Annotated in this window: 46 protein-coding genes (2 of these 46 only partly in view); 32 read left to right on the top strand and 14 right to left on the bottom strand. The window is 68.0% G+C overall.

Annotation, left to right across the window (positions count from 1 at the left end):
• The 17 genes from BAY15_RS18615 to BAY15_RS18535 form a co-directional block, all read left to right on the top strand.
• Positions 1 to 504, top strand: partial view of a hypothetical protein gene (locus tag BAY15_RS18615; protein ID WP_068854457.1) — the 3' portion only. It extends 48 nt beyond the left edge of the window; only the last 504 of its 552 coding nucleotides appear in the window; its start codon lies off the left edge, out of view; its stop codon occupies positions 502 to 504.
• The gene (locus BAY15_RS18610; protein WP_068854456.1) at positions 497 to 2,185 is read left to right on the top strand and encodes an AMP-binding protein; all 1,689 of its coding nucleotides are present in this window, start codon (positions 497 to 499) and stop codon (positions 2,183 to 2,185) included. The genes BAY15_RS18615 and BAY15_RS18610 overlap by 8 nt, the downstream gene beginning before the upstream one ends.
• Positions 2,178 to 2,930: a glycosyltransferase family 2 protein gene (locus BAY15_RS18605; protein WP_237334292.1), complete on the top strand. Its 753-nt coding sequence runs from the start codon at positions 2,178 to 2,180 to the stop codon at positions 2,928 to 2,930. The genes BAY15_RS18610 and BAY15_RS18605 overlap by 8 nt, the downstream gene beginning before the upstream one ends.
• Entirely contained in the window at positions 2,927 to 3,874 is a 948-nt protein-coding gene (locus BAY15_RS18600) for an acyltransferase (RefSeq protein WP_068854454.1), read from the top strand. The genes BAY15_RS18605 and BAY15_RS18600 overlap by 4 nt, the downstream gene beginning before the upstream one ends.
• Complete coding sequence (locus tag BAY15_RS18595) at positions 3,864 to 5,426, top strand: HAL/PAL/TAL family ammonia-lyase (protein ID WP_068854453.1); 1,563 nt, start codon at positions 3,864 to 3,866, stop codon at positions 5,424 to 5,426. Before BAY15_RS18600 ends, BAY15_RS18595 begins: the two co-directional genes overlap by 11 nt.
• The gene (locus tag BAY15_RS18590; RefSeq protein ID WP_068854452.1) at positions 5,413 to 5,835 is read left to right on the top strand and encodes an acyl-CoA thioesterase; all 423 of its coding nucleotides are present in this window, start codon (positions 5,413 to 5,415) and stop codon (positions 5,833 to 5,835) included. The genes BAY15_RS18595 and BAY15_RS18590 overlap by 14 nt, the downstream gene beginning before the upstream one ends.
• Positions 5,832 to 6,458, top strand: coding sequence for a LolA family protein (locus tag BAY15_RS18585; protein ID WP_068854451.1), 627 nt, complete (start codon positions 5,832 to 5,834; stop codon positions 6,456 to 6,458). Before BAY15_RS18590 ends, BAY15_RS18585 begins: the two co-directional genes overlap by 4 nt.
• On the top strand, positions 6,379 to 8,811 hold the full coding sequence (locus BAY15_RS18580; protein ID WP_157771785.1) for an MMPL family transporter: 2,433 nt from the start codon (positions 6,379 to 6,381) through the stop codon (positions 8,809 to 8,811). Before BAY15_RS18585 ends, BAY15_RS18580 begins: the two co-directional genes overlap by 80 nt.
• A gap of 45 nt (positions 8,812 to 8,856) precedes the next feature.
• Positions 8,857 to 10,098: an NAD(P)/FAD-dependent oxidoreductase gene (locus tag BAY15_RS18575; RefSeq protein ID WP_068854449.1), complete on the top strand. Its 1,242-nt coding sequence runs from the start codon at positions 8,857 to 8,859 to the stop codon at positions 10,096 to 10,098.
• Entirely contained in the window at positions 10,086 to 10,637 is a 552-nt protein-coding gene (locus BAY15_RS18570; protein ID WP_068854448.1) for a DUF3261 domain-containing protein, read from the top strand. Before BAY15_RS18575 ends, BAY15_RS18570 begins: the two co-directional genes overlap by 13 nt.
• Entirely contained in the window at positions 10,634 to 11,821 is a 1,188-nt protein-coding gene (locus BAY15_RS18565) for a beta-ketoacyl-[acyl-carrier-protein] synthase family protein (protein ID WP_068854447.1), read from the top strand. Before BAY15_RS18570 ends, BAY15_RS18565 begins: the two co-directional genes overlap by 4 nt.
• Complete coding sequence (locus BAY15_RS18560; protein ID WP_237334291.1) at positions 11,818 to 12,279, top strand: hotdog family protein; 462 nt, start codon at positions 11,818 to 11,820, stop codon at positions 12,277 to 12,279. Before BAY15_RS18565 ends, BAY15_RS18560 begins: the two co-directional genes overlap by 4 nt.
• A complete protein-coding gene (gene fabG, locus BAY15_RS18555) occupies positions 12,276 to 13,007 on the top strand; it encodes a 3-oxoacyl-ACP reductase FabG (RefSeq protein ID WP_068854445.1) in 732 nt (243 codons plus the stop codon). Before BAY15_RS18560 ends, fabG begins: the two co-directional genes overlap by 4 nt.
• Entirely contained in the window at positions 13,007 to 14,248 is a 1,242-nt protein-coding gene (locus BAY15_RS18550; protein WP_068854444.1) for a beta-ketoacyl-ACP synthase, read from the top strand. Before fabG ends, BAY15_RS18550 begins: the two co-directional genes overlap by 1 nt.
• Before the next feature lie 46 nt (positions 14,249 to 14,294).
• Positions 14,295 to 14,732, top strand: coding sequence for an excinuclease ATPase subunit (locus tag BAY15_RS18545; RefSeq protein WP_068854443.1), 438 nt, complete (start codon positions 14,295 to 14,297; stop codon positions 14,730 to 14,732).
• A gap of 229 nt (positions 14,733 to 14,961) precedes the next feature.
• Entirely contained in the window at positions 14,962 to 15,228 is a 267-nt protein-coding gene (locus tag BAY15_RS18540; protein ID WP_068854442.1) for a YcgL domain-containing protein, read from the top strand.
• Entirely contained in the window at positions 15,221 to 18,562 is a 3,342-nt protein-coding gene (locus BAY15_RS18535) for an ankyrin repeat domain-containing protein (RefSeq protein ID WP_068854441.1), read from the top strand. Before BAY15_RS18540 ends, BAY15_RS18535 begins: the two co-directional genes overlap by 8 nt.
• Before the next feature lie 185 nt (positions 18,563 to 18,747).
• Here BAY15_RS18535 and BAY15_RS18530 read toward each other — a convergent pair whose 3' ends face one another.
• Positions 18,748 to 20,550 carry a monovalent cation:proton antiporter-2 (CPA2) family protein gene (locus tag BAY15_RS18530; RefSeq protein ID WP_068854440.1) on the bottom strand — a complete coding sequence of 601 codons (1,803 nt, stop codon included), beginning with the start codon at positions 20,548 to 20,550 and terminating at the stop codon, positions 18,748 to 18,750.
• Positions 20,551 to 20,857: 307 nt separating this feature from the next.
• Here BAY15_RS18530 and mgtE point away from each other — a divergent pair, with 307 nt between their 5' ends.
• The gene (gene mgtE / locus BAY15_RS18525; protein ID WP_068854439.1) at positions 20,858 to 22,228 is read left to right on the top strand and encodes a magnesium transporter; all 1,371 of its coding nucleotides are present in this window, start codon (positions 20,858 to 20,860) and stop codon (positions 22,226 to 22,228) included.
• Between the two features lie 128 nt (positions 22,229 to 22,356).
• Positions 22,357 to 25,086, top strand: a complete 2,730-nt coding sequence (locus BAY15_RS18520; RefSeq protein WP_068854438.1) for a bifunctional acetate--CoA ligase family protein/GNAT family N-acetyltransferase — start codon at positions 22,357 to 22,359, stop codon at positions 25,084 to 25,086.
• A gap of 17 nt (positions 25,087 to 25,103) precedes the next feature.
• Here BAY15_RS18520 and BAY15_RS18515 read toward each other — a convergent pair whose 3' ends face one another.
• Positions 25,104 to 25,586, bottom strand: a complete 483-nt coding sequence (locus BAY15_RS18515) for a hypothetical protein (protein WP_157771784.1) — start codon at positions 25,584 to 25,586, stop codon at positions 25,104 to 25,106.
• A 176-nt stretch (positions 25,587 to 25,762) separates the two neighbouring features.
• Here BAY15_RS18515 and BAY15_RS18510 point away from each other — a divergent pair, with 176 nt between their 5' ends.
• Positions 25,763 to 26,467 carry an alpha/beta fold hydrolase gene (locus BAY15_RS18510; RefSeq protein WP_068854436.1) on the top strand — a complete coding sequence of 235 codons (705 nt, stop codon included), beginning with the start codon at positions 25,763 to 25,765 and terminating at the stop codon, positions 26,465 to 26,467.
• 175 nt (positions 26,468 to 26,642) lie between these two features.
• Here BAY15_RS18510 and dkgB read toward each other — a convergent pair whose 3' ends face one another.
• Both dkgB and BAY15_RS18500 read right to left on the bottom strand, forming a co-directional pair.
• Entirely contained in the window at positions 26,643 to 27,446 is an 804-nt protein-coding gene (dkgB, locus tag BAY15_RS18505) for a 2,5-didehydrogluconate reductase DkgB (RefSeq protein WP_068854435.1), read from the bottom strand.
• A gap of 67 nt (positions 27,447 to 27,513) precedes the next feature.
• A complete protein-coding gene (locus BAY15_RS18500; protein ID WP_068854434.1) occupies positions 27,514 to 28,728 on the bottom strand; it encodes an MFS transporter in 1,215 nt (404 codons plus the stop codon).
• A gap of 107 nt (positions 28,729 to 28,835) precedes the next feature.
• Between BAY15_RS18500 and BAY15_RS18495 the strand changes: the two genes are divergently transcribed.
• From BAY15_RS18495 to BAY15_RS18485, 3 genes are all read left to right on the top strand, one after another.
• Positions 28,836 to 29,738, top strand: coding sequence for a LysR family transcriptional regulator (locus BAY15_RS18495; protein WP_068854433.1), 903 nt, complete (start codon positions 28,836 to 28,838; stop codon positions 29,736 to 29,738).
• A 70-nt stretch (positions 29,739 to 29,808) separates the two neighbouring features.
• Positions 29,809 to 30,261: an Rrf2 family transcriptional regulator gene (locus tag BAY15_RS18490; protein ID WP_068854432.1), complete on the top strand. Its 453-nt coding sequence runs from the start codon at positions 29,809 to 29,811 to the stop codon at positions 30,259 to 30,261.
• Positions 30,251 to 31,159, top strand: coding sequence for an NAD(P)/FAD-dependent oxidoreductase (locus BAY15_RS18485; protein WP_068854431.1), 909 nt, complete (start codon positions 30,251 to 30,253; stop codon positions 31,157 to 31,159). The genes BAY15_RS18490 and BAY15_RS18485 overlap by 11 nt, the downstream gene beginning before the upstream one ends.
• 58 nt (positions 31,160 to 31,217) lie before the next feature.
• Here the strand turns inward: BAY15_RS18485 and BAY15_RS18480 are convergent, their stop codons facing one another.
• Positions 31,218 to 32,171, bottom strand: coding sequence for an aldo/keto reductase (locus tag BAY15_RS18480; RefSeq protein WP_068854430.1), 954 nt, complete (start codon positions 32,169 to 32,171; stop codon positions 31,218 to 31,220).
• A gap of 172 nt (positions 32,172 to 32,343) precedes the next feature.
• Here BAY15_RS18480 and BAY15_RS18475 point away from each other — a divergent pair, with 172 nt between their 5' ends.
• The gene (locus BAY15_RS18475) at positions 32,344 to 33,195 is read left to right on the top strand and encodes a class I SAM-dependent methyltransferase (protein WP_068854429.1); all 852 of its coding nucleotides are present in this window, start codon (positions 32,344 to 32,346) and stop codon (positions 33,193 to 33,195) included.
• Positions 33,196 to 33,321: 126 nt separating this feature from the next.
• Complete coding sequence (locus BAY15_RS18470; protein ID WP_068854428.1) at positions 33,322 to 33,858, top strand: pseudouridine synthase; 537 nt, start codon at positions 33,322 to 33,324, stop codon at positions 33,856 to 33,858.
• A 60-nt stretch (positions 33,859 to 33,918) separates the two neighbouring features.
• On the opposite strand, the gene BAY15_RS18465 is transcribed toward BAY15_RS18470, so the two are convergent.
• On the bottom strand, positions 33,919 to 34,308 hold the full coding sequence (locus tag BAY15_RS18465) for a hypothetical protein (protein ID WP_068854427.1): 390 nt from the start codon (positions 34,306 to 34,308) through the stop codon (positions 33,919 to 33,921).
• 144 nt (positions 34,309 to 34,452) lie between these two features.
• Positions 34,453 to 36,957, bottom strand: a complete 2,505-nt coding sequence (gene hrpB / locus BAY15_RS18460; protein ID WP_068854426.1) for an ATP-dependent helicase HrpB — start codon at positions 36,955 to 36,957, stop codon at positions 34,453 to 34,455.
• An 81-nt stretch (positions 36,958 to 37,038) separates the two neighbouring features.
• On the opposite strand from hrpB, the gene BAY15_RS18455 reads away from it, so the two are divergent.
• Positions 37,039 to 37,854, top strand: coding sequence for a TatD family hydrolase (locus BAY15_RS18455; RefSeq protein WP_068854425.1), 816 nt, complete (start codon positions 37,039 to 37,041; stop codon positions 37,852 to 37,854).
• A 165-nt stretch (positions 37,855 to 38,019) separates the two neighbouring features.
• On the opposite strand, the gene BAY15_RS18450 is transcribed toward BAY15_RS18455, so the two are convergent.
• From BAY15_RS18450 to BAY15_RS18435, 4 genes are read right to left on the bottom strand one after another with little or no spacing between them, the layout of a single operon-like run.
• A complete protein-coding gene (locus BAY15_RS18450; RefSeq protein WP_068854424.1) occupies positions 38,020 to 38,889 on the bottom strand; it encodes an NAD(P)H-binding protein in 870 nt (289 codons plus the stop codon).
• A gap of 2 nt (positions 38,890 to 38,891) precedes the next feature.
• The gene (gene panE, locus BAY15_RS18445) at positions 38,892 to 39,830 is read right to left on the bottom strand and encodes a 2-dehydropantoate 2-reductase (RefSeq protein WP_068854423.1); all 939 of its coding nucleotides are present in this window, start codon (positions 39,828 to 39,830) and stop codon (positions 38,892 to 38,894) included.
• A gap of 53 nt (positions 39,831 to 39,883) precedes the next feature.
• Positions 39,884 to 40,684, bottom strand: a complete 801-nt coding sequence (locus tag BAY15_RS18440) for an ABC transporter permease (protein ID WP_068854422.1) — start codon at positions 40,682 to 40,684, stop codon at positions 39,884 to 39,886.
• Positions 40,681 to 41,640, bottom strand: a complete 960-nt coding sequence (locus tag BAY15_RS18435) for an ABC transporter ATP-binding protein (protein ID WP_068854421.1) — start codon at positions 41,638 to 41,640, stop codon at positions 40,681 to 40,683. Before BAY15_RS18435 ends, BAY15_RS18440 begins: the two co-directional genes overlap by 4 nt.
• Before the next feature lie 105 nt (positions 41,641 to 41,745).
• Between BAY15_RS18435 and BAY15_RS18430 the strand changes: the two genes are divergently transcribed.
• The gene (locus BAY15_RS18430) at positions 41,746 to 42,495 is read left to right on the top strand and encodes a ferredoxin--NADP reductase (protein ID WP_083214238.1); all 750 of its coding nucleotides are present in this window, start codon (positions 41,746 to 41,748) and stop codon (positions 42,493 to 42,495) included.
• 440 nt (positions 42,496 to 42,935) lie between these two features.
• Here the strand turns inward: BAY15_RS18430 and BAY15_RS19315 are convergent, their stop codons facing one another.
• On the bottom strand, positions 42,936 to 43,109 hold the full coding sequence (locus BAY15_RS19315; RefSeq protein ID WP_157771783.1) for a hypothetical protein: 174 nt from the start codon (positions 43,107 to 43,109) through the stop codon (positions 42,936 to 42,938).
• A 177-nt stretch (positions 43,110 to 43,286) separates the two neighbouring features.
• Here BAY15_RS19315 and BAY15_RS18425 point away from each other — a divergent pair, with 177 nt between their 5' ends.
• Both BAY15_RS18425 and BAY15_RS18420 read left to right on the top strand, forming a co-directional pair.
• The gene (locus BAY15_RS18425) at positions 43,287 to 43,640 is read left to right on the top strand and encodes a SymE family type I addiction module toxin (protein WP_068854419.1); all 354 of its coding nucleotides are present in this window, start codon (positions 43,287 to 43,289) and stop codon (positions 43,638 to 43,640) included.
• Positions 43,637 to 43,867: a hypothetical protein gene (locus tag BAY15_RS18420; protein ID WP_068854418.1), complete on the top strand. Its 231-nt coding sequence runs from the start codon at positions 43,637 to 43,639 to the stop codon at positions 43,865 to 43,867. Before BAY15_RS18425 ends, BAY15_RS18420 begins: the two co-directional genes overlap by 4 nt.
• Before the next feature lie 192 nt (positions 43,868 to 44,059).
• Here BAY15_RS18420 and BAY15_RS18415 read toward each other — a convergent pair whose 3' ends face one another.
• Both BAY15_RS18415 and BAY15_RS18410 read right to left on the bottom strand, forming a co-directional pair.
• The gene (locus BAY15_RS18415; RefSeq protein WP_068854417.1) at positions 44,060 to 45,277 is read right to left on the bottom strand and encodes a type II toxin-antitoxin system HipA family toxin; all 1,218 of its coding nucleotides are present in this window, start codon (positions 45,275 to 45,277) and stop codon (positions 44,060 to 44,062) included.
• Positions 45,277 to 45,654 carry a helix-turn-helix domain-containing protein gene (locus tag BAY15_RS18410; RefSeq protein WP_068854416.1) on the bottom strand — a complete coding sequence of 126 codons (378 nt, stop codon included), beginning with the start codon at positions 45,652 to 45,654 and terminating at the stop codon, positions 45,277 to 45,279. The genes BAY15_RS18415 and BAY15_RS18410 overlap by 1 nt, the downstream gene beginning before the upstream one ends.
• A gap of 229 nt (positions 45,655 to 45,883) precedes the next feature.
• On the opposite strand from BAY15_RS18410, the gene BAY15_RS18405 reads away from it, so the two are divergent.
• The 3 genes from BAY15_RS18405 to BAY15_RS18395 all read left to right on the top strand — a co-directional run.
• Complete coding sequence (locus BAY15_RS18405) at positions 45,884 to 46,444, top strand: hypothetical protein (protein WP_157771782.1); 561 nt, start codon at positions 45,884 to 45,886, stop codon at positions 46,442 to 46,444.
• Between the two features lie 5 nt (positions 46,445 to 46,449).
• A complete protein-coding gene (locus BAY15_RS18400; protein WP_068854414.1) occupies positions 46,450 to 46,830 on the top strand; it encodes a hypothetical protein in 381 nt (126 codons plus the stop codon).
• Positions 46,831 to 46,931: 101 nt separating this feature from the next.
• Positions 46,932 to 57,671, top strand: partial view of a putative Ig domain-containing protein gene (locus BAY15_RS18395; protein ID WP_068854413.1) — the 5' portion only. Its footprint extends 6,426 nt past the window's final position; the window shows 10,740 of its 17,166 coding nt (coding positions 1-10,740); it begins with the start codon at positions 46,932 to 46,934; its stop codon lies off the right edge, out of view.

Raw genomic sequence — 57,671 nt, 5'->3', positions numbered from 1 at the left:
CCGCTGGTGGTGTATCTCTCGCTGGGACGCTTCGAGCCGCGCTGGATGGCCCTGCTGCTGTTCGCCCTGGCCGCGCTGCGCGCACTGACCACCCGCCAGCCGGTGTGGTGGGCCGCCGCGATCGGCGCCGGCGTGCTGGCCCTGCTGGCCACCGCGTTCAACCAGGCGCTGCCGTTGAAGCTGTACCCGGCGCTGGTCAATGCGGTGATGCTGGTGATCTTTGCCACCAGCCTGCGTTTCCCGCCCAGCGCGGTGGAGCGGCTGGCGCGCTTGAGCGAGCCGGAACTGCCGCCGTTCGCCGTGGTCTATACCCGCCGTGTCACCCAGGTGTGGTGCGGCTTTTTTGTTCTCAACGGGGGCCTGGCCCTGCTCACGGCGTTCTGGGCCTCCAACCAGGTCTGGGCGCTCTACAACGGATTGTTGGCGTACGTGATGATGGGTGTCCTGTTTGGTGGTGAATGGCTGGTGCGGCGGCGGGTGAAGGCGGCACACGCGCATGGCTGAGTGGATCGCGCTGGACCGGTTGGCGCAGCTGCCCCGGGCCGAACGCATCGTCGGCATCGATGCGGCAGGCAGTGCCGTGGCGCACCCGCAGTTCCGCACCCGGGTCATCGGCTGGCAGCAGGCCTTCGCCGCCGCGCCTGGCCGCGACTGGGCGCTCTATTTCGACGACACCCTGGACTTCGCCGCCGCGCTGTTCGGTGCCTGGCATGCCGGCAAGCGGGTGTTCCTGGGCGGCGACAACCTGCCGGCCACCCTGGACGGGCTGGCCCCGCGCGTGGCCGGCTTCGCCGGTGACGTGCCGGCGCATTTCGCGCCGTTGCAGCCGCGCGACGCCGCCGACCCTCAGGCCGAGCTGGCCGTGCTGGACGAAGACGCGCTGGAACTGGTGGTGTTCACCTCCGGCAGCACCGGTGCGCCCAGCGCGATCAGCAAGCGCATGCGCCAGCTGACCCGCGAGGTGGATGCGTTGCAGGCCGCGTTCGGTGATCAGCTCGATGGCGCGCAGGTACACGGCACGGTCTCGCACCAGCACATCTACGGCCTGCTGTTCCGGGTGCTGTGGCCATTGGCGGCGGGTCGCGCGATCCAGCCGCGCCGCTTCTTCCATGAAGACCTGGTCAGCGCGCTGGCGCACCAGCCCTCGGTGCTGGTCGCCACTCCGGCCCATCTCAAGCGCCTGCCCGAACAGCTGGACTGGTCATCGCTGGGCGGCCAGCTGCGCGCGGTGTTTTCCTCTGGCGGCCCGCTGCCCAGCGAGGCCGCGCTGCAGGCCCGCGCACTGCTTGGCGTGGCACCCACCGAAGTGTTCGGCAGCAGCGAAACCGGCGGCATCGCCTGGCGCCAATGGAGCGCCGAACAGCCGCAGTGGCACCCGCTGCCGGGCGTGTCCTGGCGGATCGAGGAAGGCTGCCTGGCCGTGTCCTCGCCGCACCTGGTCGACGACGCCTGGTGGCAGACCCAGGACCGCGTGGAGGCCGATGCCGGGCGCAGCTTCCGCCTGCTCGGGCGCGCCGACCGCATCGTCAAGATCGAAGAGCGCCGGGTCTCGCTCGACGCGCTGGAACAGCAGCTGCGCGCGCACCCACAGGTACAGGACGTGCGCGTGCTGGTGCTGCAGGGCGCGCGCGAACAGCTTGCCGCCGTGGTGGTGCCGCACAACGGTGGCGTGGCGCAGTGGACCGATGCACAGCGCCGCCAGCTGTCGCAGGCGCTGGGTGCGCACCTGGCCCACAGCCATGATGCGGTGACCCGCCCCCGGCGCTGGCGCTTCATCGACGAACTGCCGTACAACGCGCAGGGCAAGATCACCGCCGCCGCGCTGGAAGCGTTGTTCCGGCCGCTGCTGCCGGTGGCACAGTGGCAGCAGCGCGCCGCCGACGCCGCCGTGCTGGTGCTCCCGCTCGAACCCGACCTGGTCGCCTTCGATGGCCACTTCCCGCAGGCGAAGATCCTGCCCGGGGTGGTCCAGCTGGACTGGGCGATCCATTACGCGCGCGAAGCCTTCGCCATGCCGCCGCGTTTCGAGCGGATGGACGCCCTGAAGTTCCAGCACGTGGCGCGGCCGGGCGACCGCCTGCAGCTGACGTTGGGCTGGGATGCGCTGAAATCGGTGCTGAGCTTCCGCTATGTCTCCGACCACGGCGTGCATGCCAGCGGGCGGGTGGTGTTCGGCGATGCTTGAGCCGTTGGTGGTGATTCCCGTCTACGACCACGAACACGCCATCGGCGCGGTGGTGCAGGGCGTGCGTGCCAGTGGCCTGCCGTGCCTGCTGGTGGATGATGGCTCGCACCCGGCCTGCGCGCAGGTGCTGCAGGCGTTGGCGCAGGCACACCCGGACCAGGTCGGCCTGCTGCGCCTGGCGGTGAACCAGGGCAAGGGCGGCGCGATGCTGGCCGGCTTCGCTGAAGCGGCGCGGCGTGGGCATACCCACGTGCTGCAGATCGATGCCGACGGCCAGCACGACCCGGCCGATATTCCGCGCTTCGTGGCCCTGGCCACGCAGCACCCGCAGGCGGTGATCTGCGGCATTCCGGTCTACGACGACAGCGTGCCCAAGGCACGCCTGTACGGGCGCTATGCCACCCATATCTGGGTCTGGATCAATACGCTGTCGCTGCAGATCCGCGATTCGATGTGCGGTTTCCGGCTGTATCCGCTGGCGCCGGTCACCCGCCTGGTGGGCGAGGAAACCATCGGCCGGCGCATGGATTTCGACAGCGAGATCCTGGTGCGGCTGTTCTGGCGTGGTGTGCAGGTAATCAGCCTGCCCACCCGGGTGACCTATCCCAGCGATGGCGTGTCGCACTTCGATGTGTGGCGCGACAACGTGCGCATCAGCCGCATGCACACCCGCCTTTTCTTCGGCATGCTGCGGCGCGCCCCGCGCCTGCTGTGGCGCCGCCTCGCAGGAGCCGCGACGGCATGAACGCACCGGCGCCGGCCAACGCCCCGCACTGGGCCGACCTGGGCGAGACCACCTCGGCCGCCGGGGTGCTGTTCCTGTGCTGGGTGCACCGCTGGTTCGGACGCTGGCCGTTCCGCCTGTGCGTATACCCGGTGGTCCTGTGCCATTGGTTGAGCAACGGCGTGGCGCGCCGCGCCTCGCTGCAGTACCTGCAGCGGCTGCAGGCGCACACCGGCGTGCTCGGCGGCTCGCCGGGGCGCTGGACCAGCCTGAAACACTTCGCGCTGTTCGCAGATACGCTGCTGGACAAGCTGCTGGGCCTGGGCGGGCGCTACCCGCCCGAGCGCATCCGGCTGCAGCGAGACCTGATGCTGGAAAAGATCGCACGCCGCGAAGGCGGGCTGATCCTCACCGCGCACATCGGCTGCCTGGAGCTGTGCCAGGTGCTGGCCGAGCAGGTGCCCGGCTTCCACATCACCGTGCTGGTGCACACCGCGCATGCGCAGCGCTTCAACCGGCTCATGCAGCGGCTGGATCCGCTGGCCTCGGTCGAACTGATGCAGGTCACCGACATGGGCCCGGCCACCGCCGTGGAGCTGCAGCGCCGCGTGCAGGCCGGCGGATTCGTGGCCATCGTCGGCGACCGCGTGCCGCTGCGCGGCGGGCGCACCGTGCCGGCACCGTTCCTGGGCCATACCGCGCAGTTTCCGATCGGCGCCTATGTACTCGCCTCGGCGCTGGCCTGCCCCGTGTACACCATGGCCTGCCTGCACGAAGGCAAGGGCTACCGCGTGCGCTTCGAGCACTTCAGCGACCGCATCACCCTGCCGCGCGGCTCGCGCGATGCCGCGCTGACCGCGCAGGCCGAACATTTCGCCCGGTGGCTGGAACTCCAGGTCACCGAAGCCCCCTTGGACTGGTTCAACTTCTTCCCCTTCTGGGATCAGGCATCTCATGGCACGTAATGCAGGCTCCACCCCGGCCCGGACGCTCCGCTTCGGCGATGCGCCGCTGACCATTGAAGACGTGGTCGCGCTGTCGCAGCGCCAGGCCGACGCCGTGGTCAGCGACGACCCGGCATTCACCGCGCGCATCCAGCGCGGTGCCGATTTCCTCGATCGCCTGCTGCGCGAGGACGGGGTGATCTACGGCGTGACCACTGGCTACGGCGATTCGTGCACGGTCAACATTCCACCGGCACTGGTGGCCGAACTGCCGCACCATCTGTTCACCTACCACGGCTGTGGCCTGGGCCGCTTCCTGGACGAACAGGAGACCCGTGCGGTCATCGCCGCGCGCCTGGCCTCGCTGGTGCGTGGCATGTCGGGCGTGAGCCATCCGCTGCTGCAGGGTCTGGCCACGCTGCTGCGCCACGACGTGCTGCCGCTGATTCCGGCCGAAGGATCGGTCGGCGCCAGTGGCGACCTCACTCCGCTGTCCTACGTGGCCGCCGTGCTCTGCGGCGAACGCGAAGTGATGTACCAGGGCGCACGCCGCCCGGCCGCCGAGGTGCTGGCCGAGATCGGCATGGCCCCGCTGCGGCTGCGGCCGAAGGAAGGCCTGGCGATCATGAACGGGACCGCGGTGATGACCGCGCTGGCCTGCCTGGCCTACGACCGCGCCGATTACCTGACCAGGCTGGCGACCCGCTTGACCGCCTTCAACGTGCTGGCCAGCGACGGCAACGCACACCATTTCGATGAAATGCTGTTCGCCGCCAAGCCACATCCGGGCCAGATGCAGATCGCCGCGCGCCTGCGCGACGACCTGCACAGCGACCGCCCGCCCCGCAACGAGCAGCGCCTGCAGGATCGCTACTCGCTGCGCTGCGCCCCGCACGTGATCGGCGTGGTCCAGGATGCGCTGCCGTTCCTGCGCCAGTTCATCGAAACCGAACTCAACAGCGCCAACGACAACCCGCTGATCGACGCCGATGGCGAGCGCATCCTGCACGGCGGCCATTTCTACGGTGGCCACATCGCCTTCGCCATGGATGCGCTGAAGAACACCATCGCCAACCTGGCCGACCTGCTCGACCGCCAGCTCGCTCTGGTGGTGGACGCGCGCTTCAACCATGGCCTGCCGGCCAACCTGTCGGCCTCCACCGGTGAGCGTGCGGCGATCAACCACGGCCTGAAGGCGCTGCAGATCAGTGTCTCGGCGTGGACTGCCGAAGCGCTCAAGCAGACCATGCCGGCCTCGGTGTTCTCGCGTTCCACCGAATGCCACAACCAGGACAAGGTCAGCATGGGCACCATCGCCGCGCGCGACTGCCTGCGCGTGATCGAGCTGACCGAACAGGTGGTGGCCGGCATGCTGATCGCCGCGCGCCAGGGCGTGGCCCTGCGCGAGCGGGTCGGCATGAACGCCACCCTGCACGGCGACCTGGCCGCCATGTACCAGGACCTGTGCGGACGCATCGCGCTGGTGGAAGAAGACCGCGCCCTGGACGGCGAGCTGCGCAGCCTGCTCGACGATATCCGTGGCCAGCGCTGGAGCCTGTATGACCGTCCCTGACCTGAGCTTCGAGGTCGCGCTGTCGCCGACCTTCCACGACTGCGATCCGATGCACGTGGTGTGGCACGGCAACTACTTCAAGTACTTCGAAGTGGCGCGCTGCGCGCTGCTGCAACGCCATGACTACGACTACCCGCAGATGCGCGATTCCGGCTACATCTGGCCGGTGGTCGACGCGCGGGTGAAGTACATCCGCCCGCTGCTGTACGGCCAGGCGCTGCGCGTGCGCGCCACCATCACCGAGTGGGAAAACCGCCTGAAGATCGCCTACGAGATCTTCGACGCCGACAGCGGCCAGGTGCTCACCCGCGCCCACACCATCCAGGTCGCGGTCGACGCGGCCACCAACGAAATGCTGTACCTGTGCCCGTCGGTGCTCTGGGAACGGCTGGGAGTACAGGTGCCATGATCCGTTTCCTGCGCACGCTGGGCGTGCTGGTGCTGCTGGCCGTGGCCAGCCCCGTGCTCGCCGCGCCGGCCGCCAGCGTGGACCTGGTCAAGCAGCGCGTGGCCAAGGTCAACGTGCTGCGGGGCGAATTCAGCCAGGACAAGCAGGTTTCCGGCTTCAAGAATCCGCTGCGTTCCCAGGGCCGCTTCGTGCTGGCCCAGGACCGTGGCGTTATCTGGACCACGCTCAAGCCGTTCCCCTCCGAAGTGGTGGTCACCCGCGACCGCATCCTCAGCCGCCAGCGCGATGGCAGCAGCCGGGTCGAACTGGATGGCCGCCAGCAGCCGGCGATGCGTTCGGTCAACGCGATCATGTTCGCGCTGATGAGCGGCGATGCGCAGGCGCTGTCCGCGCAGTTCACGGTGAAGGTCGACGCGCTGCCGGACAACGGCTGGCGCATGCACCTTACCCCGCGCTCGCCGATGCTGGCCAAGGTGTTCAGCGCGCTCGAGCTGAGCGGCGACCGTTACGTGCGCGAGGTGCAGATCACCGAAGCGAACCAGGATGTCACCCGCATCCACTTCACCGCCCTGGGCGAAACCCCGGCGCAGCTCAGCGCCGACGAGGACCGCCGGTTTGAATGAGTCGTTGAATTCGGCCTGGCGCGAGAACGGCCGGCTGCAGCGCGCATGGCGCTGGCTGGCGGTGGCGTGGCTGCTGGTGCTGGTCGGGCTGGGCGTGCAGCAGTGGCAGCTGTGGTCGAAGGAATCGCGGATCGACACCGACATCCTGGCGCTGCTGCCGCAGGACGCGCACGACCGCCTGCTGTCCGATGTAACCCGGCGCATCGCCGATGCGAATGCACGGCAGATCGTGGTGCTGCTCGGCAGCGCCGACGGCGCGGCCACCAAGGCCGCCGAACAGGCCTTCCGCCAGCGCCTGCGCGACGATCCGCAGGGCAAGGCGCTGTTGCAGGAAAGCGGCTCCATCGAAGGCTGGTTCGACCAGGCGCGCGCGTTCTACGCGCCGTACCGCGACCGCCTGCTGACCGGACAGCAGCGCCAGCGCCTGCAGGAGGAGTCGGCAGAAAGCCTGTCCGAATCCGCGCTGGCCGCGTTGTACGGCCCGATGGGCGCGCCACGCCTGACCGAATGGCGGCAGGACCCGCTGTCGCTGTGGCCGCAGTGGTGGCAGGAAAGGGCAGCAGCGTCCGGCCTGCGCATGGGCGACGACGGCCTGCTCGACGCCGATGGCAAGCACTGGTCGGTCATCCAGTACGAAACGCTGGGTTCCGCGTTCCAGCTCGATGGCGAGCGCCACATTGACCTGCTGCTCGACGCTGCCACCGCAGCCGCAGCCAAGCACGCGCCCGGCCTGGAAGTACTGCGCGCCGGCGTGCCGCTGCACGCCGAGGCCGCCGCGGTGCAGGCCAACTGGGAAATCAACACCATCGGCTGGGGTTCGCTGGCGGCGGTGCTGCTGCTGGTGTGGCTTGCGTTCCGTTCGCTGCGCCCGATCCTGCTGGTGGCCGCCTCGCTGCTGATCGGCTGCGGCGTGGCGCTGGCGGTGACCGTGCTGGTGTTCGGCAAGGTGCACGTGCTGACCCTGGTGTTCGGCGCCTCGCTGGTCGGCGTCGCCGAGGATTACGGCATTCACTGGTTCGCCTCACGGCAGGCCGAGCCGGCTGACCGCCGCTGGAAACTGCTGCGGCACCTGCTGCCCGGCCTGTGGCTGGCCTTGGTGACCAGCGCGCTGGCCTACCTCGCGCTGGGCCTGGCCCCGTTCCCCGGCCTGCGCCAGATGGCGCTGTTCTCCGTAGTGGGCCTGGCCGGCGCGTTCCTGACCGTGATCTTCTGGTTCCCGTGGCTGGATGGCGGCGAAATCCGCAGTACCCGCTTCGCGCGCTGGCTGGGCGCCACGCTGGAGCGCTGGCCGCGCCTGCACGGGCGCCGCCCGGTCGGGCTGTTCCTGGGTGCGGTGGTGGTGCTGTCGGGCCTTGGCATGCTGCGCCTGACCGCGGACGACAACCTGCGCAGTCTGCAGTCCTCGCCGATGTCGCTGATCAACCAGCAGATCCGCATCAGCCAGATGCTGGGCATGCCCAGCCCTGCGCAGTTCTACCTGGTGCAGGGCGACAACGCCGAACAGGTGCTGGAACGCGAAGAAGCGCTGATCGAGCGCCTGAGCGTGCTCTCGGCCAACAAGCAGATCGGCGGCTACCGCGCGATCAGCGAGTGGCTGCCGTCGGTGCAGCGCCAGCATGCCGATGCCGCGCTGACCGCGCGGGTCGAGCCGCAGGTACTTGCCGCCGTCAGCGACACCGTCGGCGAAACTGTGCAGCGCCCGGACTACGCGGCACACGACCTGCAGGCAGAAGCGTTCCTGGCGTCGCCCGCCGCCATGCCGTTCCGCCACCTGTGGCTGGGCGAAGTGGGCAAGGGCATGGCCTCGGTGGTGATGGTCGATGATCTCTCCCGCGCCGATGCGCTGACGCTGCTCGAAGCGCAGGCCAAGGGCATCGACGGCGTGCGCTGGGTCGACCGCACCGCCGATTTCTCCGCGCTGCTCAAGCACTACCGCAAGCTGATGAGCGCGCTGCTGCTGGTCGGCATCGTGCTGGTGTTCGCGGTGCTGTACTGGCGCTACCGCGGGCAGGCATGGCGCGTGTTCGCTCCCACGCTGGCGGCCGGCGCGCTCACCTTGGGCCTGCTCGGCCTGTTCGGACAGCCGCTGCAGCTGTTCAATGTATTGGCGTTGATGCTGCTGCTCGGCATGGGCATCGATTACGGCATCTTCCTGATCGAACACCGCGGCGATGCCAGCGCCTGGCTGGCGGTCTGCGTCGGCGCGGCCAGCACCTGGCTGTCGTTCGGCCTGTTGGGCCTGTCGGCCACGCCGGCGCTGCGCGCGTTCGGCCTCACCCTGCTGTTCGGCATCGGCCTGGTCTGGTTGATCTCGCCGCTGTTCCGCCCGCCACCGCACGACGCGCCGCACTGAGCGACCGCGCCGGACTCCCCCTATTTCTTGATCAAGGATGCATCGATGAGCGCAGCACTGGAAACAACTGAAATCCTGGTGATCGGTGCCGGCCCTGCCGGCTCCGTGGCCGCCGCCATGCTGCGCCAGCAGGGCCGCCAGGTGCTGATGCTGGAGCGCCAGCAGTTCCCGCGCTTCTCCATCGGTGAGAGCCTGCTGCCGCAGAGCATGGAGTACATCGAAGCGGCCGGCCTGCTGCAGGACGTGGTCGAAGCCGGCTTCCAGTACAAGAACGGCGCGGCCTTCGTGCGCGGCGAGCGCACCACCGAATTCGACTTCCGCGACAAGTTCTCGCCGGGCTGGGGCACCACCTACCAGGTACAGCGCGCCAATTTCGACGACGTGCTGGCACGCGGCGCCGAGCGCATGGGCACCACCCTGCGCTTCGGCGACGAAGTGCTGTCGGTCGAGCCCGGCAGCCCGGCGCGCGTGCAGGTGCGCCGCCCGGATGGCAGCGAGTACACCATCGAAGCCGGCTTCATCCTCGATGCCAGCGGCTTCGCGCGCCTGCTGCCGCGCCTGCTCAACCTGGAATCGCCGTCGAACTTCCCGGTGCGCGGTGCGATCTTCTGCCACGTGCGCGACCACATTCCGGCCGATGCCGGTTTCGACCGCAACAAGATCCTGATCACCACCCATCCCGAACACGTGGACGTGTGGTACTGGACCATTCCGTTCTCCAACGGCTGCTGTTCGCTGGGCGTGGTGGCCGAGCCGAGCTTCTTCGAGAAGTACGACGGCACCGACCTGGAGAAACTGCAGGCCATCGTCGGCGAAGACCCGAACCTGACCCGCCTGCTGAAGAACGCCGAATGGGCGGTGCTGCCGGTGCGCACCATCACCGGCTATTCGGCCAACGTCAGCTCGCTGTGGGGCGAGGGCTACGCGCTGCTGGGCAACGCCGGCGAGTTCCTGGACCCGGTGTTCTCCTCGGGCGTGACCATCGCCTTCAAGTCCGCGCAGCTGGCAAGCGACTGCCTGGCGCGCCGGCATGCCGGTGAGCAGGTGGACTGGGAGCGCGAGTTCGCCCTTCCGCTGCGCGCGGGGGTGAAGACCTTCCGCCGTTTCGTCGAGGCCTGGTACGCCGGTGGCTTCCAGAAGATCATCTACCACCCCGACCCGCAGCCGGATGTGCGCCGCATGATCTCCTCGATCCTGGCCGGCTACGCGTGGGACACCACCAACCCGTACGTGGCCGATGACAGCGGCCGCCGCCTGCGGGTGCTGGAGGAACTGTGCACCGGCTGATCCTGACGTTGCTGTTGAGCGTGTTGCTGGCGGCCTGCGCCAGCACCCGCATGCCTGCTCCCCTGGTGCAGCTGCCGACCCTGCAGCTGGCACCCTCGGCGCTGGCAGAACCGCTGCAGCTGCAGCAGCGCCTGCAGTTCCGCTTCGGCAGCCACGAGCGCGAGCTGGATGCGCTGCTCGAGGCCGATGGCGAGCAGGTGCGGCTGGCGGTGCAGGCAATGGGCCAGACCGGCGTGCGCATGGTCTGGGACGGGCACACCCTGGAACAGACCCGCGCCCCGTGGCTGCCGCCGCAGGTGCGTGGCGAACGCGTGCTGGATGACCTTCAGTTCGCGCTGTGGCCGGCCGATGCCATCCGGGCGAAGCTTCCCGCGGGATGGAGCCTGGTCGAGGCCGACGGTGGCCGCCGCCTGGTGCAGGGTGGCAAGGCGTGGCTGGTACTGGAACCGCTCGACGGCGGCCGCCTGCGCCTGCGCAACCTGGCCGAAGGCTATGAACTGGTGATTGAATCGTTGGACATGGGACAGGCACGACAGTGAGCAGTAGCGCGGTATATCTGAACGAGCTGGGTGTGGTCTGCGCACTGGGCAGCGGGCGCGCGCAGGTGCGCGACGGGCTGTTTGCCGACCAGCCCGGCGGCCTGCGCGACAACGACACCCTGATCGCCGGCCGCACCCTGGCGCTGGGCGAAGTGAGCGGGCCGCTGCCGGACCTGTCGGCGTTGCCGGTGGCGCTGCGCGGACGCAACAACGCGCTGCTGGAAACCGCGCTGCTGCAGATCCGCCCGGCGGTGGAATCGGCGATCGCGCGGTTCGGCGCCGAGCGCGTCGCGGTGATCATCGGCACCAGCACCTCGGGCATCGGTGAATCCGAAGGCGCGCTGCGCCTGCAGGCCGACGAAGGACGCTGGCCGGACGGTTTCGACTACGCGCAGCAGGAAATGGGCACCTCGGCGCGCTTCGTGCGCGAGCGGATCGGCAGCGATGGTCCGGCCTGGACCATTTCCACCGCCTGCTCGTCCAGCGCCAAGGCGCTGATGTCCGCCGCGCGCCTGCTGCGTTCGGGAGTGGTCGATGCCGTGGTGGCCGGTGGCGCCGATTCGCTGTGCCGCTTCACCGTGGGCGGCTTCTGCGCGCTCGAATCGGTGTCGGCCGCGCGCTGCAACCCGTTCTCGCGCCACCGCAACGGCATCAACATCGGCGAGGGCGCCGCGTTGTTCCTGATGACCCGCGAGCCGGGCCCGGTGCGCCTGTCCGGCTGGGGCGAATCCTCCGACGCGCACCACATGTCCGCGCCGGACCCGCAAGCGCGCGGCGCCATCGAGGCCATCCAGCAGGCGCTGGACCGCGCCGGCCTGGCCGCCGACCAGATTGATTACGTCAACCTGCACGGCACCGCCACCGGCCACAACGACGCCATGGAAAGCCTGGCCGTGGCCAGCGTGCTGGGCACGCAGGTGCCTGCCAGCTCGACCAAGCCGCTGACCGGGCACACCCTGGGCGCCTCGGGCGCGATCGAAGCGGCGCTGTGCTGGATGACCCTGGCCGACAACCCGGACCAGCGCCTGCCCACGCACTGGTGGGACGGGCAGGGCGACGAGGCGCTGCCGGCGCTGGCCCTGGTGGCGCCTGGCACGCGCGCGGCGCAGCCGCTGCAGCATGTGCTCAGCCATTCGTTCGCCTTCGGCGGCAGCAATGCCGTACTGGCGCTGGCGCGGGGATGAGCATGCAGTTGCCGACCGATATCGAAAGCGTGCTGCCGCATCGCGAGAGCCTGCGGCTGATCGACCGGGTCATCGAATGGCAGGCGGAATCCATCGTGGTGGAGGTGGACGTGCCCACGCACGGCCTGTTCTCCACCCCTGGCGGGGTGCCCGCCTGGGTGGGCGTGGAGTACATGGCACAGGCGATTGCGGCCTGGGCCGGCTGCCGCGCGCGCGCCGAAGGGCGCGAGCCGTCGATCGGATTCCTGCTCGGCACCCGCCGCTATACCGCCCACCAGCCGGCCTTCACGCCGGGCAGCTGCCTGCGGGTGGAGGCACAGTGCGAGCTGATGGGCGAAAATGGACTGGGCATGTTCGCCTGCCGGATCCTGGCAGGGGATGTTGAATTGGCGGTCGCCAACGTATCGGTGTTCGAACCACGCGATGCGATGGCTTATCTGGAGAGTGGAGAGGCATGACAGGGAATCTCACCGTGCTGGTGACCGGCGCCAGCCGGGGCATCGGCCGCGCCGTGGCGCTGCGGATCGCGCGCGATGGCTTCGACGTAGTGGTGCATTGCCGCAGCCGGATCGAGGAAGCGCAGGCGGTGGTCGCCGACATCCAGGCACTGGGCCGCCAGGCCCGGGTGCTGACGTTCGACGTGTCCGACCGCGAGGCCGCCCGCACCGCGCTGGAAGCCGATGTCGAGGCGCACGGCGCCTACTATGGCGTGGTCTGCAACGCCGGCATCGCCCGTGACGGTGCCTTCCCGGCCATGCCGGCCGAGGACTGGGATGCGGTGGTGCACACCAACCTGGACAGCTTCTACAACGTGCTGCATCCACTGGTGATGCCGATGGTGCGGCGGCGCAAGCCCGGCCGCATCGTCACCCTGTCTTCGGTGTCGGGGCTGGTCGGCAACCGCGGCCAGACCAACTACAGCGCGGCCAAGGCCGGCATCATCGGCGCCACCAAGGCGCTGGCGCTGGAACTGGCCAGCCGCGCGATCACCGTCAACTGCGTGGCACCGGGCCTGATCGAGACCGAGATGGTCAACGAAGAAGTGCTCGAGCACGCCCTGAAACTCATTCCCGCCGGGCGCATGGGCCAGCCGGACGAAGTCGCGCACGCGGTCTCGTTCCTGCTGTCCGAATCGGCCGGTTACATCACCCGCCAGGTGATCTCGGTCAACGGAGGCATGGTCTGATGAGCCGACCCGATCGTCGCGTCGTGGTGACCGGTGCCGCCGCCATCAGCCCGCTGGGCCACGACTGGCCGAGCATCCGCGCGCGCCTGCATGCCCAGGAAAACGCGGTGCGCTACATCCCCGGCTGGGAAGTGTTCGACGGCCTCAACACGCGCCTGGCTGCACCGGCCGAAGACTACGAGCTGCCCTCGAACTACAACCGCAAGACCACCCGCAGCATGGGCAAGGTGGCGGTGATGTCGGTGCGCGCTACCGAACTGGCGCTGGAAGCGGCCGGCCTGCTCGGCCATCCGGTGCTGCGCAGCGGCCTGGCCGGCGTGGCCTACGGGTCGTCGTCGGGCAGCCACGAAGCCACCGCCGAATTCGGCCGCATGCTCCACGAGCACACCACCGAAGGCATTAGCGCCACCACCTACCTGAAGATGATGAGCCACACCTCGCCGGTGAACATCGGCGTGTTTTTCGGCTTGTCCGGTCGCGTGTACACCACCTCCAGCGCCTGCACCTCCGGCAGCCAGGGCGTGGGCTCGGGTTACGAGGCGATCCGCAGCGGCAAGCAGACGGTGATGGTCACCGGCGGCGCCGAACAGCTCGACGCCACCGCCGCGGCGGTGTTCGACACCCTGTTCGCCACCAGCGTGCGCAACGATGCGCCGAAGACCACGCCAAGTCCCTTTGATGCCCACCGCGACGGCCTGGTGCTGGGCGAGGGCGCCGGCACCCTGATCCTGGAAGAGCTGGAACACGCGCAGGCGCGCGGCGCCACCATCCTGGCCGAAGTGGTCGGCTACGGCACCAACAGCGACGGCCAGCATGTCACCCAGCCCACCGCCGACACCATGGCCCAGGCCATGCGCCTGGCGCTGGAAGACGCCGGGCTGGAACCGCAGCAGATCGGCTACGTCAACGCACATGGCACCGCCACCGAGCACGGCGACATCGCCGAAACCCAGGCCACCGCCCAGGTGTTCGGCGCAGGCATGCCGATCAGCTCGCTGAAGAGCTATGTCGGCCACATGCTCGGCGCGTGCGGCGCGTTCGAGGCCTGGGTGACCATCGAAATGATGCGCGAAGGCTGGTTCGCCCCGACCCTGAACCTGCACGAGGTCGACCCGCGCTGCGGCGCGCTCGATTTCATCCGCGGCGAAGGCCGGCAGATGCAGCCCGAGTACGTGATGAGCAACAACTTCGCCTTCGGCGGCATCAACACTTCGTTGATCTTCCGCCGCTGGCAGGACTGACTTTCCCCCGAGCAACACCCCGCCTTACCAACAAGGAGATGTTTGAATGCGTCGTTTTGCCCTGATTGCCGCCACCGCCCTGCTCGCCGTTGCCAGCACCGCCAATGCCCGTGAAACCCGGGTCGAGCTGCCGCTGCATGACCTGATCAACTCCCCGGAGGCAAAAGCCGCCGGCATCGACGGCAGCGTCCGCTTCTTCCTGGCCGGCGAAAAGGTCAACGTCCAGCAGCGCCTCGGCGAAGACGTGACCAACAAGAAGACCAATGCCGCCAACAAGAGCGATGCCGTGGCCTGCAACTGGGTGGCCCTGTCGGCGCTGAAGGCGCTGCAGGACGGCGCCAAGTCGCGCGGCGCCAACGCCGTGGTCGACGTGGTCAGCTACTACAAGAAGAACGAGTTCAAGAGCGCCACCAACTTCGAATGCTACGCAGGCGCCATCCTGGCCGGCGTCGCCCTGAAAGGCACCTATGCAAAAGTGAAATAACGCGAAGCGTTATTCCACGGGTAGCAGCCGACCGTTGGTCGGATGACCTTGCCGCCGCCGTTCCCCAAGAACGGCGGCGGCCGCCCTACCTGAACACCGTCGCGACATTGATGAACCTGAATCTGCCGCGCGCCAGCAAACCGACACCTTCGCGCCTGCCCGGCTTTCGTAGTTGCCTGCTTTACTCCACAATCGGCGTATCTATTCCCAGGGCCAAGCCCCGCGGGCAATGCAAGCCTACGTCTACAAAAGCCAACGCAAGCAGGACACTTACGTCTACCTCGCCGCCCGCGACGCCTTCGATGCCATCCCCGATGCGCTGAAGGCCACGCTGGCGCCGTTCGCATTCGTTCTGGAAGTTGCCCTGACCCCGGACCGTCGCCTCGCCCTGGCCGACGCTGATCAAGTGCGCGCCAATCTCCAGGCGCGCGGCTTCCACCTGCAGATGCCACCGCCGCCGGTCGCGCCCGTGAAGGTGCCGCGCCGCGATGACTGATATTCCGCGCACCCGCGCTGCCGCCATCGCCCTCGCTACGGGCGGCCTGCTGTCGCTGGCCGCGGTGCTGGGCGGGGTGCCGGCTGCGCTGGGTGCCGCACTGGCGCAGCCGGCGTTCGCGCTGGGCATGTCCTGGTGGCGGCGCAGCCGCGCCGTGCCGGCGCTGCCCCAGCTGGGCCGCCAGGACCTTCCGGCGCTGCTCGCGCTGTGGTCGGTGGGCCCGGCCCTGCTGGCGCTGCTGGTGGCCTGGCCGCTGGCCGCGCTGCACGACAGCGGCAGCCTGGCGGCCGTGCTTGGCCTGAGCGTGGCGGTCAGTGCCGCGCTGCTCGGCGTCTGGCGCACCTGGCCGCTGTGGAATGAAATCGAACGCAGTGACGGCAGCCTGGCGCGCCATTGGCGCACCCTGGCCGGCCGAGATCTCAGCGCCTGGCGCGGGCTGGTCGTGGCCGCGCTGGTGGTGGCGATCTGCGCGCTGGTGGTGGTTCCTGCATGGCCGGGGCTGGTGCCCGATGGCCTGCGCTGGCCGTTCGCGCTGGCGGTGCTGATCGGTTCGCCGCTGGCCCATCTGGCCCTGCAGCGCGTCGCGCCGGCCGATCCGCTGGGCAGCCGCAGCGTGCTCGACCTGGGCAGCGACCCGTTCGCCGCCGCCGCCCAGCACGACGACCCGGGCCAAGCACTGGAGCCGCTGGCCCAGCACGAACGCCTGCCGGCGCTGTACGAAGCCGCGCGCAGCGGCCGGGTCGACCGCGCCCTGCAGCTGCTGGCGGCAGGTGCCGACCCGCAGGGTCTGCCCGATCCCACCTGGCGCGACCAGCGCAGCCTGGTGGTGCTGGCCGCCGTGCTGCCCGACCTGCGCCTGCTGCGCGAGCTGATCGCCCGTGGCGTGGGCGTCAACACCCCGCACAAGGGCATGACCCCGCTGCTGGCCGCCACCCGCGACAGCTGGCACGGCCGCCCCGAAGCGGTGATGACCCTGCTGGCCAACGGTGCCGATTCGCGCGCGGTCGACAGCGACGGCAACACCCCGCTGCACCACGCCGCGCGCAGTTCCGACCCCGGCGTGGCGGCATTGCTGCGCGATGCCGCGGCCGAAGTGGATGCACTGAACAATGACGGCTGGTCGCCACTGGCAGTGGCCTGCCAGGTCGGCAACTGGCGGCTGGCGCGGTTCCTGCTGGAGCGCGGTGCGCGCACCGAACCGGCCGAGGGCACCCCCGTGCTGCTGGCCGCGGCCGGCACCGAAGAAGACGATCCGGCCGGCGTGCAGCTGCTGCTCAAGCACAAGGCGCGCGCCGACGCGCGCGACCGCCAGCGCCGCAGCGCCCTGCATGAAGCGGCATTGGCCGGCCACGTGGACATCATCGATGTGCTGCTGGCGGCCGGCGCCAACCTTGAATCGCGCGATGCGCTGTCTCGTACGCCGTGGCTGGAAGCCGCGCGCGGTGGCCGGGCCGGCGTGGTCGAACACCTGCTGCCGCACAAGCCCGACCTGCATGCGGTCGACGTGGAAGGCCGCAACGCGGTGCTGCTGGCCTGCATGGCCGACAACGTCTCGCCGTTGCTGGTCCGCCGCCTGTTGGACCTGGGCATTGCTGCCGACGTGTCCGATCCGCAGGGACGCCGCGCCGTGGATATCGCGGCCGCCGCCGGGCGCTGGGCGATCGTCTCGCTGCTGGACCGCAGCTACCCGCTGCCCACCGCAGTGAGCGATGGCCTGGCCAGCGCGGGCGAGGATGACAGCGGGCAGGGCAGCCCGGCACTGCCGGACCGCCCGCCGCTGGACCTGCTGCGCGAAGCGCTGGGATTCGGCAACGTGGATGGCATGGCCTCGCTGGCCCGCCTGTGCAGCCCGGACGAACTGGGCGGCCTGCTCCACGACGGCGAACTGGCGCTGGACCCGCACGCGGTGGAGTGGCTGCTGGCGCATGGCGCCGCGCCGGAGGTCCTGGATGCCTGCGGCGATACCCCGATGTTCGCGCTGCTGGCGCGTGGCATCGATGCGGTGCCCACGCTGCAGGTGCTGCTGCGCCGGGGCGTATCGCCGACCGGTGCCGGTGGCCTGGCGCGCCTGCTCAGCGCCTGCGCCCAGCACGACCAGGCCGCGCGCGGGCTGGAACAGCTTGCATTGGAACTGCTCGAACGCGGTGCCGATCCGTTTGCGGCCTCGCCGGCCGGCGATCCGCCGCTGTCGCTCGCCGTGCGCCTGGGCTGGCTGCGTCTGCAGCAGGCCCTGCTCACCCTCGGCGTGGACCGTGAAGCCCGCGACAGCCACGGCATGACCGCGCTGCACCTGGCCACCGCACTGGCCCGCGAAGGCTCGTTGAAGCTGCTGGTGCAGCAGGGCGCCTCGCCCGAAGCCCGCGCTGCCGATGGCCAGACCCCGCTGGGCGTGGCGCTGTCGATCGGCCGCCGCGACCTGGCCGATTGGCTGGATTGGCGCGTGTGGCAGCTGCCGCGCCGCGCGCTGCGTGCCGCCGATCTACCCGCCGCCGCGATGGCCGGCGATGCCGACGCCGTGCGCCGGTTGAACGACCTGGGCTTCGCCGTGGACGTGGTGGATGCGCAGGGCTGCACCGCGCTGCTGCGTGCCGCCGGTGGCGGCCACCTGGCCGTGGTCGACCTGCTGCTGGCGCGTGGCGCCAACCCGCAGCACGCTGCAGCCAGTGGTGCCACGCCGTTGTCGGCGGCGGTGAGCATGCGCCAGATCGACATCGTGTCGGCGCTGCTGGATGCCGGTGCGGAACTGGAATACAAGCTGCCCGGTGGCGTGACCGTGCTGATGCTGGCGTCGGCGCTGGGCCTGCCGGACATCGCCGCGCGCCTGCTGACTGCCGGTGCCAACGTGCATGCGGGCGATGCGCAGCAACTGGGGCCGCTGCATTGTGCGGCCCTGTACGGCTTTGGTGCGCGGGATCGTTCGCGCCTGCTGGCGCTGCTGGACACCTTGTTGCTGGCCGGTGCCGAACCGGACCAGACCGCAGCCGGTTCGGTGACCCCGCTGCTGTTGCTGCTGGGCGCGCGCGCCGAGCCGGGTACCGCGTGCGATGAGCAGATCGTGCTGGCCGCCGTGGAGCGGCTGCTCGATGAAGACGTGTCATTGGATGCGCGCGATCCGCGTGGGTTCGGTCCGCTGCACCTGGCGGCATTGCACGGCCTGCCGCTGCTGGTGCAGCGCCTGCTGCGCGCAGGCGCGGATCCGGACGTACGCGACGCGTTGAACCGCAGCCCGCGCGAGATCGCGGTGATGCGCGGTTTCATCGACGTGGCCGGTGAGTTCGAACCGCGCGTGCCCGGCGTTTCGTCGATGGCCCGGTTCCTGCGCGATAACGGGTAACGGCGGCGGGGATGAACCCCTGACACGCGGCTTCGGACAGTTATCAACCGCGATCGGTGCGTCGCAGACGTTGGGTGCGTGTCTTCGGATCTTCGGGCCGCGCTGCGCGCGGTCGCCGACTAACAGTCGGCGCTACGAGTTGCTGGCGAACGATGGGGGAGCTGGATACGTCCGATCGGTTCCGTTCAATTGTCGCGTTGGTTGTCTGGCTTTTCATCGCGTTGTGCATCGGCTTCGAACAGGCGCATCAAATCCGCCCTCGCATCGCGCGAGGTCTGCATGACCGCGGCATCGTCGTCGTAGACCAGGTACTGGTCGCGCAGCAGTTTTTCATCGTGCTCGCGGAAACGCTGCACATGGTCGCGTGCCGTTTCTGTCGGAAGGCCCAACGCGGTCAGCACCCGCTCGCTCATGTCCAGGCTGCTGCCGAACACCTCGCGGAACGGTTCGGCCGACATGTCCATCAGCCTCCATGCGTGCTGGCGGTTGCGTGCGCGGGCCAGCACCACCGCGTCCGGGTACAGGCGCCGGATCAGCCGCGTGGCGCGCATGTTCGCTTCCGGGTCGTCCAGCGTGATCACGTAGACCCGCACATGCTCGCCGCCGGCCGCGCGCAGCATCTCCGGCCGGGTCGGATCGCCGTAGTACAGCTTGTTGCCGAAGCGGCGCAGGTCCGACACCGTGTCCGGGTTCGCTTCCAGCGCCACGAACGGGATTTTCTGTGCGGTCAGCAGGCGTGCCACCACCTGGCCGAAGCGGCCCATGCCAGCGATCATCACGCTGGGTTCGGTGCCGCCGTTGTCAATGGTGTCGGCCGCGGGCCTGTCGCGCGCCACCTCGTGTTCGCGACCCAGCAGGCGCAGCAACGCGATCAACAGCAGCGGCGTGAGCGCCATCGACAGGCCTACGATCGCCACCAGCCGGTCGTGGTTGGCATTGCCCAGCAGGTTCGCGCGCTGCGCTTCGTTGAACACCACGAACGCGAATTCACCGCCCAGCCACAGCACGCTGCCGAGCAGCAGCGCGTGCCGCGTGCTCAGCCTGGCCAGCTTGCCGATGCCGAACAGCAGGCTGAACTTCACCACCAGCAGCACCGCCACCCCGATCGCGATCGCCCACGGCTCGGCCACCACCCGGTCCAGGTCGATGCCCATGCCCACAGCGATGAAGAACAGGCCCAGCAGCAATCCCTTGAACGGCTCGATCTGCGATTCCAGTTCGTGCCGGAATTCCGAATCCGAGAGCAGCACGCCGGCCAGGAATGCGCCCAGGCTGGGGCTGAGGCCCACCGTCTGCATGAACCACGCCGTGCCCAGCACCACCAGCAGCGCCATCGCGGTGAACACCTCCGGGCTGCGCGTACGCGCCACGGTGTTGAACAGCCAGCGCAGCACCGGCCGCCCGCACAGGATCACCACCGCCAGCGCGCCCAGCGCCACCGCCACGTCGTTCCACTGCAGGGTTTCATTGCGCGCCCCGCCCAGCAGCGGAATCGCCGCCAGCAGCGGAATCGCGATCAGGTCCTGGAACAGCAGGATGGCAAAGCCCAGCCGGCCGTAATCCGTGTTGAGCCCCTTGTGTTCGGATAGCAGCTGCAGGCCCACGGCAGTGGACGACAGCGCCAGCGCGATGCCCACGATCAGCGCTCCCTTCCAGTGGAAGTGGTCCAGCATCAGCAGGCTGCCCAGCACCAGCGCGCTCAGCGCCACCTGCGCGGTGCCGGCGCCGAACACCGAGCGCCGCATCACCTTCAGCCGCGTGGGCGACAGCTCCAGCCCGATCACGAACAGCAGCATCACCACGCCGATCTCGGCCGCGCCGAGGATCCGGTCGGCATCCTGCACGAAGCCCAGCCCGTCAGGTCCGAGCACCACGCCCGCTGCCAGGTAGCCCAGCACGGCACCCAGCCCGAGCTTCTTGAATACCGGCACCGCGATCACCGCGGCCAGCAGCAGCACCAGGGCCAGGACCAGCGCACCGCTATGCATGGGGAAACCTGCGCATCGCATCATCGGCCTGTCGCCGGCGGTCTATTATGCGGCCCCGCGCGTCAATGACCTTCAACCGGGCCCGAACGAGGGCCCGCAAGGGGTTGACCCGGTCTGCGTGCGGGTCCAGACTGCCGCCCGCTGACCGCGCCAGCACGGTGCGCCCAGCGAAACCCTTCCGGAGTCCACACCCATGTCCAGCGACAGTAGAAGTCGACCTTGCTCGACGCCAGCGATGGCCACCGCCTGACACGGGACGGTTCGCCAGCGTTGGCGTCGCGCGATCGCGATCCACAAGGCGAACCCCATGAACCAGAAAGACCTCCTGCGCCCGGTGGCGGATGCCGCCGCCCTGAGCGCACCCCTGCAGGACTTCAACACCGCCGACGCGGTGGAATACCTCAACACCCTGGCCCTGCCGCGCGCCGCCGACACCCTGGCCGCGTTGCCGTTGCCGCGCGCGGTGAAAATGCTCGAACAGCCCGAGCTCACCCGCAGCGGTGACCTCGTGGCCGCGCTGCCGGTGGCCAAGGCCGCCGCGCTGCTGGGCCTGATGGCCGACGACCGTGCCACCGACATCGTCCATGAGCTGGACGAGGACGAACGCGCGCGCCTGATCCCATTGCTCAGCGCCGATTCGCGCCAGGCCATCCAGCAGCTGCTCAGCTACCCGGCGCACACCGCCGGCGCGCTGATGACCACCGAATTCGTCAGCGTGCCCGCCGACTGGACCGTGGGCCGCACCCTGCAGCACATCCGCGAAGTCGAGCGCACCCGCGAGACCGTGTACGCCATCTACGTGCTGGACCCGGTCACCCAGGCCCTGCAGCAGGTGGTCACCATGCGCCGGCTGATCACCGGCCTGCCGGACGAGCCGATCCTGGAGGTGGCCCAGGTCAATCCGCCGGTGACCGTCGATGCCATGCTCGACCAGGAAGAAGTGGCTCAGCTGATCCGTCGCCACGACCTGCTCGCCATTCCCGTGGTCGATGCGCGCCAGCAGGTGCTGGGCATCGTCACCGTGGATGACATCCTGGATGCGCTGATCGAAGAATCCACCGAGGACGCGCACAAGTTCGGCGGCATGGAAGCGCTGGAAAAGCCGTACATGCAGATCGGCTTCTTCGAGATGCTGCGCAAGCGCGCCGGCTGGCTCAGCGTGCTGTTCCTCGGCGAAATGCTCACCGCCAGCGCCATGCAGCATTACGAGGACGAGCTGGCCCGCGCCGTGGTGCTCACGCTGTTCATTCCGCTGATCATGAGCTCCGGCGGCAATTCCGGCTCGCAGGCCACCTCGCTGCTGATCCGCAGTCTGGCCCTGCGCGAACTGCGCCTGCGCGACTGGTGGAAGGTGGCGCTGCGCGAAGTGCCTACCGGCATCACCCTGGGTGCCATCCTCGGCGTGCTGGCGATCATCCGCATCGTGTCCTGGCAGCTGCTCGGCCTGCACGACTACGGCGAGCACTGGCAGCTGCTGGCGCTCACCATCGGTGCAGCGTTGGTCGGCATCGTCACGTTCGGCTCGCTGTCCGGCTCGATGCTGCCCTTCATCCTCAAGCGCCTGGGCTTCGACCCGGCCAGCGCCTCGGCACCGTTCGTGGCCACCCTGGTCGACGTCACCGGCCTGGTGATCTACTTCAGCATCGCTGCGATGATCCTGCGCGGCACGCTGCTGTAACCGCACCATGTCGCCACGCCGCGTGCGGCGTGGCGATGCGGCGGCAGCCGATCCTTGCGCCAGATCATCCCAACGCGACCGCCAGCCGTGTACCGTGTCACCACGTGTCCCGGTGACTGTTCGACCCCATGAGCACCTACCACCTGCAATCCGTATTCCGCCCGCAGTCGGTGGCCGTCGTCGGCGGCAGCCCGCGCGAGCGTTCCGCCGGCCGCGCGGTCATGCGCAACCTGCGCGCCACCGGCTTTCCCGGCAAGGTCGCCTGGATCAATCCGCGCTACGGCGAAATCGACGGCATCAGCACGGTCAAGCGGCTGAAGGACCTCGACTGGGTGCCCGAACTCGTCGTCATCACCGCCCCGGCCAGTATCGTGCCGCAGGTGGTGGCCACCGCCGCCGAACGCGGCGTGGCCGCGGCCATCATCCTCACCGCCAACCTCGGCCACGGCCCGGGTTCGCTCAGCGAGCAGGTTGAAGCGGCGGCACGGCCCAAGGGCCTGCGCATCCTCGGCCCGCATTGCCTGGGCGTGATCGCCCCGCATGCACGGCTCAATGCCAGCATCGCCGCGCACTTCCCGCAGGCGGGCGACCTCGCGCTGATCTCCGAATCCAGCGCCATTGCCGCAGCGCTGGTCGAATGGGGCGTGGCGCGATCGGTCGGCTTTTCCGCCGTGGTCTCGCTGGGCGACGCACTGGACGTCGACTTCGGCGACCTGCTCGACTACTTCGCCACCGATTACCGCACCCGCGCCATCCTGCTCTACGTCGAACACATCCGCGACGCGCGCAAGTTCATGTCCGCCGCGCGCGCCGCCGCGCGTGCCAAGCCGGTGGTGGTGGTCAAATCCGGCCGCCACATCCGCATCGATCCCGATGGCGACACCCACGTGCAGGCGCTGGCCAGCTCCGACGCGGTGTATGGCGCCGCGTTCAACCGCGCCGGCCTGCTGCGGGTGAGCGCGCTGGATGAGCTGTTCACCGCTGCCGAAACGCTCGGCCGCCTCGGCACCTTCCCGGGCCGCCGGCTGGCCATCCTCAGCAACGGCGGCGGGGTAGGGCGGCTGGCCGTGGACCAGCTGCTGGCCCTGCGCGGCAGCCTGGCCGAGCTTTCGCCCGGCACCATCGCCGAGCTGGATGCCGTCTTGCCCGAAGGCTGGTCGCGCAGCAATCCGGTCGACATCGTGGTCGACGCAGACGGTGACCGCTACGCCGCCGCCATCGACGCGCTGATGTCCGACAGCGGCAACGATGCCGTGCTGGTGGTCAACGTGCCCACCGCGTTCACCTCATCGGCAGACGCCGCGCAGGCACTTACCCGCACCCTCGGCCTGCGCCCGCGCCACCATCGCGACAAGCCGGTGTTCGCGGTGTGGCTGGGCAACGACGACCGTGCCACCGCCACCCTCAACGCCGCCCGCGTACCGACCTACCCGACCGAGGCCGAAGCCGTGCGCGGCTTCCAGCACCTGGTGCGCTACCGCGATGCGCAGGCGGCGCTGATGGAGACCCCGCCCAGCCTGCCGCAGGATTTCGTGGTGGATACCGCCGCCGCGCGCGCCATCGTCGAGGCCGCGCTCGCCGCCGGCCAGCAGTGGCTGGACCCCATCGCCACCCACCAGCTGCTCTCGGCCTACGGCATTCCCTCCGCGCCGGTGATGCAGGCGCGCGACCCGCACGAAGCCATGGACCTGGCCCAGCCGCTGCTGGAGCAGGGCGCTACGGTGGCGGTAAAGGTGTTCTCGGCCGACATCCCGCACAAATCCGATGTCGATGGCGTGCGCCTCAACCTGGGCACCCTGCAGTCCGTGCAGGCCGCCGCCAGCTCCATCCTCGCCCGCGCCCATGAGATGCGCCCCAACGCGCGCATCGACGGCGTGCTGGTGCAGCCCACCATCGTGCGGCCAAAGGCGCGCGAATTGATTGCCGGCATCGCCGACGACCCGACGTTCGGCCCGGTGGTGGTGTTCGGCCGTGGCGGCACCGCCGTGGAAGTCATCGACGACAAGGCGCTGGCGCTGCCGCCGCTGGACCTGCGCCTGGCCCATGAGCTGATCGGCCGCACCCGCGTGTCGCGCATCCTCAAGGCCTACCGCGATGTCCCGGCGGCAGACGAACGCGCCGTCGCGCTGATCCTGGTCAAGCTGGCCCAGCTGGCCGCCGACATTCCCGAAGTGCGCACGCTGGACATCAACCCGCTGCTGGCCGACCGCGACGGCGTCATCGCACTGGACGCGCGCGTGGCCATCGCGCCCTCGCGCAAGCTGCACAAGGGACGTGGCCATCCGCGGTTCGCGGTGTTCCCATACCCGAAGGAGTGGGAGCGCACCATCACCTTGTCCGACGGCGCGCCCGCGTTCGTACGCCCGGTGCGACCGGAAGACGACGCGCTGTTCCGCGCCTTCTTCGCCCGCGTCACCGACGACGACCTGCGCCTGCGCTTCTTCCAGTCCGTGAAGCATTTCAGCCACGAATTCATCGCGCGCCTGACCCAGCTCGACTACGCCCGTTCCATCGCGCTGGTGGCGATCGACCCGCGCAGTGGCGACATGCTCGGCGCGGTGCGCCTGCATGCGGATGCGGATTACGATCGCGGCGAGTACGGCATCCTGATCCGCTCCGACCTCAAGGGCCATGGCATCGGCTGGCGCCTGATGACCATCATGATCGAATACGCGCAGTGGCTGGGCCTGAACATCGTTGAGGGCCAGGTGCTGCGCGAGAACAGCACCATGCTGGCGATGTGCCAGAGCCTGGGCTTCAAGACGAAGCTCGATCCCGACGACTCCACGGTCATGGTGGTGACCCTGCCGGTGCAGGACGCCAACGTCGCGTTACCGCCCGAAGGTGTCACCCACTGAGTGAACACCGGCGCCTGTCACTCTGCCGGCCGGTCCGTTGCCTGCATCAGGAACAATGCCGAGTGCTCGCGGGGTATGGGTCCCAAGCGGTCATCCGGGAAGGCAGCGTTGGTCAGCATCGTCTGATAGGCCAGTGAGCCAAAAATGAACTTCGCATCATCCGGCGTCGGCAACGCAGCCATCAACTCCTGGCCGCGCTTCAGCACGTCTGGGTACTGCTTGATGAAGGCTTCCAGCGTGATGCTCCCGATCGTGCAGCGGTTGGTGATGTAGCGCAACTGGTCCCCAAGGGCTGCCAGCCGCTTTTCGCCTGTATCCAGGTTCGCGTCCTGTACCGCCGGTTTCAGCGCAGGGGTGACCACCTCGTAATAGGCCAGCTCCCGCTGCATGATGGTTTCCAACGGCAGCGTGCCGGCATTTGCCGGTGCCGCGGGTGGACTCGGCGTACTGGTGGATGCCGGGGTTGGCGTGGCGGCGGTGATACCGGGAATGGAATCCATGCAGGGCTCACTGGAAGGGAAGTGCCTGAGCCTAGCCAGCCCCGGGTACCGGACTGGTACTGAGTCACGCTACTGCGCCAAGTGACTGTTTCATGGGGCGCTCTCACCTCCTACCGCGCAACACACCGGGCCACACACGACACTCCATGGCCACCCGGATCGCGGACAATAGCGGCATGACCGATCGTGTACCGCTGTTGCTGCTGCCCGGCCTGCTCAACGACGCCGAACTCTGGCGCGCGCAGATTGCCGCGCTGTCTGATATCGCCGACTGCACCGTAGGCGACCAGACCCGAGGCGACACCATGCAGGCGGTGGTGGAGGACGTACTGGCCCAGGCCCCGGAACGCTTCGCCCTGGCAGGCTTCTCGCTCGGTGGCTTTGTCGCCCAGCAGATCCTGCGCGTGGCCCCGGAGCGGGTACTGCGGCTGGCGCTGATCGACACCTCCATCCACGCCGACTCGCCCGAGCGCGCCGCCCAGCGCCAGTCGCAGCGTTCCAGCGTGCGCCTGCCCGGCACCTTCCATGGCTTCGGCGACAAGCTGATGCGCAGCTACATCGATGCCTCGCGGCTGGACGACTACGTGCTGGTGCAGCGCGTGCGTGACATGACCGCACGCCTCGGCGCAGAGGTGTTTCTGCGCCAGAGCGCGCTCGATCGCGTTGACGGCCACGACGTACTGGCCGGCTACCGTGACCCGCTACTCATCATCTGCGGCGCCAACGACCGCATCACCCCGCTGGCGATCAGCGAGGAGATGCATGCCCTGGTACCCGGCTCAACCCTGGTCGTGCTGCCCGATTGCGGCCACCTCGCGCCAATGGAAAAGCCCGAGGAAGTAAGCGCTGCCATGCGTGAGTGGTTGCTGGCCCGCTGGTAGGGTCGCATCCCAATCCACCGCCGATATCGGTGTCACGTTCTGTTGTGGCATGACCTCGGCCGAAGAAGCGCTCTTCGGCAGAGGTCATGCGTTCGCCGCGCCGATCCTCGTGGTCGGCGGTTGATCGGGATCCAACCCTACCAACCCAGGCGTCCGGCGACCCCTGAGCGAAAGGTCAATCCCACGCCGGCGCGATACCTTCCGGGTTCGCCAGCCGCTGTCCACGATCCAGCGTGGCAATCTGCGCCATGTCCTCGTCGCTCAACCGCAGGTCCGCCGCGAGCAGGTTGCTGGCCAGGTTCTCGCGCTTGGTCGAGGACGGAATCACCGCAAAGCCCTGCTGCAGCGCCCAGGCCAGTGCTACCTGCGCCGGGGTGGCGTCGTAGCGTTCGGCAATGGCCTGGATCACCGGATCCTTCAGCACCTCGCCATAGGCCAGGCTCATGTAGGCCGTCACATGGATGCCCTGCTCGCGCAGGAACGCAATCAGCGCCCGGTTCTGCAGGTACGGATGCACCTCGATCTGGTTGGTCGCGATCGCATCGGCACCGAGGATCGCGATCGCCTGGCGGGTAAGGTCGATGGTGAAATTGGAAATGCCGATCTGCCGGGTCAGGCCTTCGGCCTTGGCCTGCGCCAGCGCGCCGAGGTATTCGGCCATCGGCACCGCGTCGTTCGGCGACGGCCAATGAATCAGGGTCAGGTCGACATGGTCGGTACGCAGCTTGCGCAGGCTTTCGCGCAGGCTCTCCAGCAGCGCATCGTGCTGGAAGCTGGCGATCCAGATCTTGGTGGTCAGGAACAGGTCCTCACGCGCCACGCCAGACTCGGCGATGGCCTGCCCGACCTCGGCTTCGTTGCCGTAGATCTGCGCCGTATCGATGGCGCGGTAGCCCACGCCCAGTGCGTTGCGGACCGAATCGATGACGGTCTGGTCCTTCAGGCGGAACGTGCCAAGGCCGAATGCGGGAATGCTCATGGAAAACTCCTTCAGTGGGGGAGTGCAGGCTACGCCGTGCACTGTTAAACGAATCAAATGAGAAGGCTCAATGGGCGGCGACAACCACGCCCTCGGCGCGGTCCTCGATCCCGTCACGCCGGTCCAGCCGTCCGCTCAGCACGGTCAGCCCCAGCGCACCCAACACCACCAACGCGCCCAGCCACGGCGTATGCATCAGGCCCAGGTGATCCACCACCAGCCCGCCCAGCGAAGCACCCATTGCGATGCCCACGTTGAACGCGGCGATGTTCAGGCCAGAGGCCACATCCGCCGCCTGCGGCGCAAAGCGCTGCGCCTGCTTCACCACGTACACCTGCAGCCCCGGCACGTTGCCGAACGCCACCGCGCCCAGTGCCAGCACCGTCAGCAGCACCAGCCAGGTGTTGTGCGCGGTGAAGGTCAACGCGAACAGCACCAGCGCCAGCAGCCCGAAGATCAGCTTCAGCGCCGGAATCGGCCCACGGCGGTCGGCCAGGCGGCCACCCCACAGGTTGCCGATCGCCACCGACAGGCCGTACACCAGCAACACGCCGCTCACCGCGTTCGGCGAGAAACCGGTGACGTCCTGCAGGATCGACGCAAGATAGGTAAAGGACAGGAACGTACCGCCATAGCCCAGCGCGGTGATCGCATACACCAGCAGCAGGCGCGGCTGCGCCAGCACCGAAAGCTGCTGGCCGAACGTCGCCGGCTCGCTGCGCTGCAGGTTGCGCGGCACGAACAGCAGGCTGCCGATCAGCGCGACCACGCCCAGCGCCGCCACTGCCAGGAAGGTGGCGCGCCAGCCCAGGTGCTGGCCGATGAACGTGCCCAGCGGCACCCCGGTGACCAGCGCCACGGTCAGGCCGGTGAACATGATCGCAATCGCACTGGCCGCCTTTTCCTTCGGCACCACCGAGGTGGCAATGATCGAGCCGATCGAGAAGAACACGCCGTGTGCCAGCCCGGTCAACACCCGCGCCACGATCAGCGAGCCATAGCTGGGCGCCATCCAGGCGATCACGTTGCCCAGGGTAAACAGCACCATCAGGGCCACCAGCAGGGTCTTGCGTGGCACCCGGCCGGTCAGTGCGGTCAACACCGGCGCGCCGACCGCCACGCCCAGCGCGTACAGCGAGACCAGCAGGCCCGCGGAGGGCAGGGACACGCCGAGGTCGGCGGCAATGGTCGGGATCAGCCCGACGATGACGAATTCTGTGGTGCCGATGGCGTACGCACCCAGCGTAAGCGCCAACAGGGCCAAGGGGATGCCACGGGACATGAGCGTTACCGGTGGAAGAAGAAGGTGCGCAGTCTGCGCGCCGCACTCTTGCGGAAAAACCGGTCTTCACGCCAATGACTCTTGCTTCATGGTCAATAATGGGGGCCATGAAGACCACCCTGGACGAAATGCAGGCGTTCATCGCCGTCATCGACAGCGGCTCGATCACCGCCGCCGCCGAGGAACTGGGCCAGACCACCTCCGGGGTCAGTCGCGCGCTGGGCCGGCTGGAGGAAAAGCTGGGCACCACCCTGCTGACCCGCACCACCCGCCGCCTTCAGCTCACCGAAGAAGGCGATGCCTTCCTGGCCCAGGCACGCGCCATCGTGGCCTCGGTGGAAGCGGCCGAAGAGCACATGACGGCGCGGCGGCAGCGCCCGGCCGGCCGCCTGCGCGTGGATGCGGCCACCCCGTTCGTGCTGCACGTCATCGCGCCGATGGTTGCCGGGTACCGGGCGCTGTACCCGGACGTGCAGCTGGAGCTCAACAGCAGCGAGCGCTACATCGATCTGCTCGAACGCCGCACCGACGTCGCCATCCGGATCGGCCCGCTGGCCGATTCCACCCTGCACGCGCGCCCGCTCGCGCACAGCCGCCTTCGCGTATTGGCCAGCCCGGCCTACCTCGCCCAGTACGGCACGCCGAAGACGGTTGAAGAACTGGACGGCCACGCGCTGCTCGGCTTCAACGAACCGGATTCGCTCAACCACTGGCCGCTGCCCGGGCGCACCGACGCGCTGCTGCACATCCGCCCGGCGGTGGCGGTGTCCAGCGGCGAAACGCTGCGCCGGCTGGCGCTGGAGGGCGCGGGCGTGGTCTGCCTGTCCGACTTCATGACCCACCGCGACCGCGATGCGGGCACGCTGGTGCAGGTGCTGCCGGCGCTCACCGTGGAAGTGCGCCAGCCCATCCACGCCGTGTACTACCGCAACACCGCCGTTTCGGCGCGGATCAGCAGCTTCCTGGACTATCTCGCCGAATCCATGACCGGGCGGGCGTTCCTCCGCTGAAACCTATGCATGGGCCGGCCAACGGCCGGCGCTACCCACCGCTGGCAAAATATGTAACTATTGGTGTTACATGAAATCCAGCAATCAATTCTCCGACGCGCTGCACATCATGGCCCACCTGGTCGGCCAGGACGGACCGCGCACCTCCGAACAGCTCGCTGCCTGCCTGCCGACCCACCCGGTGGTGATCCGCCGCCTGCTCGCCGCGTTGCAGAAGGGTGGGTTGGTCCACACCGCCCGCGGCCATGGTGGCGGCAGCCAGCTGGCGCGCGACCCGGCCACCATCACCCTGCACGACGTCTATCTCGCCATCGGCTCGCCGGCGCTGCTGCATACCGGCGCGCGCGACACCGGGCGCGGCTGCCCGGTGCAGCAGGTGGTGAATGCCGCGCTGGATGAGAGCTACCAACAGGCGCAGGCGCTGCTCGAACAGCGCCTGCATGCCACCACGCTGGCGACCCTGGGCGACGCCTTTGCCCAGCACCTGGCCCAGCACAGCAAGGGAGTTCCGCATGACCTTTGATGCCGTGATCGTCGGCGGCAGTTTCGCCGGGCTCTCCGCCGCCATGATGCTGGCGCGTGCGCGCCGCAGCGTGCTGGTGATCGACAGCGGGCTGCCGCGCAACCGCTTCTCCAGCCACTCGCACGGCGTGCTGGGTCTGGATGGCATCTCCGGCGGCGACCTGCTGCGCCAGGCCAAGGCACAGCTGCTGGATTACCCCAGCGTGCGCTGGGCCAACGACACCGCCACCGACGCGCAGCCGACCGTGGATGGTTTCGCGGTAAGCACGGCGGCCGGGGATACATGGGCGGCGCGCAAGCTGCTGCTGGCCACCGGCATCCGCGATGTGTTGCCCGGACTGCCCGGCCTCGCCGAACGCTGGGGCCACAGCGTGCTGCACTGCCCGTACTGCCATGGCTATGAAGTGGGCGGTGGCGCGATCGGGCTGCTGGGGGGACATCCGATGTCGCCAATCATGGCCGGGCTGATCGCCGACTGGGGCCAGGTCACCTTTTTCACCCAGGGCATGGCACTGGACGAGGAGCAGCTGGGCACGCTGCAGCGGCGCGGCGTGCAGATCGAAACGGAAACGGTCGTGGCACTGGAAGGCGACCCGCCGCAGTTGAGTGGGGCGTTGCTGGCCGATGGACGCCACATCGACCTGCGCGCGCTGTTCGTCAGTGCGCGCCAGGAAATGGGTTCAGCGCTGGTGGAGCAGCTCGGCTGTGAACTGGAAGAGAGCCCGGTCGGTGTGCTGGTTCGGGTGGATGCGCAGAAGCAGACCACGGTGCCCGGTGTCTACGCGGCAGGTGATGCAACATTGATGGGCAACATCACCCTGGCCAGTGCGGAGGGGGTGCGCGCCGGGGTCAGCATGCATCACGCGCTGGTGGCCGAAGATGGGGCAGTGGTGGGGTGATGTGGAAACGGCCACCCTGGGGTGGCCGTTGCTGGTGCGGTCTATTCCGGAGGGGCGGTCAGGCGGCGCTGGCGCTTTCCAGCTGTGCGATGTCTTCGGCGGTCAGGTCTACCTGGGCAGCGGCGAGGACGTCGTGCAGCTGTTCCACGCGGGTCGCGCTGACGATCGGCGCGGTGATACCCGGGCGGGCGATCAACCAGGCAATGGCGACCTGGGCCGGGGTCGCGTTGTAGGTGCCGGCCACGTCATCCAGCGCCTGCAGGATGCGCAGGCCACGCGGATTGACGTACTTGGCCACCACGCTGCTGCCGCGCGAGCTGCTCTTGGCCGCATCATCGGCACTGCGGTACTTGCCGCTGAGGAAGCCGCTGGCCAGCGAGTAGTAGCTGATTACGCCCAGCCCGTGCTCGCGCGCCACCGCTTCCAGCCCGCTTTCGTAACCGGCACGGTCATACAGGTTGTACTCCGGCTGCAGCGTCTCGTAGCGGGGCAGCCTGTAGTCCGCCGATACCTTCAGCGCGGCCTGCAACCGCTCGGCGCTGTAGTTGGAGGCGCCAATCGCACGTACCTTGCCCTGTTCGATCAACCGGCCAAACGCGGCCAGCGTGGTTTCCAGCGGGGTGGACTCGTCATCCTCGTGCGCTTGGTAGAGATCGATGACATCGGTCTGCAGGCGGCGCAGCGAATCTTCCACGGCCGCGCTGATGTTGTCGGCGGACAGCCCCGGGTGTTCGGCCCACTTGGCCACCTTGGTGGCCAGCACCACCTTGTCGCGCTTGCCGCTGCGCTGGAACCAGCGGCCCAGGATCGTTTCCGATTCACCGCCCCTGTTCCCGGGCACCCAGGCCGAATACACATCGGCGGTATCGACCAGGCTGTAGCCGGCATCGACGAACGCATCGAGCAGGGCGAACGAGGTCTTCTCGTCCGCGCCCCAGCCGAAGACGTTGCCGCCGAACGCGATGGGAAGCACTTTCAGGCCGGAACGGCCGAGTTCGCGCGGTGCAGTCATGGGCAATCCTCCAGTCAAATCCAATGTCACAGCATAAGTGCCTGTCCATGACACCGCTGCGGCGCGGGCCACAAAACAGTGTTCCGCTTCGCTGCACTGCACTAACGTTTTGTGAACACCTTTGACATCGCGGCTGCTAGGCTCGCCGCATCCCGCCACCGTAGGTGATCCGATGAAAGCCCGTTCGCTCAGCTGTGCCTGCCTGTTCACCGTATCCACGCTGCTGCTTGCCGCTCCCGCCATGGCCATCAAGCCGGCCGGCCCCAACGCCCAGCCCGCCATCACCGCCGCCGTCCAGGCTGCCGTCGACGGCAAGGGCCGCACGCCGGACAACGTGAAGCGCGATGCCTACCGCCACCCGGCGCAGACGTTGTCGTTCTTCGGCGTGGAACCGGGCAAGACCGTGGTGGAAATCACCCCCGGTGGCGGCTGGTACTCGGAAATCCTCGCCCCGCTGCTGCGTGACAAGGGCACCTACGTCGCGGCGGTGGTCGACCCGATGGCAGTTGCTGAAGGCAAGGCCCGCGATTACCAGCAGCGCGGCCGCGACGGGCTGGAAAAGAAGTTCGCCGGCACCCCGGCGCTCTACGACAAGGCCAAGATCGTGGGCTACGACCCCAAAGCCCCCAAGTTCGGCCCTGACAACTCCGCCGATGTCGTGCTGACCTTCCGCAACGTGCACAACTGGCGCAGCGCCAACCAGGCCGAAGGCATGTTCAAGGGCTTCTACAGCGTGCTCAAGCCCGGTGGCGTGCTCGGCGTGGTCGAACACCGTGCCAAGGCCGACGTGCCGGCCGACGACAAGAGCGGCTACGTGGGCCAGGCCCAGGTCATCGCCATGGCCGAAGCGGCCGGCTTCAAACTGGCCGGCAGCAGCGAGATCAACGCCAACCCGCGCGATACCAAGGACCACCCGAACGGCGTGTGGACCCTGCCGCCGGTGAACAACCATGACGCCGCCGATGATGCCAAGTACAAGGCGATCGGTGAAAGCGACCGCATGACCCTTCGTTTCGTGAAGTAGTGCCGGGCCCTGCCCGGTACGCGGGCGCACGACCAACGGTCGTGCGCTACCGGTTGAGATAGCGGTACCACGGCGTCCGAAGCCGTGTAATGGGACAATGACACCTCGTCACTTCTGTCCCGCCCCATGCTGATCGCCTTCAACAAGCCCTTCAACGTCCTGTGCCAGTTCACCGACAGCAGCCAGCCGCCACGCGCGACCCTGGCCGGCTTCGGCCTGCCGCCTGACGTATACGCGGCAGGTCGCCTGGACTACGACAGCGAGGGCCTGCTGCTGCTCACCGACGACGGCAGGCTGGCACATCGGCTGACAGACCCGCGCCACAAGGAAGACAAGACCTACTGGGTGCAGGTGGAAGGCGCGCCGACCGACGAGCAGGTACAGGCGTTGCGCAGGGGCGTGCAGTTGAACGACGGCCCGACCCTGCCCGCACGCGTGGAGTACCTGGAAACCCCATCGTTGTGGGAGCGCACGCCGCCGGTGCGGTTCCGCAAGACCGTGCCTGATGCCTGGCTGGCCATCACCCTGCGCGAAGGGCGCAACCGCCAGGTGCGACGGATGACGGCGGCGGTCGGCCTGCCCACGCTGCGGCTGGTGCGCGTGGCGATGGGCCCGCACCGGCTGGAGGACCTGCAGCCCGGCCAGTGGCGGCGGATCGATTGATCCAAACAAAAACCGCCGGACAGGCCGGCGGTTTTCGTCTACTGCAACGTGCCTGATGGATCAGGCGTCGCTGCCGATATCGCTGTGCTCATCCACCACCGTGGTGTTGCGGCGGTTGCGCGCGCTGATGCGCTCGGCCTGCCCATTCACCACGCTGCCGTTGGCCAGCTTCTTCTTCTGCTGCTTGCGGTACAGCGCGTAGCCCAGCAGGCCTACACCTACTGCGGCCACGGCGATGGTGGCCGCCGGATTACGGCGCACCGCCTTGGCGGCCACCTTGCTGCCGGTCTTCACCGCACCCAGCGCCGCACCGGTCTTGATCCAGTCCGTCGCCTGCGGGCCGAGGTGGCGCAGGTTGCTGCCGGCGTGCTTCAGGCCATCGCCTGCGCTGCTTGCCAGATCCAGTGCACGCTCCAGGGCGCGGTCGGTAATCACGGTCAGTCTGCTCATTGGGGGGTCCTTTGCCTCGGTTCGAAATCCAGTGTCGCGCGGGGGCCGTGTAGGGCGTGTTATCCACCAGGCACGGCATGGTCACGACGATAACCAATCCGCGCGATCCATTCAGGTGGACCGGCGGCGCACGGTCAGCCGGCGTTATGTCCCGCGTGGCTTGGCGCGATGGGTGGCGCTGGCGGTCCACGGATCATCCGGCCACGGGTGCCGTGGGTAGCGCCCCTTCATTTCCTTCTTGACCTCGGCATAGGTGTTGGCCCAGAAGTTGCGCAGGTCCTGGGTCACCTGCAGCGGGCGGCCACCGGGCGACAGCAGGTGCAGCGTGAGCGGCACGCGGCCATCGGCGATGCGCGGCGTATCGGCCAGCCCGAACAGCTCCTGCAGCTTCACCGCCAGCACTGGTGGCTGCGGCGTGCTGCCATCGGCCTCCAGCGCATACGTGATCGGCCGCTCCATGCCCGAGGGCACCGCGATACGCACCGGCGCATGCCGGTCGATCAGCTGGCGCTGTGCCCACGGCATCGGCGATTTCAGCGCCTCGCCCAGCGTGGACTCATCCAGCGCATCCAGGCGCGTCTTGCCATTGAACGCCGGCGTCAGCCATGTCGTGAGCGTTTCCATCAGCGCCGCATCGGACACCTCCGGCAGGTCCAGCTCCGGCATCCACGCACGCAGCGAGAGTGCTCGCGCCTGCCACTGGCGCAGTCCGTCGGTCCATGGCAATGCCTCCAGTCCCAGCTCGCGCACCGCCTCGGTCAAGGCCTGCGCGGCCTGCGCCGGATCCACCCGCCCGCCCGATCGGCTGTCCAGCACGATGCGGTCGAAGCGGCTTTCGCGGCGCGCCACCAGCGCCCGCTTGTCCGCGTCCCAGCGCACCACGTCCTGCTGCTGGAAGCGCTGCGGGAAATCCCGGCGCAGGCGGTTCTCATCCACCGGCGCGGCGCGCTGCAGCAGCGCATCGCGGGCTTCGTAGCGCAGTTCCACCGCCACCAGCCACGGCTCACCGCGCAGGTCGCTGGGGTCGAACAGGCGCGCGCTGCGCCCATTGGCCAACAGGTAACGCAGCGGGTCGGTGGGATGCCGCGCCGCGATCCGGTCCGGGAAGGCGTGCGCCAGCAGGTCGCCCAGCTGGTGGGCCTCCACTGAAGACGGCGGCGTGGTGTCGCAGCGCAGGCGCCGCCGCCATTGCTTGCTGGCCGCATCGATGGCCGCCAGCGCGCCGCGATTGGCGTCCTGCGGCACGCGTCCCTGCCGGAATGCGGCCAGCGCCCGCCACCGCGCGGCCAAGGCATCGTTTCCGTGGCGCAGCGGATCCCGCGCTTCCACCAGCGCGGCCAGGTCGCAGGCCAGCGCCTGCTCGGTGCCGTTGCCGGCCGCCAGCAGCATCGCCGACAGCCGTGGGTGCGTGCCCAGGGTGAGCATGCGCCGGCCCAGTGCGGTGGGCGCGCCGCTATCGCCCAGCGCACCCAACCGCTGCAGCAGCTCGCGCGCGGCGGCCATCGCGCCCACCGGCGGCGCATCCACGAAACGCAGGTCCTCGCTGCCCCATGCAGCCAGCTCCAGCGCCAGCGCGGCCAGCTCCACCTGTGCGATCTCCGGCCGGCGCTGCGCTTCCAGCCGCTGCGACTGCGGCCACAGCCGCCAGGCCCAGCCTTCAGCCACGCGCCCGGCGCGGCCGGCGCGCTGGTCGGCCGAGGCCTGCGCGATGTTCACCACGTCCAGTCGCGAAAAACCGCTGTTGGGGTCATAACGCGGCTCGCGCGCCAGCCCCGCATCCACCACCACGCGCACCCCGGGCAGGGTCACCGAGGATTCGGCCACGTTGGTGGCCAGCACCACCCGGCGCTGGCCCTGCGGATCGGGCTGCAGCACGCGCGACTGCTGCTCCACCGGCAGCTCGCCGTGCAGCGGCAGCACCTGGATATCGGCGGGCAACGCCTGTTCCAGCGCCGCCTGGGTGCGCGCGATCTCGCGTTGGCCCGGCAGGAACACCAGCACATCCCCGGGGTGCTCAGCCAAGGCCTGCTCCACCGCGCGCCGTGCCTGCGCCTCAAGGGATTCATCGCGGCGGGCCGGGAAATGGCTCACCGCCACCGGGAAGCTGCGGCCGGCGCTGCTCAGGCGCGGGGCGTCCAGAAGCTGCGCCAGCCGCTCGCCATCCAGCGTCGCCGACATCACCACGATGCGCAGGTCCTCGCGCAGCTGCGCCTGCACATCCAGCGCCAGCGCCAGCCCGAGATCGGCGGCCAGATGGCGCTCATGGAATTCATCGAACAGCAGCGCGCCCACACCGTCCAGCATCGGGTCGTCCTGCAGCATCCGGGTGAGGATGCCCTCGGTGACCACCTCCACCCGGGTGCGTGCGGACACCTTGTTCTCGAAGCGGATGCGGTAGCCCACCGTGCCGCCGACCTCTTCGCCCAGCTGCCGCGCCATGAACTGCGCGGCGCTGCGCGCGGCTACCCGGCGTGGTTCCAGCATGATGACCTTCCGGCCTTCCAGCCACGGCGCGTCCAGCAGCGCCAGCGGCACCTGGGTGGTCTTGCCCGCGCCCGGGGGCGCTTCCAGCACCAGGCGCGGGTGCGTGGCCAGCTGCGTGGCGATCTGCGGCAGCAGCCCGGAAATCGGAAAACTCGGCGTACTCATGGCGCAAGGATACGGGCCGGCGGCAGGGCCGGCGAGCCGACCGGGCTACAATGGCGCGATTCATTGCCCCGTAGCTGCCCCATGCAACTGATCGATATCGGCGCCAACCTCACCCACGATTCCTTCGACCGCGACCGCGATGCCGTGCTGGCCCGCGCCCGCGAGGCCGGCGTGGTGCAGATGGTGCTGACCGGCGCCAGCCGTGAGCATTCGCCGATGGCCCTCGACCTGGCGCGCCAGCACCCGGGCTTCCTGTACGCCACCGCCGGCGTGCACCCGCATCACGCGGTGGAATACACCGACGAATGCGATGCCGAAATGCGCGCGCTGCACGCCCACGCCGAAGTGGTGGCGGTGGGCGAGTGCGGCCTGGACTATTTCCGTGATTTCGCCCCGCGCCCGGCCCAGCACCGTGCCTTCGAGCGCCAGCTGCAGCTGGCCAGTGAGGTGCGCGCCGCCGATGGACAGCGCAAGCCGCTGTTCCTGCACCAGCGCGACGCGCATGCCGATTTCATGGCGCAGATGAAGAACTTCGACGGCCGCATCGGCGCCGCGGTGGTGCATTGCTTCACCGGCGAGCGCCAGGAGCTGTTCGATTACCTGGACCAGGACTGGTACATCGGCATCACCGGCTGGCTGTGCGACGAGCGCCGTGGCGCGCACCTGCGCGAGCTGGTCAAGCACATTCCGGCCGAGCGGCTGATGATTGAAACCGACGCGCCGTACCTGCTGCCGCGCAGTTTGAAGCCGATGCCGAAGGATCGGCGCAATGAGCCGATGTTCCTGGCGCATATCGTCGAGGAACTGGCGCGGGATCGCGGCGAGGATGTGGAGCTGACTGCAGCGAACGCCACCGCAGCGACGCGCACGTTCTTCCGCCTGCCAGACGCGCGCTGACCCGGGCCTGCCGTGTCGCTGCCCTGGTAGGGTCGCATCCCGATCGACCGCCGATACCAAAGGGCAGGCCGTAGAAGGCATGACCGATGGCGAAGGCACGTCGCCGGAGAGGTCAATGCGTCAAAGCACCGATCACCCCTATCGGCGGTTGTTTGGGAACCCACCCTACCGGATGGCGTCCTGAAGGCCCTCGCGGTATGTCGCGAATGTTGGCTTCCACCCCAACGCTTCGCGCGTGCCCTGGCTGTCGATGCGCTTGTTGCTGGCGTAGAACCGCCGCAACGCAGGGCTCACTGACGGGTCATCCCACGCCACGGCAGGTGGCATCGCAAACCCACCCAGCTCCGCCGCGAACGCCAGCACCTCCTGCGGCGCGGCCGGCTCATCGTCGGCGGGCAGATACAAAGCCTCCCCGGGGCGACCCATCGCGGCGACAACGACTGCCGCCAGATCCTCCACATGCAGCCGGTTGAACACCAGCCCCGGCCGCAGCACATGCCGCGCGCGGCCTTCCGCCAGTTGAACCAGCGCATTGCGCCCGGGACCATAGATCCCGGGCAGCCGGAATACGGCAGACGCCACGCCCTCGTCCCGCGCAAACCCGCGCCACTGCGCCTCGGCCAGCAACCGCCGCCGCGCCGTGTCATCCACCGCATCGGCCACCGACGACTCGTCGATCCACCCTCCCTCGCGGTCGGCGTACACCGCCGTTGAAGAGAGATAGCCCACCCAGCGAAGTACCGTGCTGGCACGCAGCGCTTCGGCCACCAACCGCAACGCAGGGTCACCGGCATCATCCGGAGGCACCGTACAGATCACCGCCTCCGCGCTGTGGATGGCCTCACGCAGCGCATCATCAACAGGCTGCCCCGCCACCAGCCGGTGGCGGACAACACCATCGTCGGCCGCCGCCTCCGGCTCCCGCACCGTCCCACTGCATGCCACACCCTGGGCCTGTAACAGCGCCGCCACGTGCCGCCCGCTGTAGCCAAGCCCCAGCACCAGAACCCGCGTCGGTGCAGCGCCGGCAGCCATGCTCAGCCCGCGCGCTGGCGCTGGTAAGCCTGCAGATGCGCATACGCCACCGCCAGCAGCGGCGCCGCCTGGCCGGCCGCGCGTGCCCGCACCAGCATGTCGCCCACGATCTGCTCGGCCTCCACCTGCTGGCCGGCCTCCAGATCGCGCAGCATCGACGCCTTCAGCGCCGAACCTTCCTGCGTGGTCGCCGCCAGTGCCACCGCCTGCGCCTTCTCCGGAATCGGCTCACCCGCCGCCTCGGCCACCGCCAGGCATTCGGCATACAACCCGCGCACGATCTCCGCACCGTCATCCGTCGCCACGATCGTGCCCACATCCGCCCGCATCAGGCAGGTTGCCGCCGCCAGCGTGGTCAGGAACGTGTACTTGACCCACTGCTCCTGCCCAATGGCATCGCTGGCCACATGGTCCACCCCGGCCTGTACGCACGCCGCCGCCAGCGCCAGCACCCGCGCACTGTTGCCGGGCGTGTCACGCTCGCCAAAGGTCAGCTTCGCCGCTGGCGCCAGGTGCAGCACTGCCCCATCGGCGGCCTTGGTCGCACTGATGAAGCACAGCCCACCCAGCACCGCATCGCGGCCAAAGCGCGCATCCAGTGCCGCGTAGTGGCGCAGCCCGTTGAGGATCGGCAGCACCGTCGTACGCGAGGACACCGCAGGTGCAATCGCCTCGATGGCGCTGTCCAGGTCGTAGGCCTTGCAGCTCAGGATCACCAGGTCAAAGGGCTGCTCTGCGGCAAGCGCAGGCAGCGCATCGGCAGTGACGTGGGCTACCGGGAAGCTCGCATCACCCAGCGGGCTGCGAATCACCAGGCCCTCGCTGTCCAGCTGAGCCGCGCGGGCAGGGCGGACCAGGAAGGTCACGTCGACCCCCGCCTGGGCCAGGCGACCGCCGAAGTAACCGCCGGTACCACCGGCACCCAATACAAGTATGCGCATGCGTTTCTCCAACTACGTCGAGGGCCGGCCAACGGCCGGCGCTACGGGGTAGATCAGCTCCGCATGCCTACGCCGCGTTTGAGCAGCCACAGCGCCAGCGCGGTCAGCACCACCACGAAACCGATCATCAGCGCATACGCCACCCACAGCGGCACGTCGCTCGTACCCAGCAGGCCGTAACGGAACGCGTTCACCATGTAGAAGATCGGGTTCGCGTGCGTGGCCGCTTCCGCCCACGTGGGCAGCAGCTTCACCGAATAGAACACGCCGCCCAGGTAGGTCAGCGGGGTCAGGATGAAGGTGGGCACGATCGCCACGTCATCGAACTTCTTGGCGTACACCGCATTGATGAAACCGGCCAGCGAGAAGATCGTCGCGCCCAGCAGTACCGTGGTCAGCGTCACCAGCGGGTGCGGAATGCGCACCGGGGTGAAGAACATCGCGATCAGCAGCACGATCACGCCCACCATCAACCCGCGCAGCACCGCGCCGGCCACGTAACCCCACAGGATCACCCAGTTCGGCATCGGGCTCACCAGCAGCTCTTCCACGTGCCGCCCGAACTTCGCCCCGAAGAACGACGAACTGATGTTGCCGTAGCTGTTCTGGATCACGCTCATCATCACCAGGCCCGGCACGATGAACTGCATGTAGCTGTAGCCGCCCATCTCGCCCACGCGTGAACCGATCAGCCCGCCGAAGATCAGGAAGTACAGCGTCATCGTGATCGCCGGCGGCACCAGCGTCTGGCCCCAGATGCGCAGGATGCGCGCCACTTCGCGGCGCACGATCGTCATCAGCGCAATCCGGTTGCGCTGGCCGTCGGTCAGGACCGGGGTCGGGGTGCTGCTCATGCCGCGTTCTCCTGGTTGCCGGTGAGGCGCACGAACAGCTCCTCCAGGCGGTTGCTCTTGGTCCGCATCGACCGCACCCGGATGCCCGACGCGTTCAGCGCCGCGAATACCCGGTTCAGATCCATCGCGCGCGGCATGTCCACGTCCAGCGTGTGCCCGTCGATGGCCACCATCGTGGTGCCCTCGATCACCGGCAGCTGCGCCGGCAGCTCACCGTCGATGTCGAACAGGAAGCCTTCCACGTCCAGCTTGGCCAGCAGCTCGCGCATCGGCCCCTGGGTCACGATCTGGCCGTGGTTGATGATGGCCAGGTTGCGGCACAGGTGCTCGGCCTCTTCCAGGTAATGCGTGGTGAGGATGATCGTGGTGCCGGCGGCGTTGATCTCCTTCAGCACCCGCCACATGTCGCGGCGGATCTCGATATCCACGCCCGCGGTGGGCTCATCCAGGATCAGCAGGCGCGGGCGGGTCATCATCGCCCGGGCGATCATCAGCCGGCGCTTCATGCCGCCCGACAGCGTCCGGCTCATCACCTGCGCCTTTTCCCACAGATGGGCGCGCTTGAGCTCCTCCTCGGCCATCTTCTCGGCCTCGGCACGGGCCACGCCATAGAAACCGGCGTAGTTGACCAGGATGTCGAAGGGCTTCTCGAACAGGTTGAAGTTGATTTCCTGCGGCACCAGGCCGATCAGCCGCATGGTGGCGCTGCGGTTGCGCACCAGGTCGCTGCCGAATACCTCCACCTGGCCCTCGCTGAGGTTCACCAGCGAGCTGATGATCCCGATCAGGGTGGACTTGCCGGCCCCGTTCGGGCCCAGCAGCGCGAAGAAGTCGCCCGGGGCAACGTCCAGCGAAACCCCTTTCAGGGCCTGGGTGCCGTTGTCATAGGTCTTGCGGAGGTCGCGCACCCGCAGGGCGGGGGCGGTACTGGTCGCGGGAGTGTTCTGGGATGCCAAGCTCTTGCCTTCGCGCCCATGGGACGGCGCTGGATAGGGGCGGGGGAGCGGCTATTATAGAAGCCCCCGAGGGTCTGCCCCGGCTACACACTGTTTCCCAAATTCGTGCCTGTTCAATTCCCCCTCAAGCTGATCGACCGGCGCATGCTGGCCCCCACCGTCGGCCACTACCAGTTCCTGCGTGATGACGGCCAACCGCTGGATTTCCAGCCCGGACAGTTCATCCAGGTCCATTTCGAGTACGCCGACGGCACTGCCACCAAGCGCAGCTACTCCCTGGCCACCATCCACGACCACGCCATGGCCCCGGGCGAAGCCGTTGATATTGCAGTCAGCTTTGTGCCCGGCGGCGCCGCCACGGCCCTGTTCGAAGGCCTGGACCTGGGCGGCCACGTGACCGCCAGCGGCCCGTTCGGTCGGTTCTGCCTGATGCCGGGCGACCACAACGCCCGCTACCTGCTCATCGCCACCGGCACCGGGGTCACCCCGTACCGCTCCATGCTGCCGCTGCTGGCCACCGCCATGGCCGAGCGCGGGGTGGAAGTGGTGCTGCTCCAGGGCGCCCGCACCCCCGAAGAGCTGCTCTACAGCGAAGACTTCTACGCCTTCGCCGCCGCCCACCCGGGCTTCCGTTACGTGCCGTGCCTGTCCCGCGAGCTGCCCGAGAACCCGCACCCGGACGTCCGCCACGGCTACGTGCAGCAGCACCTGGCCGAGTTTGCGCCCAACCCCGCCACCGACATCGCCTACCTGTGCGGCAACCCGGACATGGTGGATGCGACGTTCGAGGCGTTGAAGGAGGCTGGGTTGCCGACGCCGCAGGTGCGGCGGGAGAAGTACGTTAGCAGTAAGTAATCTCTCCAGAAGGTACTTGGCCCCGGTAGCGTGCTATCACGCGACCGAGGCCAAGAAACGCAGAATACTGAAGTGACTACGTAGGAAGGACGGCCTCACTGGCAGGTTTCCACACTCAAGTGAACAACCCATTCGCCAGCAATTTCCCTTCATGTGCCCCTTAGAGGCTTCGCAGCTCCGCCGACAAATTTTCTGCTGTCTGCGTAGTCAAGTTAACTATAGCTGCCGGGCGAAGCCCCTTCAAGCTTCACCCGTATCCGGTGCGCAAAGCTTCAGACTCCATCGCACCACGTCGCAACACTTTGTTAGATTTTGCTGTGTTTGGGGCTCTGTCCCATGCACTGGATCATCGGCGGTGCCGCGACCATCGATTCCGCTCGGGCATCCAGCCGGCGAGTGCATGGTGGACATGCATCCTTGCCGTACTGAGGAGCGCACCGTCATACCCAGCGAAGCTTGAATTGATTGTTACTACTGAACCCTGCTTCTTCATATGCGCAGACTGTTGGCATCTGCGCTTTTGGCGCCATATGCGTCATTGAGAAGGTTCTGCCTACCGAAGTCGGGAAATCAAGAGGCACAAACAATTTCCCATCGTTGGCAGCGGCGCGCATGGTGTGTTCCGGAGCGTAGAAACTCCAAAAACACGAGAATTGGATGTCCTGCGTCGGGAGGGTGGCTAATACAACACCCTCGTGGAAATACGCCCGCCGATTTTTCGTGTTTTACGGTTTCTAACCTCCCGACTCCCTCGCCATCCCGGCGAGGGATCTTCCTACTGGAGGCACACCATGAAAAGGCAACGACCCGACGACAGCTACAACGACTACCCGTCCCAATCCGCGATTGCCCGGAGCGCACGCGAACGCCGTACGCAATCCGCACCGTGCACGCCACCCGCGCACTTCCACGAAGAGCTGAAGGTTCCCTACCTCAAGATCCGCGGCCAGTGGTTGCGGCAGATGGGCTTCAACGTGGGCCGCAAGCTGCAGATCGAAGCCAGCGCGGGCGTCATCACCATCAAGCTGCTGGGCACGCCAGCAGTGGAAGACCCACGGGTGCCCCGGTTCGTGGAACGCACGATCTTCCACGGCGAGATCAACTCCGACCTGGGGCAGTTCCTTCCCGAGGACGTCATCCCATGAAGAAGCAGGTCTACTTACGAGTGAAGGTGGACCCCGGCCTACGCCGTGCCTTTCAGCTCTCTGCGTGGCGCAGCGAACGATCGCCTGCCTACGTGCTCCGGTCCTTGATCCAGAACTGCGTGTCCTTGGATCGGAACCTCAATGGTCTTGATATCGAGGTCTGGGGCGATTCCTTCCCGCTGGAAAATGAAGCGGCGAACCAGCCGAACCGCCAGCGCCAGCGGTGAAACGACAGCAACGCCACTTCTACTCAGATCGCGTTGCCATGTAGGTGTTCGCACCACCCAGCACTGCAAATCCGGTCACGGGCCCGTCTCCGGCATGTCGCACAATCAGCCCCCTGTCCTGGTCGGTCGTGAAGAAGGCCATGCTGGACTGCGCATGAACCCGCGTCGCTTTCCTTCTCGCGTGTGACTGGACTATCGAGCGCTGGCGTTCGAGCCTTGCCTCGCCAACAGTTTCTCGAACCGCGCCAGCGAAGGCTCGAAACACTGTCGCAGGCCACGAACCTGGTCGATCCGATGGCTCTCGGTGTACATGACCACGTGCATGGCTTCAACCAGTCGGGCGATTCTTGCCATCGGATCGGCAAGCCCACAGTGGTTCTTCCCGAATGCCTCCAGATCCGCCCTTGCTGCCATCAGGCCCTTCTGATGATTCAATGTCAGCGCCAGCACGTCGCTGGGCAGGTAGCAGGTGGTGCAGACGATATCGTAGGCGGGCGACATCGTTACGCTGCCCTTGGAAGGATCTTCGTAGATCACGCCGAAGTTCTTGAGATGCGCATCACCGTTGCCAACCAATACAGACAACGCGACCTGGTCGAACAGCTGCGCCAATGCCGCCGGCCGATGCTCCACCGAGCAGTAAAGATTGAGCACCTGGGCAACCTGTTCGTAGCTCAGGCTGTACTTCGCTTTCGCATTGAGTCCTACCAGGACGGCGATGTCCTCGAACCCGATTGGCGCGCCTGCCTGCGTGCGATCGAACCGCCGCATGACGAAACGCTTACCGTCTTCTGAAAGATGGAACTCAGGTACCGGAATGCCCGCTTCCCGGGCGATGGACATGCAGAGGTATTCGTTGATTGCCAGGCCCGGAAAGTGGGCGCCTTCGGTCTTGACGATAAGCTCGCGTGTCGGGAGAAGGGCCTTGCCAAATATTGCGCCGGACTGCTCTGGAACCAGAAGCTTCGGCTGCACGCCGGAGACGCCGGACCGCAACAGGTATTCGTCGGCCAACTCCTGGAACAGATCCCTCGTGCCCTGATCTGCAAGCACCTGCGAAAGCTCTACGCCCACTGCCGCACCGGCGGTGAATTGGGAGCTGGCAAGCGATACGCGGCCAATACCCGCTTCACCGCCCGTCATTGCCAGCAGCAACATGGGATCAAGCGCAGTGGTTTTGCCGAACCGATGCTGCAGCATCTCCAACATGTGGCCTTCGGGCAGGTTCATCTGGAAGATGGCCATGGGTTCGGGGCCGTCATACGGTTCCATGCGTACCGGCATGCCCAACGACACAGCGCAGGGAGGTAGGGCGTCCTGTGCGTAGTTGAAGGTGTAGTAGCCCACGTAGTCCAACTGCCCCGAGAGGCCTTGGGGCGTGGATACCGTCATGGTGGTGCGCTTGGCCATCACTTGCCTCCGGCCGGCGGCTCTGCGGGCTTGGTCTTGCGACCGGAGCTCACCCGTCGCAGGATATGTGCCGCTTTGCCGGCCATCTGCCCTGTCGTGCGACGGTCGTAGAGGGTTGGCGAAGGCTCCAGACCGAGCAGCGACTGAACTTCCGCCGTTGTTGGTTTGGAAGCAGGCACCACGCTCAGCTCGCCACCCATGCTTTCCAACACGGCCACAACGGTCCCGAGCGCAATCCCGGCCGACCCCTTCTCCAGTTCGATGATCGTTTTCCGGTTGACGCCGGCCGCAGCGGCCAAGTCTGACTGGCTCAGACCCCGCTGGGCGCGCATGCTCCTGATCTGATCTGCAAGGCGGAGAAGGATGACGTCTTTCATGTCACCTATTCTACACATTCTTCAAGGCATGTCCGAAATATCTGCCCAGGTATGTCCTAAATACATCTCATGCTATCACTAATGTCCGATATTATGGACCATTGCGCTTGCCGCCAATCGTAGCAGGAAGGGTTGGCGGTCACTGGCCTTGGGTGACGGCGCCGCCGCCACGCCACATCCCGACGGTAGGCTATGCTCCCGCCACATCCCGCAACGGCCAACCATACCCATGTCACTGGACATTCTCGACGCTGATGAGCTCTTCCATGTCTCCCTCAGTGCCATGCAGAACGGGCGCGACGGCGAAGCGCTGGAGGCGCTGAAGCGGCTTCTGGCGTTGCAGCCCGGTCACCTGCAGGCCCAGCACCTGCTCGGCGCGCAGTACGCGCAGCTGGGCATGTTCGCCCGTGCCGAAGCGATCTGGCGGGCACTGTTGGTGGCGGCCCCGGAATTCGATGCCGCCCGGTTCCAGTTGGGCCGGCTGGTGATGCTGGGGGGCGACGCGGGTGCCGTACAGGCTGTGCTGGCTCCCCTCATCGACCGTACCGATGACCTGGGCTGGTACGCCCAGGCCGTGGTTGCCGCCAGCCGGAACGAACCGGGTGGGGTGGAGCAGGCGCTGGCCAAGGGCCTGGCGTGCGAACAGTCCAACCCCGGCGTCACTGGCGACATGCGCCAGTGGCTGCAGCGCCTGCGCGAGCAGGGCGGCCAGCCTGCGGCGCCGGTACCGAACGCCCCGCCGGCCCCTGAAGCAGCGTCCATGCTGCTGAGTGGCTACGGGCGGCATTGACCCCGATGAGCCTTGGCCCGGTCGGTTCGTCATCCTCGCTGGTGTCGCTGCTCAAGGCCGAGCTGGCGTCCGACACGCGCCGCCGCACCACCGGCAAGGCGGGTGCCGCTTCCTCCTCGCGCAGCGAAGCCGCGGCCGGCCGCCCATCGCTGCGGCCGCAGCTGATCGAGGCGGTAAAGAACATCGACCGCGGCAACCCGGATGCGGTCAAACAGGCCCGGCGCCGGATCATCCGGGCTGTGCTGGTGTGGCAGTTCGGGCCGGACCTGCGCGAGCACAGCCAGTGGGCCGCCATGCTCGATGCCATTGCCACCACCCTGGAACAGGATGCCGAGCACCTGGCCCAGTTCGACGCCCTGCTGGCCGAGCTTCAGCAGGCCGGTTGATCCGGTGAATTGCCCCTAAACTTTTTTCTGCCGGTCCGGACTGTTCCTTGAGATGGCCCGGATTTCCTTCCGGGCTCCCAACGGAACGGCAGGGAATCGGCATGGTCGCAGTGTTCACGGGAAATGGCTTGGGCTTGTTCAACGCAAGCCTGGCCGGTGCTGGCGCAGGATCCGCGCGTAGCGGCCAAGGTACCGACCGCCAGTACGTCAATGTGGCCAATGGCAACCTTGTCTTCCAGTCCCAGGACGAACAGCTGCTGTTCCGCGGCACCGCGCTGGGCAGTGCACGCACCTACAACAGCCAGGGCACCACCGCCCAGGTGGGCGCCGATGGCTGGGTGACCGGCTTCGAGCGTCGCGTTGAGCTGCTGCAGGGGCAGCTGGGCCAGGCGGGCAGCATCCTGCGCCGCCACACCGGCGACGGTGGCTACCAGGACTTTGCCTACGTTGCACCGAACGTCTATCGCGCCACCTCGGGCGAGGGTGCCCACGATGAGCTGACCCTCACCCCGGGCACCGGCCTGTGGACCTATGTGGAAGGCACCAGCCGCGCCACCGAAACCTATGCCGCGCTGGATGACGCGCAGGCACAGGGGCGCCTGCTCTCGCTTCGCGATGGCCGCAGCAACGCGGTGACGTGGGTGGTGGACTACGATACCCAGGGCCGCATCCTGGCCGTGCGCGACGCCGATTCGCTCGCGGCCCTGCGCTACAGCTATGACACGCTGGGTCGCCTGCAGCAGATCGAAGTCCACGGTGACCAGCCGGGCCAGGTCAGTGGCCGGGTCAGCTACGGCTACGACGCACTGGGGCGCCTGTCCTGGTCGTTGGTCGACCTCACCCCGGAATCGTCGACCGACCGCGCCACCTGGGACGACGCCGGCGGCAACGACGGCCTGCTCTACCGCACCTCGTACGCGTATGACGGCGACAGCCTGCGCATCAGCCTGGTGCGGCAAAGCGACGGCGCCCTGATGAGCTATGGCTACGACGGGCAGGGGCGGGTGGTGACCGCCACCGTGGGCGATGTCAACGCCAACGACGCCGACGGCGCCGGGCAGACGGTGAGCTATCGGTACGACGCGGCCACCCGCCGCACCGATGTCAGCGACGCCACCGGCGCCACCTGGACCTATGAATTCGATGCCGATGGCCGGCTGACCCGCATCGAGCTGCCCGCTCGCGATGGCCTGCGTGACGTCACCCGCTATGCCTACGACGGCGACGGCAACATCACCCAGGTGGCGACGCAGCGCGGCGCCCAGACCCTGCAACAGACCGATTTCAGTTACGACGCCCAGGGCAATGTGCTGTGGCAGTGGGAGCGCGCAGCCGCCGACGGCAGCGCCCGCGCCATCCAGCGTACGTACTCGGCCAGCAACCAGGTCACCAGCGAAACCCGCTACAGCGGCATCGATGCCGACGGTGCCGGCAGCGCCTTCGCACCCACCGGCGGCATGACCACCGTATACCTGTATGACGGGCAGGACCGCCTGCGGTTCGTGATCAGCCCCACCGGTGATGTGCATGAGTATGCCTACCACGCGGCCGGTGCCGGTATCGGCCAGCTCGCGACCGAGCGCACCTACGCCGATCTCCGCTATGACGGCGCCATCACCCTTGCTGCCGTTGCCACCTGGGCGGCCGGACAGCAGGGAGCAGCAGGATCGCGGGTGGACGTCAGCTACGACGCTTGGGGGCGGTTGGCCGTGCGCACCGACTATGCGCGGATGGATGCCACCGGCACCGGCATCGTTGACACCGCTGCTGTCACCAAGCGTTATACCTACGATGCGCGGGGCCAGCTGCTGGCAACCCTGACCCTGCGTGGGCCGGCCAACGCGCAGGTGCAGGAAACTGAAACCTACCGTTACGACGGGCTGGGGCGGCTGCTGTCGGAAATTCGCCGCAGCGACGCAACGCTGCTCTCCAGCAGCACGTGGAACTACCTCGATTCAGGCATGGGGCTGCGCGTCACCAGCGGCGCTCCGGGTGCGCCCCAACGGATCACCACCGAGCTGCGCGACGCGTACGGGCGAACTGTCAGCGTCACCACCAGCAGCAGCGACGGCGCACTCAGCCGTACCAGCCGCAACTACTACGACGGCTATGGCCGCCTGCGCGCCAGCGAGAACGCGGCAGGCGGGCGCAGCTACTATTTCTATGACAACCAGGGCCAGCTGCTGGCCGAGGTGGGCCCCACCGGCACGGCGGTTTCGTACGAGCGCGATACCTTCGGCCGGGTCGTGGCCAGCACCACCCACGCAACGGCGCTGAACACCGCCTCGTGGGTCCAGGCCGGTTCGGTAACCGTGACCGAATGGGCGCAGTACCGCCCCGCTGCGCACGCCAGCGACCGCGTGGTCCGTAACGAATACGACAGTGCCGGGCTGCGCGTGCGCAGCCTGGACGCAGAAGGAAACCAGGCAGTATTCCGCTACGACGGCACCGGGCAGCTGGTGGAAAGCACGTTGCTGGATGCCGCCGGTACGCTGGAAACCGCCCGAACCACCCGCTACTTCCAGGACGCCAATGGCCGTCAGGTAGCGACCCTGGACGCGGCCGGCTACCTCACCGAGCAGGTCTATGACGCCGCCGGGCGCCTGGTGCGCACCGTGGCCTACGCCACCGCAGTAAGTGCGGGCCTGCGTGCCACCGGCACGCTGTCGGCCATCCGCCCGGCGCCCAGCGCGCAGGACCAGACCACGCGCAACTTCTACGACGGCCTGAACCGTCTGGTTGCCGTGCTCGACGCCGAGGGCTACCTCAGCGATGTGGTCTACGACAGCACCAACAACGTGCGTGCCACCCGCAGCTATGCGCGCCGGCTGGATGCGCTCACCGGCAGCGAAACCCTGCAGGCACTGCTGGCCCGTGTGGACGGCGGCGGCGCCCGTGAAACCCGGACCAGCTACGACGCCCTGGGGCGCGCCATCCGCGAGGTGAACGCGGAAGGCACGGTCACCCAGTACCAGTACGACGCGCTGGGCCAGCTGGTGGCCACCCAGGTGGCGGCCGGCACCAGCGAGATCCGTGAGGGCTACCTGCGCTACGACGCACTGGGCAACCTGATCGGCGAGCTCTCCGGCAACGGCGCCACTCATCTGCTGCCCGGCATGAGCGAAGCGCAGCTGGATGCGGTCTACGCACAGTACGGCGTGCGCCACACCTACGACGCACTGGGCCTGCGCACCGAGAGCATCGATCCGGAGGGCAACCGCACCTGGTACTTCCATGATGCCGCCGGCCGCCTCACCCACACCGTGCGGGGCACCACCGACGCACAGGGCATTACCAACGGCGCCGCGGAGGTCAGCGAAACCCGCTACGACGTGTTCGGGCAGGTGATCGACAGCATCACCTATGCGGGCCGCCTGACTATTCCCAACCCGGGCAGCCGCGCCAGCGTGGCATCGGCGATCAGCACGCTGCAGTACGTATCCGGCACCGATATCCGCGTGCAGATGGAATACGACCGTCGCGGCCAGCTGACCTCGTCCATCGACGCCCAGGGCAATCGCCGCCGCTACGAGTACAACGCCTTTGGTGAGCAGACCTTTGACCGCTTGGAAATGGGCCAGGGCCAGCAGCGCGTCACCCAGAGCACGTACGACGTGCGCGGGCTGCGCACCGCCGTGGTCGCTGGCGAAGGGGCCGCGCAGACCAGCCAGAGCTGGATCTACGACGCTTTTGGTCGCGTCATCAGCAGCACCGATGGCCGTGGCCAGGTACGCCAGTCGGCATACGACCGCAGCGGCCGCCAGGTATCCACCTGGCAGACGGTGAACGGCGTCGAACAGCGCCAAACGCAGACCTACGACGCATTCGACCGCGTGCTGACCAGCACCGATGCCGAAGGCGGTATCACCACCTACAGCTATGACGATGCCACCCGCACCGTCACGGTGCGCTCGCCGGAAGGCGTGGCCATCACCACCACCCACAACCGCCATGGCCAAGTGCTCAGCGTTGCTGACGTACTGGGCAACACCACCCGTTATGAGTACGACGCCAGCGGCAACCAGACCGCCATCGTCGCCGCCGACGGCAGCCGCCAGACGCAGGCGTTCAGCACCCGCAACCTGCTCACCAGCAGCACCGATGCCAGTGGGCGCAAGGTGGTGTACAGCTACGATGCGGCAGGTCGCCTGCTGACCCGCACCGTCGACCCACAGGGCCTGAACCTGATTACCCGCTACGGCTACGACGCGGCCGGCCGCCAGCTGAGCGTGGTGGACGCACGCGGCACCGAAGTCCGCAACCGCTTCGACAGCAACGGCAACCTGGTCGAAAGCATCGTCGACCCCAGCGGCCTGGCGATCAGAACAACGTACACGTGGGACGCAGCCGGGCAGCAGCTGTCGGTCACCAGTGGCGTGGGTACGGCCCAGGCCAGCACCACCACTTACGCTTACGACGCGCTCGGCCGCCGCATCAGCCAGACCGTGGACGCCGGCCCGGGCCGGTTGAATCTGGTCACGCAGTATCGCTATGACGCCAACGGCAACGTGGTGGCCCGGATCGATCCGGCCGGGCAGGTGTCGCGCTTCGTCTACGATGCCGACAACCGCGTGGAGCTCAGCATCGATGCAGCCGGTGGAGCAACCCGCTACTGGTACGACCGCACGGGCAACGTGCTGGCCCAGCGGCGGTATGCAAACGCCATTGCGCTGGGCGGGCTGCCGGAAGCAGCCAGCGCAGCGCAGATCCAGGCACGCCTGGCCGCCGATGACGCACTCGATGTGCAGCAGTACTCGGTCTACGATCGCGACGGACAACTGCGCCTGACCCTCAATGGCGTGGGTGCGGTCACCGGCTACGACCGCGATGCCAGCGGCCGCGTCGTGCGTGAAATCCGCTATGCCAACACCGCGCCCATCGCCGACCTGCGCGCCACCCTGTTGACCGGCGACATCGGCGCGGCCGGCGTGCTGTATTACGTGCGCGGTGACGCCGCGCGCGAAGCGGTGAGCTGGAACGTCCTCGATGCGATGGGCCGCACCCGCTTCGAGATCGCCGCCGACGGCAGCGTGCTCGAGCGCCGCTACGACGCCTCCGGCCTGCAGGTGGCCACGGTCTCCTACGCCAACCGCATCACCCTGAGCGCGCAGTTGCGCCAGGATCTGGCCAGCGGCAGCGTAGGCGAGCAGGCCATGGTCGCGGCGCTGGTGCCCTCGGCGCAGGACCAGAGCCAGTACGTCGTGCTGGATGCCGCCGGCCGCGTGCGCTTTGAAGTACGCCGCGATGCCGATGGCCAGGGGCGGGTGACCGAGTACGGCTACTTGGACGACGCCCGCGTCAGCACCACCGTGTATGGGCGCGCAGTCGTCTTCGATTCGCAGCAGACCGTGGCCACGCTGCAGGCACTTGTGGCGCCCTTGCGCAGCGCCGGTGAGTACCACAGCGAGCGCGTGGTGCTGGATGCCGCAGGCCGCCAGCGCTTCACCCTCGACGCCAGCGGTGGCGTGCGCGAAACCCGTTACGACGCCGTTGGCCAGGTGGTGGCCAGCGTGACCTACCTGCAGAAACCGGGCGCGCCGGAAGCGCAGACCCTGGCCAGCCTCACTGCGTGGGCCGCCAGCCAGACCGCCGGCCAGCTGCGCCTGGATACCCGTGGCTACGACGGCGCAGGGCGCTCGGTGATGCACACCGATGCGCTGGGCCAGATCGAGCGCTTCGGCTATGACGCCGCCGGGCAGATGACCTCGTTCACCGACACTGCCGGGCAGGTCTGGACCTACGGGTACAACGCCGCCGGGCAGCGCACCAGCGAGACCTCGCCGGCCGTGGATGTCGCCACGGTGGCCACCAATGGTCAGTTCACCATTGCCCGCCGTGCGCTGGTAACGCGTACGGAGTATGACGCGCTGGGCAACGTGATCCGTCGCAGTGAGGACGCGGACGGCGGCACCCCGCGCGTTACCGAATACCAGTACGACAACCGCGGCAACCAGGTGCGCGTGCTGTTCCCGGACCCGTGGGTGATCGACGAGGCTTCGGGCCTGCTGGTTGCCAGCGGACAGCGCACCTCGGTGGAGGTCACCTACGACGCGATGAACCGCGCCGTCGTCCAGAAGGACGTGCGCGGCAACTACAGCTACAAGACCTACGACGTACTGGGCCAGCTCGCCTACGACGTTGATGCCGAAGGCTACGTCACCAGCTACAGCTACGATGCCTACGGCAACCAGACCAGCCTGCGTCGATTTGCCACGGCGCTGAACACCAGCGCGTTGGCCGGCTGGACGGCCGGCGCCGCGTTGACCCAGGCGCAGCTGCGCGACGGCGGTGGTCTGGTCGCCAATGCTGCCGATCGCCAGCTGCTGTCCAGCTATAACAGCCTTGGCCAGAAGGTGCAGACGCTCAGTTCAACGCGCGAGTACTACGCGCCGGACGGTGTTGCGCGCCAGGGCACGCCGACGGTGCGTTACCAGTACGACGGCTACGGCAACCTGCAGCGCTTGTCCGAGCTGATGAGCGGCCAGGCCGATCAGGCAGATGCGCAGTGGGCCTACACGTGGCACTACTACGACGCGTTGGGCCGCACGGTCATGACCGTCGATGCCGAGGGCTATGCCACCTCCACCGAGTACACCAGCACCGGTGAAGTGGCTGCACAGACCGAGCACGCCCGCGCGCTGTCCACCCAGGCGTTGGGCGCCCAGCCGCCGGCCGCGCCCGCCCCGGGCGATGCCGTTACCGGCTTCGACCGCCGCAACAGCTTCACCTACGATGCGCTGGGCCGGAAACTCACCCAGACCGTCACCCGCCAGTTCCAGCGCGCCGATGGCAGCGCCGGCCAGAGCGATGTGCAGACCCGTATCGGATACGACGCATTGGGCCGGGTCACCCAGAGCAGCGACGACAACGGCACCACCAGCACCGCCTACGATGCCCTGGGCCGCGTTGTTTCGGTGCGGGAGCCGGAGCGTGCCGCCCTGCGCGGCGCCGCCGAGGGTCAGCTGGAGGCCAGCGTGGCCACCGATCTCTCCAGCAGCGCGCTGCAGGAGCTGACCTCGCCGTACACCACCACCGTGTACGACGCCTTCGGCAATGCCGTGCAGATGCGGCGTTACGCCAACGGCTGGGGTGCGGGTCAGGCCGGGCCGGTGGCCGATGATGCCAGGGACCAGATCCAGACCCTTCAGTACGACCGCCAGGGCCGCCTGGTACGCGCCACCGACGCATTGGGCAACGTGCAGATCCATCGCTACGACGCCGCTGACAAGGTGGTGCGCACCCGCCAGCTGCTGGCCGGCTCCAGTGCCGAGCGCAACGCGGTGGTCATCACCGAGTTCGGCTACGACCGCAGTGGCCGCCAGCTGTCCACCACGCAGAAGCGCACGGTGGGCGGTATCGAGCAGACCGATCTGTCCGAGACCGTCCGCTACAACGGATTCGGGGAAATCGTCAGCAAGACCCATGGCGGCCTGGCCGGCGAACTGCTGTACGGCTACGACGCCGGCGGCAACATGGTGCAGTCCAACGAAGGCGGTGCCGATGTGCGCCTGGGCTACAACCTGGCCGGCTACCAGGTGCGGCAGAGCCGCAGCAGCTGGAATGGCCAGGCGGCGGTCACCGCCGTCACCACCATCCAGACCGACCGCCTCGGCCGCGCGCTGCGTACCGACATGCCCAGCTTCAGCGGCGATGCCAACGCGGTGTCCACCGTGGCCCGCCAGTTCGATCGCTGGGGCAACGTCACCCAGATCATCGACGCGCGCGGCTACCAGACCAACTACCAGTACAACAGCTTCAACCAGGTCACCCGCGACGAACGCCCGCTGGTGGAAGTGGTGGCAGAAACCGGTGCGCGCAGCTGGGTGCGCCCGGTCAACGAGTGGTTCTACGACGTGTTTGGCCGCCTGGTCGCTACCCGCGACGCCAACGGCCACATGCGCACCAGCGAGTACAACAACGCCGGCCAGTTGGTGAAGTCCCGCGACGGCGTGGGCGCGACTACGCTTTACGCGTATGACGCGCTCGGTAACCAGCGCCTGCAGCAGAATGCGCTCGGCTACGTGACCTTCAAGCAGTACGACCGCTTGGGCCGGGTCACCGCCATTGGCGACTACCTGCTCAACGACGCGGGGACCGCACGCTACCGCACCACGCTGCAGCAGTACCGCCTGAACGAAAATGGCGACCGCCTGGCCGTCACCGATGCGCTGGGCTACACCGCGCTGTACGACTACGACAGCCGCCATCTGATGGTGCGCAGCCAGACCGCCATGGGGGTGACCCAGCAGTACGGTTACGACGTGCTGGGCCGGAAGATCGTCGAAAGCAACGCCCTGAGCACCCTCTGGGGCGCCGACCGCGATGGCCAGCAGGTACGCATGAACGAGCTGAGCTGGAGCTACGACATCTTCGGACGCAGCACCGACCACAATGACCTGGGCACCCGCGATTACAACTACGACTACGCCAGCAGCGGCCAGCTGAGGCTGGAAACCGGTAACGGCGGGCAGGCCACCGACACTACCCGCACCTACCACTACTACCCGAACGGCCAGCTGCGCCGCATCGAGGAGACCGGTGGCAATTTCACGTACTACGAGTACGACGCTGCCGGAAACCGCACCCTGGAAGAGGTGTACACCCGCGATGGTTCTGGTGCGCTGGTGCACACCTACACCCGCACCTGGTACGACAGCCACAACCGCATCCAGCGCGTGGTGCAGGATGATGCCTCCGCCGGCGGCAACGCCCGCCGCATGTTCGACATCCGCTACGACTACGATGCGGTAGGCAACCGCCGCCGCGTGCTGGCCCAGTCCAGCCATGGCCCCAATGCCGCCGCGATGCCGGTGACCAATACCGCGCCGACGGCGGTCAAGGCCGTGGCCGACAAGACGGTGCGCAAGGGCATCCAGTCCGAGTTCAACATCCTGTTCACCGACGTCTTCCGCGATGCCGAGCAGGATGCGCTCACGCTGGACATCACCCAGGCCGACGGTACCGCGCTGCCATCGTGGCTGGGTGCGCGCTACAACGCGGCCACCGGCGAAATCATCTTCACCGCCGCGCCGCCGGCGGGCAGTGGCGATACCGACGTAGCCGTCAAGCTCACTGCCCGCGAAACCGCCAACGCCGCCAACGCGGTGGCCACCGTGTTCACGGTGCGCAGCCGCACCAACACCGCGCCGCGTGTGCTCGATGGCAGCGTTGCCCAGCTGAATGCCAAGATCGGGCGTCCCTGGGCCGCAGAGCTGCCGGCGTCGATGTACTTCATCGACGAAGACGTTGGCGATGTGCTGTCGCTGAGCCTGGACAACGCCGCCGCCCTGCCTTCGTGGCTGAAGGTGGACCTGAGCAACCCGTACGTGGTGCGCCTGAGCGGCACCCCCACTACCGACCAGAGCATCACCCTGACCCTGCGCGCCACCGACCAGAACGGCGCTTCGGTGGTCAAGACGCTGCAGCTGCGCACCGCCGCCAATGCCGGCCCCAACATCGTGGCCACGCCCAGCCTGGGTGAAGCCGTGCAGGGCCGCGCCTACAGCTGGTCGCAGTCGCTGTCGCAGCTGTTCGTCGACCCCAATGGCGATCCGCTGCAGGTCCGCGCCAGCGGGCTGCCCGGCTGGCTGAACTTCACCTTCATGGACCAGGCCAACCCGGTGCTGCGCCTGGATGGCAACGTACCGTCCACGGTGGCCGACGGATCGACCTTCGCGGTCACGCTGACCGCCACCGACCCCGATGGGCAGACCAGCAGCGTGACCCTGCAGCTGGTAGTGCGCGCCAACCGCGCCCCGGTGGTGTTGCGCCCGGAAGGCTTCCAGCTGCCGAACATCCGCGTTCACGACCGTCTGGATGTGACGCTCGCCATCAGCAGCCTGTTTACCGATCTGGAAGGCGACGCCGTCTCCTTCGAGGCCCTCAAGCTGCCGAGCTGGATCACCGCCACGCTGGACCAGACCGCCGGTACGGTCCGGCTGGTCGGCACCGCGCCGACCGCAGGCTCTGCCAGCCTGGAGATCAAGGCGTGGGACATCGCCGGCCTGACCAGCACCAGCAAGGTGCTGCTGACCATCGGGCAGGACGTGGCGCCTTATCGCACGGCGGGCGTGGCGCTCAACGACGCGACGCTCAGCATTGGTCGCAACTTCAGCTTCAGCCTGCCTGCAAACCTGTTCACCGAAACGGACGGCGACGGCTGGACGCTGGAAGCGGATGTAGTCACGCAGTCGCGTGAGTTTGTCGACGACGCCAACCCGCACTATGAAGACAGGCTCAACATTGAGGCTTGGCCTTCGTGGCTGGTGTTCAACGGCGCCACCGGCACCTTCAGCGGCCAGGTGCCGCCGGGCACCGCCGCCGGCAGCTTCTCCGTGCGCATCATTGCCAGAGACGGCCGCGGCAACGCGACAGATCCCGGTGAAACCATTGGCGCAGCCGGCGCAACCTACGACTCGTTCATGCGATTCAACCTGGTGCCGTTCGCCAACTCGGCGCCGGTCTACGCGGTGGGCAGCATGCCGCCGCGCACCATCAACCACGGCACCCCGGTCAACTTCACCCTGCCGCCGGGGGCCTTCGTCGAGCCCGACGGCGACAGCCTCACTTACAGCGCTTACGTGCAGCTGCCCGATACCTGGGAATACGTACGCGACCCGAAGAACCCCAGTGAATACCTGCCTGACCCGGTACAGCAGCCGGGGCCGATGGCAGCACTGTCGAGCATCGGACTGTCGATCGATGCGGTTACCGGCACCATCACCGGCACGCCCACCAACCTGGCCTACCTGGACTACCGCATCCAGGTTATCGCGCGCGACCCGCAGGGCGGCGTTGGTGTCGGCAAATTCGACGTGAACGTACTCAACGCAGCCCCGATC

Origin of the sequence: Stenotrophomonas rhizophila (assembly GCF_001704155.1) — a bacterium.
In the GTDB taxonomy this organism is placed as follows: domain Bacteria; phylum Pseudomonadota; class Gammaproteobacteria; order Xanthomonadales; family Xanthomonadaceae; genus Stenotrophomonas; species Stenotrophomonas rhizophila_A.
This window is presented reverse-complemented; position numbering and strand designations above follow the sequence as displayed.

What these genes read in the sequence shown, in the direction of transcription:
- BAY15_RS18610 (WP_068854456.1), top strand. Translation starts at nt 497, where the DNA reads ATGGCTGAGTGGATCGCGCTGGACCGGTTGGCGCAGCTGCCCCGGGCC.
- BAY15_RS18605 (WP_237334292.1), top strand. Translation starts at nt 2,178, where the DNA reads ATGCTTGAGCCGTTGGTGGTGATTCCCGTCTACGACCACGAACACGCC.
- BAY15_RS18600 (WP_068854454.1), top strand. Translation starts at nt 2,927, where the DNA reads ATGAACGCACCGGCGCCGGCCAACGCCCCGCACTGGGCCGACCTGGGC.
- BAY15_RS18595 (WP_068854453.1), top strand. Translation starts at nt 3,864, where the DNA reads ATGGCACGTAATGCAGGCTCCACCCCGGCCCGGACGCTCCGCTTCGGC.
- BAY15_RS18590 (WP_068854452.1), top strand. Translation starts at nt 5,413, where the DNA reads ATGACCGTCCCTGACCTGAGCTTCGAGGTCGCGCTGTCGCCGACCTTC.
- BAY15_RS18585 (WP_068854451.1), top strand. Translation starts at nt 5,832, where the DNA reads ATGATCCGTTTCCTGCGCACGCTGGGCGTGCTGGTGCTGCTGGCCGTG.
- BAY15_RS18580 (WP_157771785.1), top strand. Translation starts at nt 6,379, where the DNA reads ATGTCACCCGCATCCACTTCACCGCCCTGGGCGAAACCCCGGCGCAGC.
- BAY15_RS18575 (WP_068854449.1), top strand. Translation starts at nt 8,857, where the DNA reads ATGAGCGCAGCACTGGAAACAACTGAAATCCTGGTGATCGGTGCCGGC.
- BAY15_RS18560 (WP_237334291.1), top strand. Translation starts at nt 11,818, where the DNA reads ATGAGCATGCAGTTGCCGACCGATATCGAAAGCGTGCTGCCGCATCGC.
- fabG (WP_068854445.1), top strand. Translation starts at nt 12,276, where the DNA reads ATGACAGGGAATCTCACCGTGCTGGTGACCGGCGCCAGCCGGGGCATC.
- BAY15_RS18550 (WP_068854444.1), top strand. Translation starts at nt 13,007, where the DNA reads ATGAGCCGACCCGATCGTCGCGTCGTGGTGACCGGTGCCGCCGCCATC.
- BAY15_RS18545 (WP_068854443.1), top strand. Translation starts at nt 14,295, where the DNA reads ATGCGTCGTTTTGCCCTGATTGCCGCCACCGCCCTGCTCGCCGTTGCC.
- BAY15_RS18540 (WP_068854442.1), top strand. Translation starts at nt 14,962, where the DNA reads ATGCAAGCCTACGTCTACAAAAGCCAACGCAAGCAGGACACTTACGTC.
- BAY15_RS18535 (WP_068854441.1), top strand. Translation starts at nt 15,221, where the DNA reads ATGACTGATATTCCGCGCACCCGCGCTGCCGCCATCGCCCTCGCTACG.
- BAY15_RS18530 (WP_068854440.1), bottom strand. Translation starts at nt 20,550, where the DNA reads ATGCATAGCGGTGCGCTGGTCCTGGCCCTGGTGCTGCTGCTGGCCGCG.
- mgtE (WP_068854439.1), top strand. Translation starts at nt 20,858, where the DNA reads ATGAACCAGAAAGACCTCCTGCGCCCGGTGGCGGATGCCGCCGCCCTG.
- BAY15_RS18520 (WP_068854438.1), top strand. Translation starts at nt 22,357, where the DNA reads ATGAGCACCTACCACCTGCAATCCGTATTCCGCCCGCAGTCGGTGGCC.
- BAY15_RS18515 (WP_157771784.1), bottom strand. Translation starts at nt 25,586, where the DNA reads ATGGATTCCATTCCCGGTATCACCGCCGCCACGCCAACCCCGGCATCC.
- BAY15_RS18510 (WP_068854436.1), top strand. Translation starts at nt 25,763, where the DNA reads ATGACCGATCGTGTACCGCTGTTGCTGCTGCCCGGCCTGCTCAACGAC.
- dkgB (WP_068854435.1), bottom strand. Translation starts at nt 27,446, where the DNA reads ATGAGCATTCCCGCATTCGGCCTTGGCACGTTCCGCCTGAAGGACCAG.
- BAY15_RS18500 (WP_068854434.1), bottom strand. Translation starts at nt 28,728, where the DNA reads ATGTCCCGTGGCATCCCCTTGGCCCTGTTGGCGCTTACGCTGGGTGCG.
- BAY15_RS18495 (WP_068854433.1), top strand. Translation starts at nt 28,836, where the DNA reads ATGAAGACCACCCTGGACGAAATGCAGGCGTTCATCGCCGTCATCGAC.
- BAY15_RS18490 (WP_068854432.1), top strand. Translation starts at nt 29,809, where the DNA reads ATGAAATCCAGCAATCAATTCTCCGACGCGCTGCACATCATGGCCCAC.
- BAY15_RS18485 (WP_068854431.1), top strand. Translation starts at nt 30,251, where the DNA reads ATGACCTTTGATGCCGTGATCGTCGGCGGCAGTTTCGCCGGGCTCTCC.
- BAY15_RS18480 (WP_068854430.1), bottom strand. Translation starts at nt 32,171, where the DNA reads ATGACTGCACCGCGCGAACTCGGCCGTTCCGGCCTGAAAGTGCTTCCC.
- BAY15_RS18475 (WP_068854429.1), top strand. Translation starts at nt 32,344, where the DNA reads ATGAAAGCCCGTTCGCTCAGCTGTGCCTGCCTGTTCACCGTATCCACG.
- BAY15_RS18470 (WP_068854428.1), top strand. Translation starts at nt 33,322, where the DNA reads ATGCTGATCGCCTTCAACAAGCCCTTCAACGTCCTGTGCCAGTTCACC.
- BAY15_RS18465 (WP_068854427.1), bottom strand. Translation starts at nt 34,308, where the DNA reads ATGAGCAGACTGACCGTGATTACCGACCGCGCCCTGGAGCGTGCACTG.
- hrpB (WP_068854426.1), bottom strand. Translation starts at nt 36,957, where the DNA reads ATGAGTACGCCGAGTTTTCCGATTTCCGGGCTGCTGCCGCAGATCGCC.
- BAY15_RS18455 (WP_068854425.1), top strand. Translation starts at nt 37,039, where the DNA reads ATGCAACTGATCGATATCGGCGCCAACCTCACCCACGATTCCTTCGAC.
- BAY15_RS18450 (WP_068854424.1), bottom strand. Translation starts at nt 38,889, where the DNA reads ATGGCTGCCGGCGCTGCACCGACGCGGGTTCTGGTGCTGGGGCTTGGC.
- panE (WP_068854423.1), bottom strand. Translation starts at nt 39,830, where the DNA reads ATGCGCATACTTGTATTGGGTGCCGGTGGTACCGGCGGTTACTTCGGC.
- BAY15_RS18440 (WP_068854422.1), bottom strand. Translation starts at nt 40,684, where the DNA reads ATGAGCAGCACCCCGACCCCGGTCCTGACCGACGGCCAGCGCAACCGG.
- BAY15_RS19315 (WP_157771783.1), bottom strand. Translation starts at nt 43,109, where the DNA reads ATGCGCGCCGCTGCCAACGATGGGAAATTGTTTGTGCCTCTTGATTTC.
- BAY15_RS18425 (WP_068854419.1), top strand. Translation starts at nt 43,287, where the DNA reads ATGAAAAGGCAACGACCCGACGACAGCTACAACGACTACCCGTCCCAA.
- BAY15_RS18420 (WP_068854418.1), top strand. Translation starts at nt 43,637, where the DNA reads ATGAAGAAGCAGGTCTACTTACGAGTGAAGGTGGACCCCGGCCTACGC.
- BAY15_RS18415 (WP_068854417.1), bottom strand. Translation starts at nt 45,277, where the DNA reads ATGGCCAAGCGCACCACCATGACGGTATCCACGCCCCAAGGCCTCTCG.
- BAY15_RS18410 (WP_068854416.1), bottom strand. Translation starts at nt 45,654, where the DNA reads ATGAAAGACGTCATCCTTCTCCGCCTTGCAGATCAGATCAGGAGCATG.
- BAY15_RS18405 (WP_157771782.1), top strand. Translation starts at nt 45,884, where the DNA reads ATGTCACTGGACATTCTCGACGCTGATGAGCTCTTCCATGTCTCCCTC.
- BAY15_RS18400 (WP_068854414.1), top strand. Translation starts at nt 46,450, where the DNA reads ATGAGCCTTGGCCCGGTCGGTTCGTCATCCTCGCTGGTGTCGCTGCTC.